Annotated in this window: 49 protein-coding genes, 8 tRNA genes and 2 pseudogenes (2 of these 59 cut by a window edge); 41 read left to right on the top strand and 18 right to left on the bottom strand. The window is 61.8% G+C overall.

All coding sequences use genetic code 11. The features are described from left to right. Positions 1-1120 carry the 3' portion of a bifunctional aconitate hydratase 2/2-methylisocitrate dehydratase gene (acnB, locus tag PG879_RS00875; RefSeq protein WP_210557700.1) on the top strand. 1478 nt of this gene lie to the left of the window's left edge, so 1120 of the gene's 2598 nt are visible here — the last part of the coding sequence; its start codon lies beyond the left edge, outside the window; its stop codon occupies positions 1118-1120. A 231-nt stretch (positions 1121-1351) separates the two neighbouring features. Next, positions 1352-2923: an EAL domain-containing protein gene (locus tag PG879_RS00870; protein ID WP_210557702.1), complete on the top strand. Its 1572-nt coding sequence runs from the start codon at positions 1352-1354 to the stop codon at positions 2921-2923. Here the strand turns inward: PG879_RS00870 and PG879_RS00865 are convergent. Beyond that, positions 2920-3837: a LysR family transcriptional regulator gene (locus PG879_RS00865; protein WP_210557704.1), complete on the bottom strand. Its 918-nt coding sequence runs from the start codon at positions 3835-3837 to the stop codon at positions 2920-2922. The genes PG879_RS00870 and PG879_RS00865 overlap by 4 nt on opposite strands. Positions 3838-3913: 76 nt before the next feature. Between PG879_RS00865 and PG879_RS00860 the strand changes: the two genes are divergently transcribed. The 5 genes from PG879_RS00860 (at position 3914) to mdtD (ending at position 10041) form a co-directional block, all read left to right on the top strand. Beyond that, complete coding sequence (locus PG879_RS00860) at positions 3914-4531, top strand: LysE family transporter (protein WP_103244165.1); 618 nt, start codon at positions 3914-3916, stop codon at positions 4529-4531. Between the two features lie 115 nt (positions 4532-4646). Further along, positions 4647-6053 carry a D-arabinono-1,4-lactone oxidase gene (locus PG879_RS00855; RefSeq protein ID WP_210557706.1) on the top strand — a complete coding sequence of 469 codons (1407 nt, stop codon included), beginning with the start codon at positions 4647-4649 and terminating at the stop codon, positions 6051-6053. A 71-nt stretch (positions 6054-6124) separates the two neighbouring features. Beyond that, positions 6125-7252 (top strand): CobW family GTP-binding protein, encoded by a 1128-nt coding sequence (locus PG879_RS00850; protein WP_164884641.1) that lies wholly within the window; start codon positions 6125-6127, stop codon positions 7250-7252. A 101-nt stretch (positions 7253-7353) separates the two neighbouring features. Continuing rightward, on the top strand, positions 7354-8367 hold the full coding sequence (locus tag PG879_RS00845) for an IS110-like element ISAeca3 family transposase (RefSeq protein ID WP_052815087.1): 1014 nt from the start codon (positions 7354-7356) through the stop codon (positions 8365-8367). 285 nt (positions 8368-8652) lie between these two features. Further along, a complete protein-coding gene (mdtD, locus tag PG879_RS00840; protein WP_049636526.1) occupies positions 8653-10041 on the top strand; it encodes a multidrug transporter subunit MdtD in 1389 nt (462 codons plus the stop codon). 9 nt (positions 10042-10050) lie between these two features. Here the strand turns inward: mdtD and PG879_RS00835 are convergent, their stop codons facing one another. The 3 genes from PG879_RS00835 to folB form a co-directional block, all read right to left on the bottom strand. Beyond that, positions 10051-10533 (bottom strand): YbaK/EbsC family protein, encoded by a 483-nt coding sequence (locus PG879_RS00835; RefSeq protein ID WP_119197025.1) that lies wholly within the window; start codon positions 10531-10533, stop codon positions 10051-10053. Between the two features lie 117 nt (positions 10534-10650). Further along, positions 10651-11160, bottom strand: a complete 510-nt coding sequence (folK, locus tag PG879_RS00830) for a 2-amino-4-hydroxy-6-hydroxymethyldihydropteridine diphosphokinase (protein ID WP_049636525.1) — start codon at positions 11158-11160, stop codon at positions 10651-10653. Continuing rightward, on the bottom strand, positions 11160-11531 hold the full coding sequence (gene folB / locus PG879_RS00825; protein WP_010675798.1) for a dihydroneopterin aldolase: 372 nt from the start codon (positions 11529-11531) through the stop codon (positions 11160-11162). The genes folK and folB overlap by 1 nt, the downstream gene beginning before the upstream one ends. Positions 11532-11702: 171 nt before the next feature. On the opposite strand from folB, the gene plsY reads away from it, so the two are divergent. The 7 genes and pseudogenes from plsY to PG879_RS00790 all read left to right on the top strand — a co-directional run bounded on the left by plsY (position 11703) and on the right by PG879_RS00790 (position 13820). Then, on the top strand, positions 11703-12365 hold the full coding sequence (gene plsY / locus PG879_RS00820) for a glycerol-3-phosphate 1-O-acyltransferase PlsY (protein WP_029314836.1): 663 nt from the start codon (positions 11703-11705) through the stop codon (positions 12363-12365). A gap of 47 nt (positions 12366-12412) precedes the next feature. Further along, positions 12413-12488, top strand: a tRNA-Phe gene (locus tag PG879_RS00815). 51 nt (positions 12489-12539) lie between these two features. Next, positions 12540-12615, top strand: a tRNA-Thr gene (locus PG879_RS00810). A gap of 3 nt (positions 12616-12618) precedes the next feature. Next, positions 12619-12694: transfer RNA gene (locus PG879_RS00805), tRNA-Phe, on the top strand. A gap of 8 nt (positions 12695-12702) precedes the next feature. Then, positions 12703-12778: transfer RNA gene (locus tag PG879_RS00800), tRNA-Asn, on the top strand. Positions 12779-12876: 98 nt separating this feature from the next. After that, positions 12877-13056, top strand: a pseudogene (locus PG879_RS00795) (IS3 family transposase); the annotation flags it as partial. Between the two features lie 395 nt (positions 13057-13451). Continuing rightward, on the top strand, positions 13452-13820 hold the full coding sequence (locus PG879_RS00790) for a hypothetical protein (RefSeq protein WP_223937767.1): 369 nt from the start codon (positions 13452-13454) through the stop codon (positions 13818-13820). Between the two features lie 267 nt (positions 13821-14087). On the opposite strand, the gene PG879_RS00785 is transcribed toward PG879_RS00790, so the two are convergent. After that, positions 14088-14567 carry a MarR family winged helix-turn-helix transcriptional regulator gene (locus tag PG879_RS00785; protein WP_010672813.1) on the bottom strand — a complete coding sequence of 160 codons (480 nt, stop codon included), beginning with the start codon at positions 14565-14567 and terminating at the stop codon, positions 14088-14090. A 163-nt stretch (positions 14568-14730) separates the two neighbouring features. Between PG879_RS00785 and PG879_RS00780 the strand changes: the two genes are divergently transcribed. Further along, positions 14731-15258, top strand: a complete 528-nt coding sequence (locus tag PG879_RS00780; protein ID WP_010672814.1) for a hypothetical protein — start codon at positions 14731-14733, stop codon at positions 15256-15258. Positions 15259-15267: 9 nt separating this feature from the next. Then, the gene (locus tag PG879_RS00775; protein WP_042879412.1) at positions 15268-16866 is read left to right on the top strand and encodes a BCCT family transporter; all 1599 of its coding nucleotides are present in this window, start codon (positions 15268-15270) and stop codon (positions 16864-16866) included. A gap of 70 nt (positions 16867-16936) precedes the next feature. On the opposite strand, the gene mutS is transcribed toward PG879_RS00775, so the two are convergent. Both mutS and PG879_RS00765 read right to left on the bottom strand, forming a co-directional pair. Then, a complete protein-coding gene (gene mutS, locus PG879_RS00770; protein WP_109112148.1) occupies positions 16937-19507 on the bottom strand; it encodes a DNA mismatch repair protein MutS in 2571 nt (856 codons plus the stop codon). Between the two features lie 263 nt (positions 19508-19770). Further along, a complete protein-coding gene (locus PG879_RS00765) occupies positions 19771-20178 on the bottom strand; it encodes a Spy/CpxP family protein refolding chaperone (RefSeq protein ID WP_010672817.1) in 408 nt (135 codons plus the stop codon). A gap of 199 nt (positions 20179-20377) precedes the next feature. Between PG879_RS00765 and pncC the strand changes: the two genes are divergently transcribed. From pncC to PG879_RS00720, 9 genes are all read left to right on the top strand, one after another. Beyond that, positions 20378-20869 carry a nicotinamide-nucleotide amidase gene (gene pncC / locus PG879_RS00760; protein ID WP_029313644.1) on the top strand — a complete coding sequence of 164 codons (492 nt, stop codon included), beginning with the start codon at positions 20378-20380 and terminating at the stop codon, positions 20867-20869. Between the two features lie 80 nt (positions 20870-20949). After that, positions 20950-22014 carry a recombinase RecA gene (gene recA, locus PG879_RS00755; protein WP_010672819.1) on the top strand — a complete coding sequence of 355 codons (1065 nt, stop codon included), beginning with the start codon at positions 20950-20952 and terminating at the stop codon, positions 22012-22014. A gap of 41 nt (positions 22015-22055) precedes the next feature. Further along, complete coding sequence (locus PG879_RS00750; RefSeq protein ID WP_113978665.1) at positions 22056-22562, top strand: regulatory protein RecX; 507 nt, start codon at positions 22056-22058, stop codon at positions 22560-22562. Between the two features lie 272 nt (positions 22563-22834). Then, positions 22835-25459, top strand: coding sequence for an alanine--tRNA ligase (gene alaS / locus PG879_RS00745; RefSeq protein ID WP_270829606.1), 2625 nt, complete (start codon positions 22835-22837; stop codon positions 25457-25459). A 16-nt stretch (positions 25460-25475) separates the two neighbouring features. Further along, positions 25476-26723: an aspartate kinase gene (locus PG879_RS00740; RefSeq protein ID WP_010672822.1), complete on the top strand. Its 1248-nt coding sequence runs from the start codon at positions 25476-25478 to the stop codon at positions 26721-26723. Positions 26724-26816: 93 nt separating this feature from the next. Continuing rightward, the gene (gene csrA / locus PG879_RS00735) at positions 26817-27005 is read left to right on the top strand and encodes a carbon storage regulator CsrA (protein ID WP_005315760.1); all 189 of its coding nucleotides are present in this window, start codon (positions 26817-26819) and stop codon (positions 27003-27005) included. Between the two features lie 212 nt (positions 27006-27217). Then, a tRNA-Ser gene (locus PG879_RS00730) sits at positions 27218-27310 on the top strand. Between the two features lie 4 nt (positions 27311-27314). Further along, positions 27315-27391 (top strand) — tRNA-Arg (locus PG879_RS00725). A 9-nt stretch (positions 27392-27400) separates the two neighbouring features. After that, positions 27401-27477: transfer RNA gene (locus tag PG879_RS00720), tRNA-Arg, on the top strand. Positions 27478-27735: 258 nt separating this feature from the next. On the opposite strand, the gene pbpG is transcribed toward PG879_RS00720, so the two are convergent. The 6 genes from pbpG to pepA all read right to left on the bottom strand — a co-directional run bounded on the left by pbpG (position 27736) and on the right by pepA (position 35938). Further along, a complete protein-coding gene (pbpG, locus tag PG879_RS00715; RefSeq protein ID WP_210557335.1) occupies positions 27736-28563 on the bottom strand; it encodes a D-alanyl-D-alanine endopeptidase in 828 nt (275 codons plus the stop codon). 136 nt (positions 28564-28699) lie between these two features. Further along, on the bottom strand, positions 28700-29365 hold the full coding sequence (locus PG879_RS00710; protein ID WP_039040923.1) for a DedA family protein: 666 nt from the start codon (positions 29363-29365) through the stop codon (positions 28700-28702). 18 nt (positions 29366-29383) lie between these two features. Continuing rightward, positions 29384-30676 carry a hemolysin family protein gene (locus PG879_RS00705; protein ID WP_029313724.1) on the bottom strand — a complete coding sequence of 431 codons (1293 nt, stop codon included), beginning with the start codon at positions 30674-30676 and terminating at the stop codon, positions 29384-29386. Positions 30677-30883: 207 nt separating this feature from the next. Next, positions 30884-33736, bottom strand: a complete 2853-nt coding sequence (locus tag PG879_RS00700; RefSeq protein WP_210556019.1) for a valine--tRNA ligase — start codon at positions 33734-33736, stop codon at positions 30884-30886. Between the two features lie 65 nt (positions 33737-33801). Beyond that, the gene (locus PG879_RS00695; protein WP_270829605.1) at positions 33802-34257 is read right to left on the bottom strand and encodes a DNA polymerase III subunit chi; all 456 of its coding nucleotides are present in this window, start codon (positions 34255-34257) and stop codon (positions 33802-33804) included. Positions 34258-34426: 169 nt separating this feature from the next. After that, positions 34427-35938, bottom strand: a complete 1512-nt coding sequence (pepA, locus tag PG879_RS00690; RefSeq protein ID WP_010672960.1) for a leucyl aminopeptidase — start codon at positions 35936-35938, stop codon at positions 34427-34429. Positions 35939-36110: 172 nt separating this feature from the next. On the opposite strand from pepA, the gene lptF reads away from it, so the two are divergent. Next, entirely contained in the window at positions 36111-37223 is a 1113-nt protein-coding gene (lptF, locus tag PG879_RS00685; RefSeq protein WP_210556018.1) for an LPS export ABC transporter permease LptF, read from the top strand. A gap of 25 nt (positions 37224-37248) precedes the next feature. After that, positions 37249-38319 carry an LPS export ABC transporter permease LptG gene (gene lptG, locus PG879_RS00680; protein ID WP_041210919.1) on the top strand — a complete coding sequence of 357 codons (1071 nt, stop codon included), beginning with the start codon at positions 37249-37251 and terminating at the stop codon, positions 38317-38319. A gap of 143 nt (positions 38320-38462) precedes the next feature. Here lptG and PG879_RS00675 read toward each other — a convergent pair whose 3' ends face one another. Beyond that, positions 38463-38975, bottom strand: coding sequence for an RDD family protein (locus PG879_RS00675; protein WP_161470421.1), 513 nt, complete (start codon positions 38973-38975; stop codon positions 38463-38465). Positions 38976-39118: 143 nt separating this feature from the next. On the opposite strand from PG879_RS00675, the gene PG879_RS00670 reads away from it, so the two are divergent. Continuing rightward, positions 39119-39203 (top strand) — tRNA-Leu (locus PG879_RS00670). A gap of 249 nt (positions 39204-39452) precedes the next feature. On the opposite strand, the gene PG879_RS00665 is transcribed toward PG879_RS00670, so the two are convergent. Further along, complete coding sequence (locus tag PG879_RS00665) at positions 39453-39821, bottom strand: VOC family protein (protein ID WP_210556017.1); 369 nt, start codon at positions 39819-39821, stop codon at positions 39453-39455. Positions 39822-40354: 533 nt separating this feature from the next. Here PG879_RS00665 and amt point away from each other — a divergent pair. From amt to PG879_RS00645, 4 genes are all read left to right on the top strand, one after another. Beyond that, positions 40355-41782 carry an ammonium transporter gene (gene amt, locus PG879_RS00660; protein WP_010673021.1) on the top strand — a complete coding sequence of 476 codons (1428 nt, stop codon included), beginning with the start codon at positions 40355-40357 and terminating at the stop codon, positions 41780-41782. A gap of 231 nt (positions 41783-42013) precedes the next feature. Further along, a complete protein-coding gene (gene rlmD / locus PG879_RS00655) occupies positions 42014-43366 on the top strand; it encodes a 23S rRNA (uracil(1939)-C(5))-methyltransferase RlmD (protein WP_039039940.1) in 1353 nt (450 codons plus the stop codon). 188 nt (positions 43367-43554) lie between these two features. After that, positions 43555-44064, top strand: a complete 510-nt coding sequence (locus PG879_RS00650; protein ID WP_210556020.1) for a GNAT family N-acetyltransferase — start codon at positions 43555-43557, stop codon at positions 44062-44064. An 81-nt stretch (positions 44065-44145) separates the two neighbouring features. Next, a complete protein-coding gene (locus PG879_RS00645; RefSeq protein ID WP_167418745.1) occupies positions 44146-44316 on the top strand; it encodes a DUF5363 family protein in 171 nt (56 codons plus the stop codon). On the opposite strand, the pseudogene tppF reads toward PG879_RS00645, so the two are convergent. Continuing rightward, positions 44285-44889 (bottom strand): annotated as a pseudogene (gene tppF, locus PG879_RS00640) (type IVa pilus pseudopilin TppF). The gene PG879_RS00645 and the pseudogene tppF sit on opposite strands and share 32 nt — an antisense overlap. A gap of 40 nt (positions 44890-44929) precedes the next feature. On the opposite strand from tppF, the gene PG879_RS00635 reads away from it, so the two are divergent. The 7 genes from PG879_RS00635 to deoD all read left to right on the top strand — a co-directional run bounded on the left by PG879_RS00635 (position 44930) and on the right by deoD (position 52148). Next, a complete protein-coding gene (locus PG879_RS00635) occupies positions 44930-45718 on the top strand; it encodes a TatD family hydrolase (RefSeq protein WP_161653085.1) in 789 nt (262 codons plus the stop codon). Positions 45719-45931: 213 nt separating this feature from the next. Further along, positions 45932-47206 carry a NupC/NupG family nucleoside CNT transporter gene (locus PG879_RS00630; RefSeq protein ID WP_039039944.1) on the top strand — a complete coding sequence of 425 codons (1275 nt, stop codon included), beginning with the start codon at positions 45932-45934 and terminating at the stop codon, positions 47204-47206. A 123-nt stretch (positions 47207-47329) separates the two neighbouring features. Further along, positions 47330-47500 carry a XapX domain-containing protein gene (locus tag PG879_RS00625; protein ID WP_010673027.1) on the top strand — a complete coding sequence of 57 codons (171 nt, stop codon included), beginning with the start codon at positions 47330-47332 and terminating at the stop codon, positions 47498-47500. Positions 47501-47887: 387 nt separating this feature from the next. Continuing rightward, positions 47888-48661: a deoxyribose-phosphate aldolase gene (gene deoC / locus PG879_RS00620; RefSeq protein WP_039039946.1), complete on the top strand. Its 774-nt coding sequence runs from the start codon at positions 47888-47890 to the stop codon at positions 48659-48661. Positions 48662-48743: 82 nt separating this feature from the next. Then, entirely contained in the window at positions 48744-50075 is a 1332-nt protein-coding gene (deoA, locus tag PG879_RS00615) for a thymidine phosphorylase (RefSeq protein ID WP_270829602.1), read from the top strand. Between the two features lie 14 nt (positions 50076-50089). Beyond that, entirely contained in the window at positions 50090-51298 is a 1209-nt protein-coding gene (locus tag PG879_RS00610; protein ID WP_039039948.1) for a phosphopentomutase, read from the top strand. A gap of 133 nt (positions 51299-51431) precedes the next feature. After that, a complete protein-coding gene (gene deoD / locus PG879_RS00605) occupies positions 51432-52148 on the top strand; it encodes a purine-nucleoside phosphorylase (protein WP_005341325.1) in 717 nt (238 codons plus the stop codon). Positions 52149-52207: 59 nt separating this feature from the next. On the opposite strand, the gene PG879_RS00600 is transcribed toward deoD, so the two are convergent. Both PG879_RS00600 and PG879_RS00595 read right to left on the bottom strand, forming a co-directional pair. Beyond that, the gene (locus PG879_RS00600) at positions 52208-54454 is read right to left on the bottom strand and encodes a sensor domain-containing diguanylate cyclase (protein WP_270829601.1); all 2247 of its coding nucleotides are present in this window, start codon (positions 54452-54454) and stop codon (positions 52208-52210) included. 65 nt (positions 54455-54519) lie between these two features. Next, positions 54520-55128 carry an AhpA/YtjB family protein gene (locus PG879_RS00595; protein WP_210556015.1) on the bottom strand — a complete coding sequence of 203 codons (609 nt, stop codon included), beginning with the start codon at positions 55126-55128 and terminating at the stop codon, positions 54520-54522. 193 nt (positions 55129-55321) lie between these two features. On the opposite strand from PG879_RS00595, the gene serB reads away from it, so the two are divergent. After that, positions 55322-56326 (top strand): phosphoserine phosphatase SerB, encoded by a 1005-nt coding sequence (gene serB / locus PG879_RS00590; RefSeq protein WP_210556014.1) that lies wholly within the window; start codon positions 55322-55324, stop codon positions 56324-56326. A 28-nt stretch (positions 56327-56354) separates the two neighbouring features. Continuing rightward, positions 56355-57118, top strand: partial view of an alpha/beta fold hydrolase gene (locus PG879_RS00585; protein WP_041214455.1) — the 5' portion only. 142 nt of this gene lie beyond the right edge of the window; only the first 764 of its 906 coding nucleotides appear in the window; the start codon lies at positions 56355-56357; the stop codon falls past the right edge of the window.

The raw sequence follows: 57118 nt of genomic DNA, 5'->3' as shown, positions 1-57118 counted from the left end.
TACCGGTGGTGACTCCCACACCCGTTTCCCCATCGGTATCTCCTTCCCGGCGGGCTCCGGTCTGGTGGCCTTCGCCGCCGCCACCGGCGTGATGCCGCTGGACATGCCGGAATCCGTGCTGGTGCGCTTCAAGGGCGAGCTGCAACCGGGCATCACCCTGCGTGATCTGGTCCATGCCATCCCCTACGCCGCCATCCAGAAAGGGCTGCTGACCGTCGAGAAAGCGGGCAAGAAGAACATCTTCTCCGGCCGCATCCTCGAGATCGAAGGTCTGCCAACCCTCAAGGTGGAGCAGGCGTTCGAGCTGGCCGACGCCAGCGCCGAGCGTTCCGCCGCCGGTTGCACCATCAAGCTGGATAAAGAGCCGATCATCGAGTATCTGAAGTCCAACATAGTGATGCTGAAATGGATGCTGTCCGAAGGCTACGGAGACGTGCGCACCATCACCCGCCGCATCAAGGGGATGGAAGAGTGGCTGGCCAACCCGGTACTGATGGAAGCGGACAAGGATGCCGAGTACGCCGAAATCATCGAGATTGACCTGGCCACCATCAAGGAGCCGATCCTGTGCGCGCCGAACGATCCGGACGATGCCCGCCTGCTCAGCACAGTAGCTGGTGACAAGATCGACGAGGTGTTCATCGGTTCCTGCATGACCAACATCGGCCACTTCCGCGCCGCCGGCAAACTGCTCGAGAAGTATCAGGGCGAGCTGCCGACCCGCATGTGGATCGCGCCGCCCACCAAGATGGACAAGGATCAGCTGACCGAAGAGGGCTACTACGGCATCTTTGGTCGCGTCGGTGCTCGCATCGAAATCCCGGGCTGTTCCCTCTGCATGGGCAACCAGGCGCGGGTAGCGGAAGGGGCCTCCGTGGTCTCCACCTCCACCCGCAACTTCCCGAACCGTCTGGGCAAGGGTGCCAACGTCTATCTGGCTTCTGCCGAGCTGGCCGCGGTTGCCGCCATCATCGGCAAGATCCCGACCGTGGAAGAGTATCTGCAGTATGCCAAGACCCTGGACGCCACTGCGGCTGACACCTACCGCTACCTGAACTTCAACGAGATCGCCTCCTACACCAAGAAGGCCGATGCGGTGATCCTGCAGCAAGCTGTCTGAGACTCGCCGGTCTGACCACTGAAAATAACAATGCCGCGTCTCGACGCGGCATTTTCCATTTCAGGGGGCTGCGCGATAATGACCCGCCATGCCCAGCAACGGCGTCGTCGATTTGCCTGGTACGCGCGTTGCGCTTTCGTTGTCTGGCCATGATGGCCCCACCGTTTCCTGGTGGGCATTTTTATACCGCGGTACCTGCGAAGCGGGCCCGCGCATTGCGGCGTGGTTGCTATGTTTCTGTTCCGGATTGATCTGGCCCGCATGAAGTGGCGCCTTGGTTGTGCCCTGCTGGTGTTAGCCCTGCCCCTGGTGGTGGGAGGGTGGATGGTGCATGACAGCTACGAGCAGGAGCTGAAGAACGATGCCAGTGCGTCAGCCAGCAAGGCCAGAACCTTGCTGGAGCGCATGCTGGATCAGGCCGAGCGGGCCAACCTCGAGGTATTGCCGCTGGCCGGTCGCTCCTGCAGCGACAACCTGTTGCTGCTGCGCAAGCGGGTGGCGCTGGAGCCGTTCCTGCGCTCCATCAATCTGGTGCGACAGGGGATCATCAACTGCACCTCGCTGTTCGGGCCTGCCAGGGAAGTGGATGACGGCTCCCGCTACACGGATCGCAAGTTGCTGCTGATGAGCGGCAACCTGGTGCGCAAGAATCACCCCTTGCTGGTGGTGCGTCAGGAGCGGGGGCGTGATGCGGCACTGAGCGCCATTGACAGCAGCCAGCTCAGTTTCATGCTCACCCTGAGCAGCGATCCCAGCGAGCTGTTCTTGCAGGTGGGGTCCGCCTGGCTCGATGAGTCCGGCCACTTCCAAAGCGATCCGCCGAAACTGCACAGCAAGTTTGCCCTGATACTCGCCTCCCAGCGTTACCCCTTCACCATCCACGCCGGTTATGCCATGCCGATCTACTGGCGTGCCCTGTGGGAGGCTCGCCATCTGCAACTGATCTGGCTGGGAGCCAGTTCGCTGGTGCTCTCACTGCTGGTGTGGTGGCTGCTTGGGCGGCCGGGGGCCCTGACGGACGAGCTGAGACGCGGGCTGCGAGCCAGGGAATTTGTCCCCTATCTGCAACCGCTGATCGCCAGCAAGGGCGGCAAGATGGTGGGAGCCGAGGTACTGATGCGCTGGCAACATGCCACCGAGGGGCTGATCCGCCCCGATCTCTTCATCCCCCAGGCGGAAGAGTCTGGCCTGATCGTGCCCATGACGGTCAACCTGATGAAGACGGTGGCCAAGACACTCCACCCGGTACAGGAGCAGTTGCCCGAGGCGTTTCACATCAGCTTCAACATCAGTGCCATCCACTGCCGGGACCTCTCCCTGGTGACGGAGTGCCGCGACTTCCTCGGCCACTTCGTGCCGGGACGGGTGGTGCTGGTGCTGGAGCTCACGGAGCGGGAGCTGCTGGTGACCAGCCCGCAGACCCTCTCCCTGTTTCGCCAGCTCGACGAGATGGGGGTGCAGCTCGCCATCGATGACTTTGGCACCGGCCACTCCAGCCTCATCTATCTGCAGCAATTCCACGTGGACTATCTCAAGATCGACCGCTCCTTCATCGGCCGTATCGGGACGGAGTCCCTCTCCGAGCACATCGTGGACAACGTCATCGACCTTGGGGGACGGCTGGGTTTGTCCCTGGTGGCCGAAGGGGTGGAGACGGAGCAGCAGGCCGCCTATCTGAGAGGCAAGGGGGTTCAGTATCTGCAGGGATACCTGTTTGCCCGCCCCATGCCGATACGCCAGTTCTGCCGGGAGCTGACGGCGGGAGAGATACAGGTCGCCGCCGGGCGCACCGCCCAGGGCTAGGCCGCGCCCACCAGGCTGTGCAGCCAGTTCACCAGGATGTCGTGGGGGCTGCCGGGTTCGGGTGGCGCGGGGGCGAGCAGGTGATAGCCGGTGCCGTCGGGGACGAAGCCGAGCGGTGCCACCAGCAGACCGGCCTCGATATCGTCGCACACCTGGCGGTAGGGGCCGATGGCGACTCCCAGTCCGGCGACTGCCGCCTGCAGGCTGAAATAGAAGTGCTCGAAGGTCTGACCCGGCACCTCCTCGTCGGCGGACATGCCTGCGTGCTGCTGCCACTCCAACCAGGCGCCCGGACGGGTCTTGGTGTGCAGACGAGGGGCTGTTGGTCTGAGGGCCTGCACATCCCCCCTGGGTTCAAAAAAGTGCGCCACCTTGCCCGGCGGGCAGACAGGGCCGGTCCGCTCCTCGAACAGCAACTGGCTGTAGAGCTCGGCAGGCCAGTGAAAGTCGTTGCGCCGGATGGCGAGATCGATGCCGCTGCCAAAGCTGAGGGCGCCGCCGCCCGCCATCAGGTGTACGTCCAGCTCCGGGTGCAGGGCCTGGAAGGCGGGCCAGCGCGGGATCAGCCAGCGCATCAGGAGGGTGGGTTCGCAGGAGAGCACCAGTGATTGGGGGCGACTCTGCTGGCGCAGGGCCTGCGCCGTCTGGCGGATGCTGCCCAGCCCCTCTCTGACCGCCTGATAGAACCGTTCACCCGCGTCGGTCAGAAAGACCCGGCGCTGGCGCCGCTCGAACAGCATGACCCCCAGATCCTCCTCGAGCAGTCGTACCGCCCGGCTGATGGCGCCATGGGTGAGATGCAGTTCGTCGGCGGCGCGGCCGAAATGCTCGGTGCGGGCCGCCACCTCGAAACAGCGCAGGGCGGTGAGGGAGGGAAGCGAGAGGGATTTTTGTGAGTTTTTTTCACCATTCATGTCAGAAATCATCGTTCGTTATTGGTGTTATTGGCAAATAAAATAGCCGATATCCCCTCTAATCAGGACTCTTTTCATGACCGAACTGTTAGCCGTTGTCGCCATTACTCTCTTTGCCGTCATCAGCCCCGGGCCCGACTTTGCCATGGTGTCGCGCAACAGCCTGCTGCTCTCGCGCCGCACCGGCGTGCTGACGGCGATCGGCATCGCGGCCGGGGTCTGCGTGCACGTGACCTACACCCTGCTGGGGGTGGGCCTGCTGATCCAGCAATCCCTCTGGCTGTTCAACCTCATCAAGCTGGCAGGGGCCGCCTATCTCATCTTCCTCGGCATCAAGATGCTGCGGGCCAAACCGGCTGCCGATGAAGAGAGCATCTGTCAGCCTGCCCTCTCCAGCCTGGGGGCGCTGCGCACCGGATTTTTGACCAATGTGCTCAATCCCAAGACCACCATCTTCATCGTCAGCCTCTTCATGCAGGTGGTGCAGCCGCAGACGCCGCTGGCGGTCCAGATCGGCTATGGCGCCTTCATCGCGCTGGCGCACGCCCTCTGGTTTGGTGCGGTGGCGCTCTTCTTCTCCACCCCTGCGGTGCGGGACCGACTGCTGGCGGTACGCCACTGGATCGATCGGGTGTTCGGGGGCCTGCTGGTGGGATTCGGCATGTTGCTGGCATTGACCCAGCAGACGCGCTGAGGCGGGGAGGGGCGCTCCCCCTATCCACCCCCGACTGTAGGGTCTTGTTTTTCATGCCTTGGCAGCCACTTTTCGGTAGAATTGGCGCTCATTTTGAAGTCAGATGAGGCGCGGTATGACGGTCAGGTTCCAGGCATTTCACAGCATCAAGGCGATTGGCAATCGGGAGGTGCTGTTCAACTGGTCCAGAACCAACCCCCTCGGCGCCCTTGATCAGGTGTGGCGCCCGACGACCCGTGACGAGCTGCAGCAACTGCTGCGGGAATATCCCGAGCGCAAGCTGCGGCTCATCGGCTCCGGCCTCTCTTTCGAACCCATCCACAGCGTCTACGCCGAAGGCAGCCAGGCGCTGCTGGTGGACCTGAACCACCTGCGCGGCCAGCTGGACAAGACTGCCGATACGGTGACCTACCTGGCGGGGACGCCGCTTGATACCGTCTATGCCGACCTCATCGCCATGGATCGCATGCTGCCGGCGTCCCCCGGCGTCATCGGCATCCAGACCCTGGGCGGTGCGCTCAGCACCGGCACCCATGGGCAGGGACTGCACCAGTCCGCCCTGTGCGATGCGGTGGCTGCCCTGACCGTGATGCTGGCGAACGGCGACATCATCCGTGTGGATCGCACCGATCCGCGCTTCGGCGCCTTCGTGATGGGCATGGGGATGCTCGGCATCCTGCTGGATGTGACCCTCAACACCGTGCCCAACCGCATCATGCGCTGCACCAAGTTCACCACCGACTACCCCTTCCTGCTGGAACACAACGAGCGCCTCAACCGGGAGCACGCCTTCGTGAAGAGCTGGTGGTTCGCCTGGACCGGCGAGAGTCACATCTGGCTGGTGGATCCCGCCTCCGATGACGAGGTGGCCCGCTACCGCGCCGGGGGCAGCGAGCCGCTGGTGCTGGAGGGAGACATGAACGAGCGCATGAACCTGGCGCTCAATGCCACCATAGACGCGACCCTGCAGAAGATGGCCAGAGACACCAAGGACGAGGCCAGGGCAGGCGAGCACTTCGAGACGGTACGCCGCTTCAAGGACGCCTCGGATCTGGTGGGCAACGTCTACCAGATCCTCTGCAAGGGAATTCCTGCTCCCCAGATCAACTGCGAGGTGGCCGTGCCCCTCGAACGCATGGGGGAGGCTCTTGAAATCCTGCAGGCATGGCAGGAGGCGAACCCCGGCGTGCTGCACTACCCCTTCATCCTGCGCTGCACCGGTCCATCCGTGGCCTGGCTCAGTGCCGCCCATGGCAAGTCGGTGTGCTGGATAGGTTTTCTGGTCTATCTGGCGGCGGACGGGACCTTTGTCGGGGGCTCCATGGAGCAGATGCGCGAGTTGCAGCAACTGCTGGTGCCCCTCGGCGGCATTCCCCATTTCGGCAAGCACCTGGCGATGGACCTCTACGACTTCCCGGCCCTGTTGCCGCGCTGGCACGACTTCCTGGCCCTGAAGCGGGAGCTTGACCCCCATGGCCGTTTCGAAAACCGCTGGCTCGGCGACCTGTTCGCCAACCGGTAAGGATCTGACATGACCGATATGCAAGACACTCGCTTACTCATCCTCCTGCCGATCAGAGGGGGGGCAACCCGATGACAGACATGCAAGACACCCGCATCCCCGTGACCCTGCTGACCGGCTTTCTCGGCAGCGGCAAGACCACCTTGCTCAACCACTGGGTCAAGCAGCCCGAGCTCGGGGAGTGCGCCGTGCTCATCAACGAGTTCGGCTCCGTGGGGCTGGATCACCATCTGGTACAGCAGGTGGACGAGCAGGTGGTGCTGCTCGATTCCGGCTGCATCTGCTGCTCGGTGCAGGGCTCCCTGGTGGAGGCGCTGCAGGGGCTCTTCATGAAGGCCATCCAGCGCAAAATCAAACCCTTCAAACGGCTGATCATCGAGACCACGGGTCTGGCCGATCCGGCCCCTGTGCTGTTCACGTTGAGGGAAGAGGGCTTTATCGCCCAGCGCTACCGCTTCGATGGCACCGTCACCGTGGTGGATGCCGGCCATATCGAGCAGCAGCTTGCCGCTCAATATGAGGCGGTCAAACAGGTGGCGCTGGCGGATCTGCTGGTGGTGAGCAAGGGCGATCTGGTGGATGAAGAGACCCTTGCTCGGGTGGAGGCCCAACTGGCGGCCCTCAATCCGGCAGCCCCCATCCAGCGGGTCAGCAATGGGGTGCTCTCACCCGCGGTGCTGGAGAAGCTCGGCGCCTACAACGAGGCGGCGGGGCGCGACGTGCGCCAGTTGCTGGCCTGGCTGCGTACCGAATCCCCGAAACAGGGGCTGGCTTCGCCCATGCAGCCTAAGATAACGCCGTTTGCCGCCAAGGTGGGGACGGTCGCGCCCACCCGCTTCGAGCACGGCAATATCGAAAGTTTCTCCCTGCGCATCGGCGAGCCGCTCAAGCCCTCCCGCCTGCTGGCCGCCATCGATGCGGTGCAGGCGCAATACGGTGATGCCCTGCTGCGTCTCAAGGGGATATTGCAACTGGAAGGGGAGAGCCAGCCCGTGGTGATCCACGGGGTGCACGGCCAGCTCTATCCGTTGCAGGCGCTGGGGGAGTGGCCCGAAGGCAAGGCCCAGTCCCGGCTGGTTTTCATCGTGAAGAGCCAGGACAGGGTAGGCATAGAGCAGTTGTTCCTCTCGACCCTCAAGGCCCCCGAACCCAGCCTGGAAGAGCACCTCAAGGCCATGCTCGGCCAGCCGGATGCCTGATATGCTGATATGACCGGCGCTCGTGCGGGTCTAATGAGATGGTCACCCCCACCCTGTGAGCGGTACGCTGACAGGGTGTTTTTCTTTCAGGAGAGGCCATCATGGAAAACGTTGCGCTTATTGGTATTGATCTCGGTAAACACTCTTTTCACATTCACTGTCAAGACCGGTTCGGCAAGGCTCTTCTTCGCAAGAAGTTCAACCGGACAAAGCTCATCGAATCCCTCGCAACTTTTCCTGTATGCACCATCGTCATGGAGGCATGTGCCGGAGCCCATTACATGGCTCGTCGGCTGGCTGAATTTGGGCATGAGAGTAAGCTCATTTCGCCTCAATTCGTGCGCCCATTCGTCAAGAGCAACAAGAACGACTTCATCGATGCTGAAGCTATTTGCGAGGCCGCCTGCCGTCCCTCCATGCGGTTTGTAACGCCCAAGACCGAAAGCCAGCAAACGTTGGGAGCACTGCATCGTGTGCGCGAATCGTTTGTGCGCGATCGGGTTAAGGCATCGAACCAGATACACGGCTTTTTACTCGAATTTGGCATCAGTCTGCCCGTCGGTCATGCCGCCATCAAGCGCCTGCCTTCTGTGATGGCTGAACACGAGTTACCAGCGCGACTGATTACCATGTTGGAGAGGCTGCATGCCCATTTCAAGTATCTGGAGCAGCAAATTGCCGAGATCGACAAGGAACTGGCCAGCCAGCTTGGCGATGACGATCTTGGTCAGCGTCTGATGACAATCCCTGGTGTCGGCCCGATCACTGCCAGCGTGTTGGCCGCCGAGCTCGGTGACGGAAAACACTATCGATGTAGTCGTGATTTCGCGGCGTCAGTCGGATTGGTGCCACGCCAGTACAGTACTGGGGGCCGGGCAAACCTGAAGGGTATCAGCAAGCGTGGCGACAAAAATCTTAGACGATTGTTGGTGCAATGTGCACGAGCCTATATGCAACGGCTAGAGCGGCAAACGGGACGATTGGCTGATTGGGTCAGGTCTATGTTGACTCGGCGACATTCGAATGTTGTGGCTTGTGCACTAGCCAACAAGTTGGCCCGCACGGCTTGGGCGCTGGCGGCACGGCATACCGAATTTCGGGCAATGCCAACCTGACGCGCCCCTATTTACTTTTGTACTGACACACCCACCTGGTTTTGCGACTGTGATATTGGATGACGTGAACGGCATACCGGCCTGACTGATAACCTGGCAAAAGAATAGGCTTTCTAGGCCGAGGGTCTTTTTAGGACAGTCAGGCGCGATTCTCATCGTGGCGCGGAGAACATTCTCCATCAAGACGCCGGATAGATTTAAGCAAGCCAACCACAACACCCGAAATCAAGGTTGCAAAAAAGGGGGTGACCATAGATTTCTTATGTGATGAGGAGAGACAGAACCATGCCTGACAGCTCCCCGATGGTGACGCCCGCCCAGCGCAAATGGCTGCCCTGGCTGACGGCGGTCGGTTTTTTCATGCAGACCCTGGATGGCACCATCCTCAACACTGCCCTGCCCAGCATGGCCGAGGCCCTGGGCGAGAGTCCGCTGCAGATGCAGTCCGTCATCATCGCCTACATGCTGACGGTGGCCCTGCTCATTCCTGCCTCCGGCTGGCTGGCGGACAGATTCGGCACCCGCCGGGTCTATCTGGTCGCCATCCTGCTGTTTACCCTGGGTTCCCTGGCCTGTGCCATCGCCAACACCCTGCCCATGCTGGTGATCGCCCGGGTGTTGCAAGGGGTCGGGGGGGCCTTGCTGATGCCCATCGGGCGTCTGGCGGTGCTGCGGGTCTACAGCAAGCATGAGCTGCTGAGGGTGATGTCGTTCGTCACCATCCCCGGTCTGCTTGGCCCCCTCATCGGTCCGGCCCTGGGGGGCTGGCTGGTGGAGGTGGCGAGCTGGCACTGGGTCTTCCTCATCAACCTGCCGGTGGGCCTGCTCGGCTTCGTGGCGAGCTGGCACTTCATGCCCGACCTTCGCCAGCACACCGCCAGGTTTGACTGGCAGGGGTTTGTGCTGTTCAGTGTCGGCATGGTGCTGGTATCCGTCGGTCTGCAAGGCCTGGGGGAGCACAGCATCTCAACCGGCTGGGCCCTGTTTGCGGTATTGTTCGGTCTGGCCGCCATGGCGAGCTACTGGCTCTATGCCGCCACGGCGGAGCAGCCCCTGTTCAGTCTGGCGCTGTTCAAGACGTCCACCTTCGCCATCGGTATCTGGGGCAATCTGTTTGCCCGCCTCGGCAGCGGCGCCATGCCGTTTCTCACCCCGCTGTTCCTGCAACTGGGGCTCGGCTTCTCCCCGAGCAAGGCGGGGATGACCATGATCCCCACGGTGATCGGCGCCATGCTGACCAAGACGCTGGTGAACAAGCTCATTCCGCGCATCGGTTATCGCCGCATCCTGATCGGCAACACCCTGGCGCTCGGGGCCATGATCGCGAGCTTCTATTTCATCGACAACCAGGTGCCCCACGGCGTACTGCTGGTGTGGCTGGCGGTCTTTGGCGCCATCAACTCCCTGCAATTTTCCGCCATGAACACCCTGACCCTGCAGGATCTCAGCAGTGAGCACGCCAGCAGCGGCAACGGTCTGCTGTCGGTGGTGATGCAGCTCTCCATGAGCCTGGGGGTGGCCATCGCCGCCAGCCTGCTGGGGCTCTTCTCCATCGGCCAGCCCGAGGGGAGTGGCCGCTGGCTGGAGGGGTTCCACCTCACCTATCTGTGCATCGGCCTGATGTCCATGCTGGCGGCGCTGATCTTCTCCCAGCTGGCGCGGGAAAAGCGCTGAGTCCCAGGCTCAGGGGGAGGGCAGGTAGCTCACGTCGCAGGGCAATCGGGCCAGCAGTCCGGCCAGGTGGGTGGTCTCCAGCAGGAAAGTCTGCTCGGGGTGGCCCGGCGTCCAGGTAAAGGCGTGGTGATTCATGAGCACGGGATCCACCAGCAGGGGGATGTCGGCGCGGGGCAGGAAGGGGCAGACGGCTCCCGGCAGGCAACCAATCTCGGTCTGCATCTCGTCGGCGGTACAGATGGAGGGTTTGGCACCGAGCGCCGCCTTGACCGCCTTGCTGTCGAGCCGGCCGTCCCTGTGGGTCAGCAGCAGGGCGAAGCGACCATCCTTGAATTTGAGGAAAAGGGTCTTGCTGAACTCGGCCTGCCAGCCGAGGCGAGCCTTGACCCGCTCGTCGGTGGCGTAATCGAGGATGGGTTCGTGCTCGAAGCGCTGGTGGGGCAGGTCGGTGAGCAACTGACGGTTGAAGTCGTGAATGGCATCGAGTGGCATGGGGTTCTCCTGTGATGGCGGTCATCCTGCCACTTGCACCGGCGCAGGCCCAATCACCGTTTCTTATCCGTCATCAGCGGAGTCATCAACAAGGGCACCCGAGGGTGCCTTTGTCGTTCAGTGATGCTGCAATTCGCCCGCTTTCCAGTGGAAGGGAATGGGGTCAAGGCGCTGGGAGGCTTTGTCGTAACCTGCCCACAGCTCACCGATGGTGCGACCATCGATGGGATGGCGGAATGTGGGAGCCAGCTCCGCCAGCGGCCAGAGAACGAAGGCGTTGGTGAGGATCTCGCCGCGCGGCAGCACCAGCGGTGTCTCGCAGACCAGCTCGCCGTAGAGCAGCAGATCGAGATCCAGGGTGCGCGGGGCGAACTTCTTGGCATCCGGCTCGCGGCCGTGAGAGAACTCCATGGCGCGCAGCCGCTGGCACAGGGTCGCCAGGGGCAGCTCGGTATCGGCACCCACCACCAGGTTGTAGAAGGGGCGACCGTTGAAGCCCACTGCCTCGCTCTCGAATACCCGGGAGACCTGCAACTCGCCGAATTCGGCGTGCAGGGCATCGAGGCCAGCGCGGATATGGCGTTCCCGATCGATGTTGGATCCCAGACTGATATAGATGCGGGTCATCAGTTGGCGCTCGCAGCCGGCGTGCGATGGCGCAAGATCTCGACCCCGACGCCTGCCGCATTGGGCACGGCACCCGGTTTGGTCAGGGTCACCTTGACCCACTGTACCCGCTCGTCTTCCAGCACCAGGGCGGCGACCTGCTCGGCCATGGTCTCGACCAGCTCCACTATCTTGCCCTGGGCGTGATCACAGATCTTGCGAGAGAGGGTGGCGTAATCCAGCGCCAGATTGATATCGTCGGTTGCGGCGGCTGGGCGATTGTCAAACCCCATCTCGAGGTCGAAACAGAGCTTCTGGCGAATGCCCTTCTCCCACTCATATACCCCTATGGTGGTCAAAACCTCGAGTCCGCGAATAAACACCTTGTCCATGACAGTACTTCTTCTTTACTCTTGATGGGCTGTGAAAACAGCGCAGGGATGCAGGCCCGGCAAGCAGATTGCCGCTGGCGGCCGGTTTGGGCGACACGCTTTCGGGCAAGCCCGGGCCTGGGAATGTGGCCCGCATCATACCCCATTCATATCGTGGTAAAAACGACCAAGATGACGGCCCTGACGATTTTGATGATTATTCTGGCCTATCTGGGCGGCTCGCTGTCCAGTGCCGTGCTGGTTTCCCGCATCACGGGTCTGCCGGATCCCCGTGACCATGGTTCCCACAACCCGGGGGCGACCAATGTGTTGCGCCTCGGCGGCCGGATGGCGGCGCTGATCGTACTGCTTCTCGACGTGCTCAAGGGGATGGCCCCCGTCTACCTCGCCTGGTATCTGCAGATCAAGCCCGTCTACCTCGGCTTTATCGGGGTGGCCGCCTGTCTGGGCCACATGTACCCCCTCTTCTTCCACTTCCGTGGCGGCAAGGGCGTCGCCACCGCCCTCGGTACCATGCTGCCCATTGGGTTTGCCATGGGGGGCGCCGTCATCACCACCTGGCTGCTGGTGCTGCTGGTGAGCGGCTATTCGTCACTGGCGTCCATCGTGACCGTGTTGCTCACTCCGCTCTTTACCTATCTGCTCAAACCGGAATACACGTTGCCGGTCTCCCTGCTCTCCTGTCTCATCCTGATCCGTCATCACGAGAACATTACCCGCCTGCTCAAGGGGGAGGAGTCCCGCCTCTGGGGGCGCCGGGGAGCGGTCCCGCCAGCAGAAGTGATGAAAATGGATGATGCTGCGCAAAAAAGAGACGAACGAGACGAAAAGTGAAATTTCCCGTTGACCACCTGCCCTAAAATCCGTTTAATAGCGCCCACGCCCAGATAGCTCAGTCGGTAGAGCAGGGGATTGAAAATCCCCGTGTCGGCGGTTCGATTCCGTCTCTGGGCACCATATTTTGGTGCCATGAAAAAAAACGTGTTCATGCACAATGGTTTGAAGTGTGCCGGCTTAGCTCAGTAGGTAGAGCAACTGACTTGTAATCAGTAGGTCACCAGTTCGATTCCGGTAGCCGGCACCATTTGCCCAGATAGCTCAGTCGGTAGAGCAGGGGATTGAAAATCCCCGTGTCGGCGGTTCGATTCCGTCTCTGGGCACCACGAATAATTCCTCCTTAGCTCAGTCGGTAGAGCGACGGACTGTTAATCCGCAGGTCGCTGGTTCGAGCCCAGCAGGAGGAGCCAAATAAAAAGCCCAGCAGCAATGCTGGGCTTTTTCTTTTCCCATTGTCCCCGTCCTGAATATGGCTTATACCTTCTTCCCCGAATAGATGGAGATCTCGATGGGACAAGGTGTGAAACGCACACAGCGCGATTACTCACTGAGGTTTAAATTGTCCCTGGTCGAGCAGATTGAAAAAGGTGAACTCACCTACCAGTAGACACAATTCCAATATGGCATTCAGGGCAATTCGACCATTCTGGTATGGTTGCATAAGCATGGTCTGCAGGGTTGGAGCCAGGGAGCATCGATTAGAGCTGGCAGGATCACATCATGCCTGATCCCGGCAACCAAATGTCTGAACAGCGTATCAAGGAGCTCGAGTAGCTGGCGCTGATGAGCCTGGAGGCTCAGTTCTTTGAAGGCGCCTCAATCGTAAAAAACGACCTGGTAAGCTCTCTCGCAGCGGTATGTCGAAAAGCTGACCATCTTCAGTGCTTGCTGGTTCCTCGGAATAAACCGTTAGGCTGACTACAATCGCAATCGGGTCGCCGACCTGCGTCATGCACAAGGGCAGCAGGTAGTGAGCTTTGTGCGCAAAGTTCACTACGGGTGGGCATCCACAAGTAGCATTATCTGCTGCAGGGCCAAGACGATGCTGGGCTGACGGTCTGGTGGGACAGACTGTTTAGGATATTGGCCGAGCACCGTCTGTTGGTGCAGCCCAAACGGGCCTATCACAAGACGCTCCACAGTTTTCAGCGTTTCTATCGCCATCCCAACTTGCTCAAACCCGGCCCGGTGAAAATCACTGCGGTGGCGCCAGGGCAGGTCTTGGTTGCCGACATCACTTACCTGCCGGCAAAGAGCGGGCCACTCTACCTGAGCCTGGTGACGGATGCCTTCTCGCGTAAGATAGCGGGGCATCACGTGCACGAAGGGATGCATGCTGAGTTGGTTGTGATGGCGCAGAGCACTGAAGCAACGGCGTGGCAGCGGGGAGTTTATCCATCACTCGGACGGCAGGGTGCAGTATTGCTCAGGCTTGAATCAGACGCTGTATGAACGGTACGGAGTACAGTACTCGATGACTGATGGGTATGACTGTTATCAGAATGCGCTGGCAGAGCGGGTGAACGGGATACTGAAAGGAGAGTTGCTGTAGCAAAGCCCGTAGGACCTGGTGTAGACGAGGAAGATGGTGCATAAGGTGGTGGGTAGTTATAACCCAGAATGATCGCATTAGGCCTCGCAATGCAGAATCCCCGATGCGGTACATCGGGTTCTGAGTGCCAGAAGTTAACTGAAAACATGTAAACGGACTTCAGGATTTCAGGCCCGCTCTTCGGTCAGGGGGCTGACACTCAGCACGGGGGCGGCATCGATGCCGTCGGCATTCATCATGGCGGAGATGCGTTGCAGGGATGAGAGCAACAACCCCTGCTCCCAGTTCTCCAGTGCCTGAAAGCGTTGAATGAAACTCTCCTGCAAGGGGGTCGGAGCCTGGGCAAGCAGGGCGCGTCCCGCGTCAGTGAGCGTCGCATGCACCTTGCGTTTGTCGGTTTCGCTGCGAATGCGCTGCACCAGCTGGCGGCTCTCCAGCCGGTCCATGATGGTGGTCGCGGTGGCCTGGCTCATGTTGGTGTGATCCGCCAGCTGGCGCATGGAGATCTGGCCAAGCTCGTCGATCCCCTTGAGCAGCAGGAGCTGGGGCGAGGTCAGGCCGGCCTCCTTGATCAAGCGCTTGGAGTGCATGTCGATGGCACGGATGATCTGGCGCAGGGCGATCAGCACTTCATCATGTTTTTCCATGGGGTCTGGGTCATCGCAGGGCTGTGGAGAGGCGCGAAATTCTCCGCCTAATCCATAACAAGGTCAATATGGTTTTTGATGTAATGGTTTTAGCTCTAATGAATATTGTGTTAGGTTATCGGACAATTGCCCCATTCCAACCCGATATTTGAGGAGTGAAATCATGCATGACGACCTGGATATCAAGTCCCTGGTTGCCGATCTGCGCGTGGTCAGAGTTCGCTATGAACTGCCTGATACCGCGGCATTTGTGCGTTATCAACCTGCTTATGACGAGGACCCCAACAACCTCAAGGTACACCACTACGATGGCGAGCTGCCGCTCTCTTGCAGTAACACAGGTTCTTTCAGTCTAAAGGAGTTGGTCAATGAGCTGCGCTATGCCTATGTGCTGGTTCACCTCTTCCCCGACGAGAGTGCCATGAACTTTTATCTGGCGGGTCTGGACAATGGGCTGGCACAGCTGGAGTTCATCGGTGGCTCCTATGACTTCAACCGCCTCTGGATCACCAGCGGTGTCTCCAATCTGGGGGTGCCCATGGCTATCTTCCTCGGCAAACGCCACGCAGTGAACGGCCAGCCGTCGGTGACCCTGGTGGATCACCGTGAGCAGGTGGCTGGTCGTCTGGCCTATCGCGCCATCGGCGGTGCCGGCGATCACGTGGGTGAAGACTTTTTCAACAACGACTAAGGAGGCCCGATGCGAGCAACCAAAGGGCTTTTGAAAGGCCTCAATCCCACCATGGCCATGACGGCCCTCACCGTCGTGACCCTCTTCCTGCTGTTCGGCGTCTTTGATCCGGATACCGCAGGCACCTGGTTTACCGGGGCCAAGGACACCATCATTGCTGGCTTCAAGTGGTATTACATCCTGGTGGTCGCCCTGTTCCTGTTCTTCGCCGTCTACCTGATGTTCAGCCGCTTTGGCAGCATCCGGCTGGGCGACGACGACCAGGTACCGGAGTTTGGCTACTTTGCCTGGTTCTCCATGCTGTTCAGCGCAGGCATGGGCATAGGCCTGGTGTTCTGGAGTATCGCCGAGCCCATGTATCACCTGCAGGGCAACCCCTTCATCACCGAAGGTATGACGCCGGAAGCGGCCCAGATCGCCATGCGCCTCACCTTCTTCCACTGGGGTCTGCACCCCTGGGCCATCTATGTGATCGTCGGCCTGTCGCTGGCCTTCTTCAGCTACCGGCGCAAGTTGCCGCTGGCCATCCGCTCCGTGCTCTACCCCATTCTTGGCGATCGCATCTACGGCTTCTGGGGCCATGCCGCCGACGTGCTGGCGGTGTTCGGTACCGTGTTCGGGGTGGCGACCTCCCTTGGGCTGGGAGTTTCCCAGATGAACACCGGCCTCAATCAGATGTTCGGCATGGGCGTGTCACAAGCGAACCAGCTCTGGCTCATCGGTGGCATCAGCCTGATTGCCACCCTGTCGGCCATCTCCGGCGTCGGGCGCGGGGTGAAGATCCTCTCCGAACTCAATATCTGGTTGAGCGTGTTCGTGCTGGGCCTCTTCCTGGTGCTGGGGCCAACCACCTATATCCTCAACGCCTATGTGCAGAACATCGGTGATTACCTGCAGAACATCGTCAAGCTGAGCTTCTGGACCAATACCGAAGCCAACGGTACCTCGGCCTGGCAGTCCAGCTGGACCGCATTTTACTGGGGCTGGTGGATCGCGTGGGCACCCTTTGTCGGCATGTTCATCGCCCGCATCTCCAAGGGCCGCACGATTCGTGAATTCGTGCTCGGTGTCCTGCTGGTGCCCTCCCTGCTCGGCATGCTCTGGCTCACCGTGTTCGGCGGGACTGCCATGAACCTGGAGCTGTTCGGTGGCGGCGGCGTAGTGGAAGCGGTCAATCAGGATGTCACCATGGCGCTCTACAAGACGGTGGAACTGCTGCACTGGGATACCTTCGGCTGGATTGCCAAGGGGGTGCTGACCCTGCTTATCTGCACCTACTTCATCACCTCCAGCGATTCGGGCACGCTCGTGATTACGACGCTGCTCTCCATCGGCGATCAGGATCCCCCGGTGCTGCACCGCGCCATCTGGGGGCTGGGGCAGGGGCTGGTCGCGGCCATTCTGCTGGTCTCCGGCGGGCTTGCCGCCCTGCAGGCCGCCAGCATCATCGCCGCGCTGCCCTTCTCGGTCATCATGCTGGCCATGTGCTACTCCCTGATGCAGGGGCTCAAACAGGAGAGCCAGCACCAGTTCGAATACAGGCAGAAGCTCAAGCGCCATCCGGGGTCGGTCAATCTGAGCCTGATGGATCGCATCGGTCCGGGCTGATGACAGGTTCGGTCAAACGAAAGGGGAACCTCGCGGTTCCCCTTTTTCATGCCTGTTCGGCGGTCGGTAGCTACAGCATCTGCTTGAGTCGATAGAGCAGGTCAAGGGCCTGTCGCGGGGTCAGCTCGTCCGGGCGAACTGCTGCCAGCTCCTCCACCACAGGATGGGGTTGCGGGGCGAGAGTTACCGGAGCCGGACGACTTTCGCCGGCGGCCACCGGAGTGGCACTCTCCAGCTCGTGCAGTTTGTGGCGGGCCTGGTGGATCACCGATTTCGGCACCCCGGCCAGCGCCGCTACCTGCAGGCCGTAGGATCGGCTGGCCGCACCTTCCTGCACCGCGTGCATAAAGGCGATGGTGTCGCCGTGCTCCACCGCATCCAGGTGGACGTTGGCCAGCCCGCTCATCAGCTCGGGCAGGCGGGTCAGCTCGAAGTAGTGAGTGGCGAACAGGGTGTAGGCGCCAATCTTGCTTGCCAGCTGCTCGGCGCAGGCCCAGGCCAGCGAGAGGCCGTCGTAGGTGCTGGTGCCGCGGCCAATTTCGTCCATCAGCACCAGACTGCGGGCGGTGGCGTTGTTGAGGATATTGGCGGTTTCGGTCATCTCCACCATAAAGGTGGAGCGGCCGGAGGCGAGATCATCCGACGCCCCGATGCGGGTGAAGATGCGGTCGATGGGGCCGATGCGGGCGCTGTCGGCGGGCACGAATGCGCCGATATGGGCCAGCAGAACGATGAGCGCAGTCTGGCGCATGTAGGTGGATTTACCGCCCATGTTGGGGCCGGTGATTATCAACATCCGCCGCTCCCGCTCCAGCTGTATCGGGTTGGCGATAAAGGGGTCGGTCATCACCTGCTCCACCACGGGATGGCGGCCCGCCTCGATGATGATCTGATCCTCGTCGATGAGGGTGGGGCAGCGATAGTCGAGGGTCTCTGCCCGCTCGGCCAGGTTGGCCAGCACGTCCAGCTCCGCCAGTGCGGCAGCAGACTCCTGCAGATCGCCGAGGTGCGGCAGCAGGGCGTCGAGCAGCTCTTCGTAGAGACGTTTTTCCAGCGCCAGCGCCTGGGCCTGGGCGGTGAGCACTTTGTCCTCGTACTTCTTCAGCTCATCGATGATGTAGCGCTCGTTGTTTTTCAGCGTCTGGCGGCGGATGTAGTGGGCCGGCACCAGGTGGCTGTTAGCGCGGCTCACCTCGATGTAGAAGCCGTGCACCTTGTTGTAGCCCACCTTGAGGGTGTTGATGCCGGTTAGCGCCTTCTCCCGCTCCTCGATGCGGGCCAGGCTGGCGGTGGCGCCATTGGCCAGATCCCGCAGCTCGTCCAGCTCCTGATTGAACCCTTCACGGATGACGCCGCCATCGCGGATGAGCACCGGTGGCACCTCCATCACGGCACGCTCCAGCAGGTCGAACAGTTCGGGGAAGGTGCTCGCCCGCTCGCGCAGCTGCTGCACCGCCTCGTGCTCGCTCTCCGCCAGCAGACGCTGCAACTCGGGCAGCTGAGCAAAAGCCTGCCGCAGCCGGGTCAGATCGCGCGGGCGGGCCGAGCGCAGGGCGAGGCGCGCCAGCACCCGCTCCACATCGCCGACCTGGCGCAGCAAACCGCCCAGCTCGTCATAGAGGTTCTGCTCGATGAGCTCCTTGATGGTGCTCTGGCGACCTTTGAGGATCACCCGATCGCGGATCGGCTGGTGGATCCAGCGCTTGAGCAGGCGGCTGCCCATCGGCGTGGCGGTGCAATCGAGCACGGCGGAGAGGGTGTTGTCGTGACCGCCGGCCAGATTCTGGGTCAGCTCCAGATTGCGGCGGGTGGCGGCATCCATGATGACCGCATGATCGGGCTGCTCCAGGCGCACGCTGCGAATGTGGGGCAGGGCGGTGCGCTGGGTGTCTTTCACGTACTGCATCAGGCAGCCGGCGGCGCACAGGGCGGTCTCGCTCTGCTCGACCCCAAAGCCCACCAGATCCTGGGTGCCGAACTGCTGGCACAAGAGCTTGCGGGCGGTGCCGAGCTCGAACTCCCACTCCGGGCGGCGGCGCAGACCGCGGCGACCCTCGATATGGTGCAGGAAGGCGAACGATTCGGGGTAGAGCAGCTCCGCCGGATTGGTGCGTTGCAACTCGGCGAGCAGGGTCTCTTCTTTCTCGAACTGGTTGATGAAGAAGCGGCCGGAGCCGATGTCCATGGTGCCGTAACCGAAGCGGCGGCCATCGTGGTAGACGGCGGCGATCAGGTTGTCCTGCCGCTCGCTGAGCAGCGCCTCGTCGGAGACGGTACCCGGGGTGATGATGCGAATGACCTTGCGCTCCACCGGCCCCTTGCTGGTGGCGGGATCCCCCACCTGCTCGCAGATGGCGGCCGATTCGCCGAGCTGTACCAGCTTGGCGAGATACCCCTCGATGGCGTGATAGGGCACCCCGGCCATCGGGATGGGGCTGCCGGCCGACTGGCCGCGCTTGGTCAGGGAGATGTCGAGCAGCTGGGAGGCCTTGCGGGCGTCGTCGTAGAAGAGCTCGTAGAAGTCACCCATGCGATAAAACAGCAGGATCTCCGGGTTCTCGGCCTTGAGGGTCAGATACTGCTGCATCATGGGGGTGTGGGCGCTCAAGTTGGCGCCTGGCGCTTGGTATTGTGCTGTCATGTGCTATTCCAGAAGGTGCTCTTGCGGGCAAACGTCTGCCGTCATGGGTCTGAATCTGGGGGCCATTCTACATGCTCGAGGCAAGATGGTGAGGAGGAATCTCCGTCTTGGGGGCAAAGCTGGCGTCCCGTCGCGGATCTGTGCATCCGGCTGATGCTGGCCAGAGTGGCCTGGGATGGAGCCTGGCCGAGAAGAGGCATGGGGGAGGAGAAATAGCATCCCCGCACGGATGCGGGGATGGGAGAGCGGGGAGAGTGTCGCCCTCAGTACATGGCTTCGTCGCCGCTCAGCATCTCGTGCAGCTTGGCTTTCTGCTCGGGTGTCAGCACCCGGCTCACCTCGAAGAGGTAGTGGGCGCGATGGTAGCGGGCCTCGGCCTGTACGTCGCTGATGGTCTGCAACTGCTTTCTCGCCGCCACTTCATCCCATTTGCCGGACTTGATCATGTTGACGATGACGTCCTGGCCGATTGCGTCGAGCTTGATTGAGCCCAGCTCCCTGGTGGCCTGCTCGCGCAGCCCCTTGATCTGCTCCACCTGCGCGCTGGAGAGGTTCAGCTCCTGGGCCAGGGTGGTCTCGCTCTGCAGCTCGGCGGTACCCTCGGTGGCAAAGGCATGGGTGGCGATACACATTGCGAGGGCTGTCATGGCGACGTTGAACGGATGCTTCATCCGGCTTTCTCCTTGGTCTGATGGGATGGAAACCGCATGCATGGCGGTGTTGGAACATGATAACGAGCAGCCATGTACTGGAGCTTAAGCGACGACAACTTGCTGACGCAGTGGCCCCGGGGTCGGTTGCCCGAGGGGCGGGGCAACTGCATAATGAGCGCCATATTTCGCCTGGAAGAGGCCGGAAGAGGACGCGATGATGGGACTTGAAGCAGAGATCTCCCGCTTATCCCGGGAATTGGGCGAGGCACTGCTGGCCAGAGGCTGGCTGGCCGCCACGGCGGAATCCTGCACCGGCGGCGGGGTTGCCACTGCCATCACGGATACTGCCGGCAGCTCTGCCTGGTTCGATCGCGGTTTCGTGACCTACACCAACGAAGCCAAACAGCAGATGCTCGGCGTCAGCATCGACAGCCTGTTGCGCCACGGCGCCGTCAGCGAACCCGTGGTGCTGGAGATGACCCGGGGCTGCCTGGCTCGCTCCGATGCGGGTATCTGCGTGGCCATCAGCGGTATCGCCGGGCCTGGTGGTGGCAGCGAGGAGAAACCGGTCGGCACTGTCTGGTTTGCCTGGGCAGATCGTACCGGTCGTCACCACTCCCTGCTCGCCCGTTTCGATGGGGATCGCCATCAGGTGCGCCAGCAGGCGGTCAGACAGGCCTTGTCCGGACTCCTGGCACTGCTCAAATAAATTGGGCTTGATACTGTATGCATAAACAGTATACTTAGCCCAACTTCACTTCTTATTCACGATTCCCAGCGGAGATTGGCATGGATCAGAACAAACAGAAGGCACTGGCGGCTGCGCTGGGCCAGATCGAAAAGCAGTTTGGCAAAGGCTCCATCATGCGTCTGGGCGACAGCAAGACCATGGATATTGAAGCCATCTCCACCGGCTCTCTCTCTCTGGACGTGGCGCTGGGGATCGGTGGTCTGCCGTGCGGTCGTATCGTCGAGATCTACGGTCCGGAATCCTCCGGTAAAACTACGCTGACCCTGCAGGTGATCGCCGAAGCCCAGAAGAAGGGCAAGACCTGTGCCTTCGTCGATGCGGAGCACGCACTGGATCCTATCTATGCCGCCAAGCTGGGCGTCAACGTCGACGACCTGCTCATCTCCCAGCCGGATACCGGTGAACAGGCACTGGAGATTTGCGACATGCTGGTGCGCTCCAATGCCGTCGACGTCATCATCGTCGACTCCGTGGCTGCCCTGACCCCGAAAGCGGAAATCGAAGGGGAGATGGGTGACTCCCACGTCGGCCTGCAGGCCCGACTGATGTCCCAGGCGCTGCGTAAATTGACCGCCAACATCAAGAACGCCAACTGCCTGTGCATCTTCATCAACCAGATCCGGATGAAGATTGGCGTCATGTTCGGCAGCCCGGAGACCACCACCGGTGGTAACGCTCTGAAGTTTTACGCCTCCGTGCGCCTTGACATCCGTCGTACCGGCGCCATCAAGGAAGGGGACGAGGTGGTCGGCAACGAAACCCGCGTCAAGGTCGTCAAGAACAAGGTGGCGCCACCCTTCAAGCAGGCTGAGTTCCAGATCTTCTATGGTGCCGGTATCTCCAAGGAGGGCGAGCTGGTGGATCTCGGCGTCAAGCACAAGCTGATCGACAAGGCGGGCGCCTGGTACAGCTACAACGGCGAGAAGATCGGCCAGGGCAAAGCCAACGTGATGAAGCTCTTCTCCGAAAACAAGGCACTGGCTGCCGAGGTGGAAGTGAAGCTGCGCGAGCTGCTGCTCTCTGGCGCCGCGCCGGTGGAAGAGAAGGCCACGGCTGCCGAATACGACGAGTTTGAAGCCGAAAACGAACAAGAGTTCGAATAAGGAATGAGGAAAGGCCGGGTTGATACCCGGCCTTGTTGTTTATGGCGGATGAATCAGTGAACGAAACGGGCGAGCCCGTCGAATTGACCTTTGAAGAGCAGCTGGCGGCCGCCCGTGCCTACGCCATGCGCAGTCTGGCCCGTCGCGAGAGTGCCGAGTCGGAGCTGGCCAGACGCCTGCGTCAGAAGGGATTCGAGGAGGAGGTGGTCGCCGTTGTACTCGACCATTGCCGTGGCTATGGCTGGGTCAATGACGATCGTTACGGTGCCATGGCGGTGCGGGCTGGTGCGGCCAAAGGCCATGGTCCGCTCAGGATCCGCTTCGATCTGCGCCGCAAGGGGCTGGATGACACCCAGATCGAGGCTGCCCTGGATCAACCCGAGCTCGACTGGTTCGAACTGGCGCTTGCGTTGTTGTCGCGTCGGGCAAAGGCGACCGACCTTGCCGACTTCAAACTGCGCATGAAGTGGCTCAAATATCTGATGGGGCGTGGTTTTACCCAGGAACAAGCCCGTTACGCCCTCTCAGCCATGCAAGGTGAGCAATAGTGGCGCGCCAAGGTTGAACACCTATAGCAACTGGTGTGCGGTGCGGCTGGTGGGGAATATCAGCCCTTCGCCGAGTCTGTCGATGGCGGCCCTGTGGTCGAGCGAGGCATCCCGAAGCCCCCCTGTTGCGACGTCCTTGCGGGTGCTGCAGCCAAACGCTGGCCCCTTGGGGGCTATTTCACCCGCCAAGGGTCCCCACGTTTTACTTTACCCTGCAGAAAACTTACATTAATGCGGTTAAAAGTCCGTATTCGAATCAAGCAGGATTTTCCATGTACATGTCCACGTCAGAGATTCGCACTGCGTTTCTCGAGTATTTCCGCACCCAGGGACACCAGGTTGTCTCTTCCAGCTCGCTGGTACCGCACAACGATCCGACCCTGCTGTTCACCAACGCAGGGATGAACCAGTTCAAGGACGTGTTCCTTGGCGCCGACAAGCGTGCCTATCACCGTGCCACCACGGCCCAGCGTTGCGTGCGGGCTGGCGGCAAGCACAATGACCTGGAAAACGTCGGCTATACCGCCCGTCACCACACCTTCTTCGAGATGCTGGGCAACTTCAGCTTCGGTGACTACTTCAAACAGGACGCCATCCGGTTTGCATGGGAATTCCTGACCGGTACCCTCAAGCTGCCCAAAGAGCGCCTGCTGGTGACCGTCTACGCGACTGACGACGAAGCCTTCGACATCTGGGAAAAAGAGGTCGGCGTGCCGGCCGATCGCATCGTGCGCATCGGTGACAACAAGGGTGCTCCTTATGCATCCGACAACTTCTGGGCCATGGGCGATACCGGCCCATGTGGTCCCTGCACAGAGATCTTCTACGACCACGGCGATCACATCTGGGGTGGCCCTCCCGGTTCACCAGACGAGGATGGCGACCGCTTCATCGAGATCTGGAACGTGGTCTTCATGCAGTTCAACCGTCAGGCTGACGGCACCATGGAGCCGCTGCCCCGTCCGTCCGTGGATACCGGCATGGGTCTGGAGCGTATCTCCGCCATCATGCAGGGGGTGCACTCCAACTATGAGATCGACATCTTCCAGGCGTTGATCAAGAAGGCGGCCGAGATCGTCGGCACCACGGATCTGAGCAACCAGTCCCTGCGCGTCATCGCGGACCACATCCGTTCCTGCGCTTTCCTGGTGGCTGACGGAGTCATGCCCTCCAATGAAGGTCGCGGCTACGTGCTGCGCCGCATCATCCGCCGCGCCGTGCGTCACGGCCGCAAGCTGGGTGCTACCGACGTCTTCTTCTACAAGCTGGCTGCCGAGCTGGCCGTGCAGATGAAGGATGTGGCGGCAGAACTGATCGCCCAGTTGCCGCTGGTCGAGCGAGTGTTGCGTATCGAGGAGGAGCAGTTCGTCCGCACGCTGGACAGAGGTCTGCTGCTGCTGGAAGACGCCCTGGCCAACCTCGGTGATGCCAAGGTGATCCCGGGTGAAGTGGTGTTCAAGCTCTATGACACATACGGCTTCCCGGCCGACCTGACCGCCGACGTGGTGCGCGAGCGCGAGATCGGCATCGACGAAGAGGGCTTCAAGGCCGAGATGGAGAAGCAGCGCGCCCGCGCGAAAGAGGCTTCCAGTTTCGGCGTGAACTACAACGACGTGCTGAAGCTCGATTTCGAGACCCCCTTTACCGGTTACAAGCAGCTGAGCCAGAACACCCTGGTGGTCGGTATCTACAAGGATGGTGTCGAGGTCAATGGCCTCATCGCCGGTGAAGAGGCAGTGATCGTGCTGGCGGAGACCCCCTTCTATGCGGAGTCCGGCGGTCAGGTGGGTGACAGCGGCATCCTCAAGGTGGATGACGGCATCTTCGCCGTCACCGACACCCAGAAAGCGGGCAAGGCGATCATCCACAAGGGCTATCTGGAACTGGGTACCCTGGAGAAGGGAACCGAGGTCGAGGCCGTGGTCGATGGCGACCGTCGTCAGGCCATCGCCCTTAACCACTCCGTGACTCACCTGCTGCACGCGGCCTTGCGCCAGGCGCTGGGTGAGCATGTGACCCAGAAAGGATCCCTGGTGGGCGCCGAGCGCATGCGCTTCGACTTCTCCCACTTCGAAGGGCTGACCATGGCGACCATTCGCCGGATCGAGGAGCTCGTCAACGCCCAGATCCGTGCCAACCACGAGGTGGCCACCCAGCTGATGGGGCTGGAAGAGGCCAAGTCAGCCGGTGCCATGGCGCTGTTTGGCGAGAAATATGAAGACGATGTGCGCGTGGTACGCATGGGCGACTACTCCACCGAGCTGTGCGGCGGTACTCACGCCAAGCGCACCGGTGACATCGGCTTCTTCAAGATCATTGCCGAGAGCGGCATCGCGGCTGGCGTGCGTCGTATCGAAGCGGTCACCGGCAAGAGCGCCATCGATCTGATGCACCAGCTGGGTGAACAGATCGAAGAGGCCGCCGCGTTGGTGAAGGGCGATCAGTTTTCCATCGCCGACAAGGTGCGCCAGGTACTGGACAAGGCCAAGATGATGGAGCGCGAGCTGGAACAGCTCAAAGCCAAGCTGGCGGCGCAGGCGGGTAACGACCTGCTGAGTCAGGTCATCGACATCAATGGCCAGAAGGTGCTGGTTGCCGCCCTGGAAGGGGTCGACCCCAAATCCCTGCGCGGCATGCTGGACGAGCTGAAGAACCAGATGAAATCCGGTGTCGTGCTGCTGGCAACCAGCAGTGATGGCAAGGTCAACCTGATCGCGGGCGTGACCAATGACCTGACCGGCAAGGTCAAAGCTGGTGAGCTGGTCAATCTGGTGGCCCAGCAGGTGGGTGGCAAGGGCGGTGGTCGTCCCGACATGGCACAGGCGGGTGGTACCCAGCCTGAGGCGGTGCCGGCGGCGCTGCAATCCGTTCACTCCTGGCTGGAAGAGCGCCTGTAAGCGGGCGAGGTGATCTGTGGCACTCTATGTACAGAAGTACGGTGGCACCTCGGTCGGCACGCTGGAGCGGATCGAGGCAGTTGCTGAGCGGGTTCAACTGACCCGTGCCCAGGGACATGACGTGGTGGTGGTGGTCTCCGCCATGTCGGGCGAAACCAACCGGTTGCTGGGCATGGCCCAGCAGCTGGACCAGGATGCCAACCGGCGCGAGATGGATGTGCTGATCTCCACCGGTGAGCAGGTCACCATTGCACTGCTGGCGATTGCGCTCAACAAGCGCGGTTGCCCCGCAGTCTCGATGACCGGCGATCAGGTCCGCATCCACACCGATTCCGCCTATGGCAAGGCGCGCATCACCCGTATCGACACCGAGCAGGTGGAAGCCGCACTCGGTGCCGGCAAGGTGGTAGTGATTGCCGGTTTCCAGGGGCGCGATGAGCATAATGCCATCACTACCCTGGGCCGAGGGGGTTCGGATACCACCGCGGTGGCCGTGGCTGCGGCCATCAAGGCCGATGAGTGCCAGATCTTTACCGATGTGGACGGAGTGTATACCACGGATCCGCGCATCGAGCCCAAGGCGCGTCGCCTCGATACCATCACCTTCGAGGAGATGCTCGAGATGGCGAGTCTCGGAGCCAAGGTGTTGCAGATCCGTTCGGTCGAGTTCGCGGGCAAGTACCGCGTGCCGCTAAGGGTGCTGTCGAGTTTCGTCGACGGAGAGGGAACCTTAATCACATATGGAGGTGAGAGGATGGAAGCACCCCTGGTATCCGGCATTGCGTTCAATCGCAACGAGGCCAGCCTGACCATTCTGGGTGTGCCGGACAGGCCGACCGTGGCCGCGCAGATCCTGAATCCGATCAGCGACGCCAACATAGATGTCGACATGATAGTGCAGAACACCATGGGGGATGGCACCGCCGATTTCACCTTCACGGTGAATCGCGATGATTATCGCCGGGCCCGCGCCTTGCTGGAGGAGACCGCCAGCGAGCTGGGGGCCGCCTGCGTGCAGGGCAACGGAGAGATCGCCAAGGTCTCCATCGTCGGGGTCGGCATGTGGAATCATCCTGGTGTAGCGCGCACCATGTTCAAGGTATTGGGTGAGGAAGGGATCAACATGCAGCTGATCTCCACCTCTGAAATCAAGATATCCGTGGTGATTGACGAGAAGTACCTGGAGCTGGCCGTGCGTTCGTTGCACTCGGCGTTCGGGTTGGATCAAGAGCCTCATGAGCAGCCCTTGGGAAACAATCCCTGATTGATTTAGTTTCAACCATTTACCATATCGGTATCTTTGTAAGATAATGGCGCATATCGATATAAATACAAAACAGGATACAGGAGCAAGCGAATGCTTATTTTGACTCGTCGTGTAGGGGAAACCCTGATGATTGGTGACGAAGTAACCGTTACCGTACTGGGCGTAAAAGGGAACCAGGTTCGTATCGGTGTGAATGCACCGAAAGAGGTTTCCGTACACCGCGAAGAGATCTACATGCGGATACAGGCCGAGAAAGTCCCGGGCCAACCGAATTTCTAAGCCATTTCATGGCTGCATGAAGGCGACATCCCGGATGTCGCCTTTTGTTTTTCAGGGGCCTGCAAATCGGCCTGCAGAGCGCGAAACTACTGGGTAAGTGTCGATATTGCTTGAATATTCCACTCTTTGGCCAAATGCTGAGCGAACGCTCTGTTTTCTCCAAAAAAGTGTTTGACTAAAAATCCCTGTGAAGTATTATCAGCCCCGCAAACGGAGAGGTGGCCGAGAGGCTGAAGGCGCTCCCCTGCTAAGGGAGTATGCGGCTTATACCCGCATCGGGGGTTCGAATCCCCCCTTCTCCGCCATTTTGCGCCCGTAGCTCAGCTGGATAGAGTACCTGGCTACGAACCAGGTGGTCAGAGGTTCGAATCCTCTCGGGCGCACCATTGTTNNGGGCGCCCGTAGCTCAGCTGGATAGAGTACCTGGCTACGAACCAGGTGGTCAGAGGTTCGAATCCTCTCGGGCGCACCATACAGACAGCCTCGACGTCAGTCGGGGCTGTTTTTTTATGGGCGATTTCCTCCTCCCCATCATGGGGTTGTCTCTCTCGTGTCCTTCTCCCTGACGCCCCCACGGGGGACGGTTCCCCCTGGCTGCACGTGCCCCTGGGTGCCCTTACCATAACGCACTATGCTGTGCGGGGCTGGCGCCCTCTGGCGGCCTGCTGAGGCATTTGGCGGGCAATAAAAAAGGATGCCGTGGCATCCTTTCATGTCTTCGTGGAAAGAATCAGCTTTTCAGCCACTTGCGGATGCGGTTGGCATCCCCGACAGGGGTGCGTTTGCCCACCGAGTTGAGCAGTACGATGGCGAGCTCCTGACGATCCGGTTTGGCACGCATCAGCAGGCAGCGGCCCGCTTCGTCGGTATAGCCTGTCTTGGAGAGGCGTACATCCCAGTCCGGGTTCTTCACCAGCGGGTTGGTATTGTTGAACATCAGGCTGTAGGCCGGCTTGTGAAAGCGCATCTCCCTGCTGGTGTCCTGGGTGAATTCACGGATCAGCGGCTGTCGATAGGCCGCAGAGAGGAGCTTGGCCAGATCCTGGGCGGTGGAGACGTTGCGGGTGGAGAGACCGGTGGAGTCATAGTAGCGGGTGTTGCGCATGCCGAGCTGTCTGGCCTTGTTGTTCATGGCGCGGATGAAGGCCTGGCGACCCCCCGGGTAGTGGCGGGCAAGCGCCGAGGCCATGCGGTTCTCGGAGGACATCAGCGCCAGATGCAGGGCGTCGCGGCGGCTGACCTGGGTGCCCATGCGCACCCGTGAATAGGTGTGCTTGATGTTGTCCCTGTCGTTCTGATCAATGGTCAGGGTCTGATTGAGGTTCTGGCGGGCATCCAGCACCACCAGCGCCGTCATCAGCTTGGTGAGGGAGGCGATGGGGCGCACCCGGGTGGGGTTTTTCTGATACAGGGTCTTGCCGGTGTTGACGTCCATCACCAGGGCACTGCCCGATTTGAGCTGCAGCTTGGCCGGGTCGGGGGTCGCCAGGGATGCCTGCGAACCCAGCAGTCCCATCAATCCACCTACCAGCGCGATTGCGCGAATCCAACACCCCATACAACCAACTCCATCCACAGCGAAAAAAGGCGCTAGATTCACTCATTTTTGCCCCTGCTTTACAAGAGCGAGCAGGGGGAATTCGCCACTATTTTCCATAAAAAAGGGCCGCCTGTGGGCGACCCTGTGGTTTGTCTCACTCTCTGGAGACGCCGGGCTTGCGTCTGCTCCACCAGCGCCAGACCAGAGCGATGAGGCCGCCCACCAGCAGTACGACCGGCAGGTAGATAATGACGCTGAGAAATTGGGACTCATACTGCGCGGCCAGCTTGGTGTGGCTCAGGTAGTAACCCAGCCCGACCAGGGGGCAGATCCACATGATGGAGCTGATCAGGTTGACCACCAGGAAGCGCCCCTGGGGGATCTCGTTGGCGCCGACGATATAGGGGTAGGCGGTACGCACGAAGGCGATGTAGCGGGCGGTGATCAGGGTGATGATGCCGTACTTGTTGAGCAGGTAGTGCACCTTCTCCTTGTGCTTGTCATCGAGATGGGACATCAGCCTGTGATACATCCGGGTGTGGCCGAGGAAACGCCCCTGCATGTAGCCAAGCCAGGTACCGACGAAGGTCGCCATGATCAGCAGCGGGACCACTGCCATCGGCAACACCCCCTGATAGATCAGCACGCCGGTCAGGATCAGCAGGGTATCCCCTGGCAGGAAGGCGGTGGGGATAAAGCCATTCTCGAGCACTAGGAAGGTCAGCAGGACGACATAGACCATGAAGACCATCTTGGGATCAGAGAGTGTCGCCAGATCCTGATGCATAAAGGCGTGAGCCAGGTGGTAAAACTGCTCCATACATGCAAACTCCGCAGGTTAGCTGGGTTGGTCGGTCAAGGGCATGGCAAGTACCTTGTCGATGCGCAGGCCGTCCATATCCACGATTTCCAGTTGCCACTGTTCCAGGGTGACCAGGTCTCCGGTCTGGGGAAGGCGGCCAAGGAGCAGCATGATAAGCCCTCCAAGGGTGTGATAGTGATGTTTTTCTTCTTCCGGCAGACGAACCAGCTCCAGACAGTCCTTCAATTCTGGCAGTGGAATGAGGCCGTCGAGCAGCCAGCTGCCGTCGGCGCGCTGGAAGGCCCAGTTGTCCTCCCCATCTTCCTGCTGGAAGTCGCCGGCCAGGGTTTCCAGCAGATCCTGCTGGGTGACCAGCCCCTGCAGCTCGCCATATTCGTCCACCACCAGCACCATGTGCTCGGAGTGGGTACGGAAGTGGTTGAGCAGCTCCAGGCCGTTGAGGGTCTCCGGCAGCAGGCTGCCGTCCTGGGTCAGCGCCGCCAGATCGATGGGTTCTCCCTTGATGTAGGCGTGCAGCACCTTGCTGACGTTGAGGATGCCGACGAGATCCGACAGGCTGCCGTCACAGACAGGGAAGAAGCTGTGGCGATACTCCACCAGACGTTGGAGGTTCACTTCCAGCGGCAGTGACAGGTCCAGATAGCGGATGTCGCTGCGCGGCACCATCAGGGAGGCCAGGCTGCGTTCGTCGAGGCGGAACACGTTGCGCAACATAGTGTGCTCATGGTCCTCGATCACCCCCGCTTCGGAGCCCTCCACCAGCATGGCGTGGATCTCCTCCTGAGTGACGTTGTTGCTGCTGCGCTGATCGACCCGCAGCAGCCGCAGGCTGGCGTTGGTGGAGGCGGAGAGCAACCAGACGAAGGGACGGGTCAGGGTCGCCAGCCAGAGCATGGGGCGGGCTACCAGACAGGCGATGCGCTCGGCGCTGAGCTGTCCGAGGCGTTTGGGCACGAGCTCCCCTACCACGATGGAGAGATAGGTGACCAGCACGACTACGATGACGGTGGCGAGCAGGCTGCTGCTCTTGGGGGAGAGCCCCCACTCCTGCAGCCAGAGGGCGAAGGGCTGGGCCAGCAGGGACTCGCCATAGATACCGTTGAGCAGACCGATGCTGGTGATGCCGATCTGCACGGCGGAGAGGAAATGGGTCGGATCTTCCCCGAGCTTGAGGGCGATGGCGGCGGAGCGGCTCCCTTCGCTCGCCATTTTGGCGAGGCGTGCCTTGCGTGCCGTCACGATGGCGATTTCCGACATGGCGAAGACGCCATTGAGCAAAATCAATCCAAACAGGATCAATATTTCCATACTGCAGCAGCACTCCCGATAGAAAAGACCGCTGGCAGTGTAATGAATTTGCGGGCTCTGTGCTTGTGAAAGGAGGTGATTTGGCTCGTGAATTTTTGAATATCGTCCCGGCGGGAGGGATAAAACTGCGGGGCAGGAGAGGGAGAACTGAACCCCTGACATGAAAAAGCCCCCGATAAACGGGGGCTTGTCATGTTGCGCTGTGGCTTAGAGCGCGGCGATCTCGGCCTGCTGGGCTTCCAGCTTGGTCAGCTGGAGACGGTAATCTTCCAGCTTCTCGCGCTCCTTGATGATGACCGCTTCCGGCGCCTTGGCGACGAAGGCTTCGTTGCCGAGCTTGCCTTCGATGCGGCCGCACTCGCCCACCAGACGGGCCACCTCTTTGGCCAGACGGGCCAGCTCGGCTTCCTTGTCGATGAGACCGGCCATCGGGATCATCAGCTCGGTGGCACCGATCAATTTCTTGACCGACAGCGGGGCGGTTTCACCGGCCGCCAGTACGCGGATGGATTCCAGACGGGCCAGCGACTTGAGGAAGGCCTCGTTGTCAGCGGCGCGCTGGGCATCCTTGGCATCGCACTGGAGCAGCACGTTGAGGGGCACGCTCGGGGCCACGTTCATCTCGGCGCGGATGTTGCGGATGCTGACGATGAACTCCTTCACCCACTCCTGATCCGCCATCGCGGCGTCGTCCAGCTTGGCTGCGTCGAATTCCGGGAAAGCCTGAATCATGATGGTGTCGGCGTGTACGCCGGCCAGCGGGGCGACCGATTTCCAGATGGTTTCGGTGATGAACGGGATGATCGGGTGTGCCAGGCGCAGCAGGGTCTCGAGGACACTGACGAGGGTGTGGCGGGCAGCGCGCTGCTCGGCCTCGGAGCCCTTGGTCAGTACCGGCTTGGTCAGCTCCAGATACCAGTCACAGAACTGGTTCCAGATAAATTCGTACAAGACGCCTGCAGCGATGTCGAAGCGGTAGGTATCGAGGGCGGTGCGGAAGTCTCGGATGGCCACTTGCAGCTGGGACTGGATCCAGCGATCCGCCAGGCTGAACTGCATCTCGCCACCGGCAAAGCCGCAATCCTGATCTTCGGTGTTCATCAGCACATAGCGGGAGGCGTTCCACAGCTTGTTGCAGAAGTTGTTGTAGCCATCCAGGCGCTTCATGTCCCAGTTGATGTCACGACCGGTAGAGGCCAGCGCCGCCAGGGTGAAGCGCAGGGCGTCGGTGCCGTGGGCCTCGATCCCTTCCGGGAACTGCTTGGCGGTGCGCTTGCCGATCTTCTCGGCCATCTGCGGCTGCATCATGTTGCCGGTGCGCTTCTCCAGCAGATCTTCCAGCGAGATGCCGTCGATCATGTCGAGCGGATCCAGCACGTTGCCCTTGGACTTGGACATCTTCTGGCCTTCTTCGTCACGGATGAGGCCAGTGATGTAGACGGTCTTGAACGGGACTTGCGGCTGGCCGTTTTCGTCCTTGATGAAGTGCATGGTCATCATGATCATCCGGGCAATCCAGAAGAAGATGATGTCGAAGCCGCTCATCAGCACGTCGGTCGGGTGGAAGGTCTTGAGCGCCTCGGTGTTGTTCGGCCAGCCCAGGGTGGAGAAGGTCCACAGAGCGGAGCTGAACCAGGTGTCGAGCACGTCTTCGTCCTGACGCAGCACGGTCACGGACGGGATGCTGTGCTTGGCGCGCACTTCCTCTTCGTTGCGGCCCACGTAGACGTTGCCGGCATCGTCATACCAGGCCGGGATGCGGTGACCCCACCACAGCTGACGGGAGACGCACCAGTCCTGAATGTCGCGCATCCAGGAGAAGTACATGTTTTCGTACTGCTTCGGCACGAACTGGATGCGGCCATCTTCCACCGCCTCGATGGCGGTCTTGGCCATGGGGGCCACGCGGACGTACCACTGGTCGGTCAGCATGGGCTCGATGGGCACGCCGCCGCGATCGCCGTAAGGCTGTTGCAGCACATGATCCTTGATCTCGGCCAGGAGGCCCAGCTCGTCCAGCTTGGCGACGATGGCCTTGCGGGCGGCGAAGCGCTCCATCCCGGCGAACTCGGTCGGCAGGGCGGCGTCATAGGCGGTGCTCGGGTTGCCATTGGTATCGACCACTTCGGCCTCGGCACGCACGTGGGCGTCCAGGGTGAAGATGTTGATCATCGGCAGGTTGTGGCGCTTGCCCACTTCGTTGTCGTTGAAGTCGTGGGCCGGGGTGATTTTCACGCAGCCGGTGCCCTTTTCCATGTCGGCGTGTTCGTCGGCAACGATGGGTATCAGACGGTTCACCAGCGGCAGCAGGATGTGCTGGCCGATCAGCGCCTTGTAGCGGGGGTCTTCCGGGTTCACGGCCACGGCGGTATCACCCAGCATGGTTTCCGGACGGGTGGTGGCGACGATCAGGTGATCCTGGCCTTCGGCGGTCTTGGCGCCGTTGGCCAGCGGGTAGCGAAGGTGCCACATGTGGCCCTTGATCTCGCGGTTTTCCACTTCCAGGTCGGAGATGGCGGTGTTGAGCTTGGGATCCCAGTTCACCAGACGCTTGCCGCGGTACATCAGGCCGTCTTCGTACAGGCGCACGAACACTTCCTGGACGGCGGCGGAGAGACCCTCATCCATGGTGAAGCGCTCGCGCTCCCAATCCACGGAGTCACCCAGACGGCGCATCTGACGGGTGATGGTGCCACCGGACTCTTCCTTCCACTGCCAGATCTTGTCGATGAAGGCTTCGCGGCCGTAATCGTGGCGAGTCTTGCCCTCTTCTGCGGCGATCTTGCGCTCAACCACCATCTGGGTGGCGATACCGGCGTGGTCGGTACCCGCCTGCCACAGGGTGTTCTTGCCCTGCATGCGGTTGTAGCGGATCAGGGTATCCATCAGGGTCTGCTGGAAGGCGTGACCCATGTGCAGGCTGCCGGTGACGTTCGGCGGCGGGATCATGATGCAGAAGGAGTCTTTGCTGGTGTCGCCGTGGGGCTTGAAGTAACCCTGGGCTTCCCAGTGCTGGTAGAGCGCCTGTTCGATGGCGTTGTGATTAAAAGTCTTTTCCATGGTCTCGCCGTATTCTGGATGGATGGAGTCTGGTGTTGATTCGTCGTGGATCGAGGGTGGCACAGTCAGGGCTGCGCCGGATCCGGTGCGGCAAGGACGGGCTGATCCCTCATCTCGAGGGTATGGCCCGCCTGGCGATAGTGCTTGTAGCGCTCGCGGGCTTGCTGCTTTTGCGTTTCGTCAGTGGGGACAAAATCTACCACTTGAGCGAAGTGTCCTGCAAACAAAGGTGTCTGCCGGGCCAGGTTGATGAGGCAGGCATAGCGCCGCCGTGGCGGCTGATGGCCTATCTCCACCGGTGCCTGACCGCGCTCCCCCTGCAACTGGTGCGGCACGAAGCGATCGGGCGGCAACTGCCACAACAACTCGTCCAGACGCAGGGCCTGGGCCTCGTCCTCGCACAGCAGATAGAGGTGGCCTGCGCTCCAGCCATCGGCCGCAAGCTGGCAGGCGAGGCGCTCGACGGCGGAGGCATCTGCATCATCGGGCTGGCTCATCAGGTAAAAGGTCACTTGGCTCATCAGGTCGGTCCCGTTTGGCTGTGACGGACAGCGATTGGCCGTCTTCGGGAGCCGCGTCTGGCACGGACTTCCCGGATTCTCTCAATGAAACAAGGAAGAGGCAGGCCTCTTCCTTGTGATACAGGGTAACGCCTTCTCGCATCGCTCTTCGAGTCGATGGGGAAGGGGATCACTCCTTGTCTTCGACGTCCGCCACGCCGGCCCGGTTGAGCAGGAACTGGGTCAGCAGGGGCACAGGACGGCCGGTGGAGCCCTTTTCCTTGCCGCTCTTCCAGGCGGTCCCTGCGATATCCAGGTGGGCCCAGTTGTACTTCTTGGTGAAGCGCGACAGGAAGGCGGCGGCGGTGATGGTACCGGCCGGACGGCCACCGATGTTGGCCATGTCCGCGAACGGGCTTTCCAGCTGCTCCTGATACTCGTCGAACAGGGGCAGACGCCAGGCGCGATCGCCGGCCTGTTCGGAGGCGTTGAGCAGCTCGTGGGCCAGGGGGTTGTGGTTCGCCAAGAGGCCAGAGGTATGGTGGCCAAGGGCGATGATGCAGGCACCGGTCAGGGTCGCCACGTCGATCACGGTCTCGGGATCGTAGCGGTCCACATAGGTGAGGGCATCGCACAGCACCAGGCGGCCTTCGGCGTCGGTGTTGAGCACCTCGACGGTCTGGCCGGACATGGTAGTGAGGATGTCACCGGGGCGGTAGGCGTTGCCCCCCGGCATGTTCTCGCAGCCCGCCAGCACACCGATGACGTTGATGGGCAGCTGCAACTGGGCCAGGGCGTGCATGGTGCCGAGCACGGAGGCGGCGCCACCCATGTCGTACTTCATCTCGTCCATGCCGTCTGCCGGCTTGATGGAGATGCCGCCGGAGTCGAAGGTCAGCCCCTTGCCCACCAGCACGATGGGCTTGGCGTCGGCGTTGCCCTTGTACTCGATGATGGCCATCATGGCTTCGTTCTCGGAGCCGCGGGCCACTGCGAGGTAGGAGTTCATGCCGAGCTCGGCCATCTCCTGCTCCCCCACCACCCTGGTGGTGATGTTGTCATAGGCATCCGCCAGACGGCGGGCCTGGGAGGCGAGGTAGGCGGGATTGCAGACGTTGGGCGGCATGTTCGCCACGTCGCGGCAGATGCGCACCCCTTTCGCCACGGCCAGGCCGTGGTTGATGGCGCGCTCGCCTATGGTCAGTTCCCGACGCGTCGGCACGTTGAAGACCAGCTTGCGCAACGGACGGCGCGGTTCGGCCTTGTTGGTCTTGAACTGATCGAAGCTGTAGAGGCCTGCCTTGGTGGTTTCCACCGCCTGACGCACCTTCCAGTAGGTATCCCGACCCTTGACGTGCAGCTCGGTCAGGAAGCAGACCGCTTCCATGGAGCCGGTTTCGTTCAGGGTGGTGATGGTCTTGTTGATGATCTGCTTGTACTGGCGCTCGTCGAGTTCGCGCTCCTTGCCGCACCCGACCAGCAGTACGCGCTCGCTGAGCACGCCCGGTACTTGATGCAGCAGCAGCATCTGGCCCGGTTTCCCTTCCAGGTCGCCACGGCGCAGCAGCGAGCTGAGGTAGCCGTCGCTGATCTTGTCCAGCTGTTCGGCAACCGGAGAGAGGCGGCGGGGCTCAAAAACGCCGACCACGACGCAGGCACTGCGTTGCTTCTCAGGACTGCCACTCTTTACACTGAACTCCATGGAATCTCCTACATCCTAAAGACAAAAGGCACCATTTATTGAATAATGCGGTGCTTGTTGGGGTATCAGAGGCGGAGCGAACAGTCACAGGCTCCGCAGTTCAAACTGGTAAAAATCCAATATAGGGCCCTATTTTTCAGGCATTCGACTAAAAACACAAGTTTACTTGGGAATGACTGTGATCGTTTTCCGATATTTGTTCAGGGAGACCCTGAAAACCCAGCTGGCGGTGCTGTTCGTGCTGCTGCTTATCTTCGTCAGCCAGCAATTTATCCAGATCATTGGCGATGCCGCCGATGGTGAGGTGCCGACGCGCCTGGTATCCACCCTCCTGCTGCTCAACCTGCCGAATATGGCGTTGTTGATGCTGCCTATCAGTCTGTTTTTAGCCATTCTGTTTGCTCACGGCCGTTTGTACGCGGAAAGCGAGATGACGGTGATGCACGCGGTGGGTTTCAGTCACCGTTTCATCATGGGCAGCGCCCTGGTGCTGGCCTTGCTGACCGCCGCCGTCGCGGCGTTCAACACCGGCTGGATCGCCCCCCAGGCCAAGGAGCGGGAGTACCAGGTGATCGACGAGTTCAAGGCCGATCCCGGTATCTCTTTCCTGCAGGCCGGCCGCTTCATGGAGCTCGACAAGGGGCGCCTGGTGGCCTACATCCAGGATCTGAACGACAAGGGGTCGGAGTTGCAGAAAATCTTCGTGCTGCAACGGGCCGAGGGTGGCTCACCCCCGTCAGTGGTGGTGGCCAACGAGGGGCAGGTGACCGCCGACAGCAATGGCTTGCAGTGGCTGACCCTGAAGGATGGCTCGCGCTACGAGGGGCATTTCACCGGCAAGCAGTTCCAGGTCTCGGAGTTCCGTGAATACAGCTTGGTGATCCGCCAGCAGGAGATGGAGCGATCCAACCGCAAGGCGGCGGCCAAGCCGACCCTGGCATTGCTCGGCACCCAGGACAATCAGCTGATGGCCGAATTGCAGTGGCGCCTGTCGCTGCCCCTCTCCATCCTGGTGCTCACCTTCCTGGTGGTGCCGATGGCGCGGGTCAATCCCCGTCAGGGGCGTTACGCCAAGCTGCTGCCGGCCATCCTGCTCTATCTCTCCTATTTCCTGCTGCTCAGTGCCGCCCGGTCGGCCATCGACAGCGGGCGTCTGCCCCACTGGCCCGGGATGTTCCTGGTGCCCCTGATCTATCTGCTGCTGATAGGGTTGCCTCTCAACCTGCATGGCACCAGCTGGTGGAACGGGGTCAAAGGGCAATTGTTCAAGAGAAAGTCAGCATGATGCTGCAACCTGGGAGTCTCTGCTGATGTTCGGCATTCTCGATAGATACATAGGCAGGGTCATCTTCATGTCGATCCTGCTGTGCGAGCTGACCCTGGTCGGGCTCGCCGCGCTCATCAAGTACGTGGAGCAGTTGAAGGCGGTCGGGGAAGGCAACTACGACATGCTCAACGCCCTCTACTACGTGCTGCTCTCCATGCCCAAGGAGGCGGTGCTCTTCTTCCCCCTGGCGGCCCTGCTCGGTGGCCTCATCGGTCTGGGCCAGCTCGCGACCAGCTCCGAGCTGGTGGTGATGCAGGCGGCGGGACGCTCCAAGATCAGCATCGTCATGGCGGCGCTCAAGACCGCCATTCCCCTGATGCTGCTGGTGGGGCTGATGGGCGAGTACGTCGCACCGGCCGCCAAGCGGATGGCGGATGACATCAAGGCGGGGGCCATGTCGGAAGGGCGGCTCACGGTCTCGGCCTACGGGGTCTGGGCACGGGATGGCAACAACTTCGTCAACATCAACGGGGTGCGCAACGATGGCGCCCTGACCGGCATCACCCTCTACCGCTTCACTCCGTCCCGCAACCTGATCGACGTGGTGCAGGCGAAGGAGGGGGTGTTCGAGGATCACCACTGGCTGCTGAAACAGGTGCACATCACCCGGTTTGACGATCCCACCCGGATCCAGGACGAACAGCATGCCCAGATGGCCTGGCAATCCGAGCTGACCCCCAAGCAGCTCGGGGTGGTCAGCATCGATCCCGAGAACCTGCCCATCTCGGGGCTGCGGGACTACATCGGTTATCTGGATGCCAACAAGCAGGATGCCGGACGCTACAAGCTGGAGATGTGGCGCAAGCTGCTCTCACCGCTCTCCGTGGTGGCCATGATACTGCTCGCCTCCTCCTTCATCTTCGGCCCGCTGCGCTCGGTGAGCATGGGGGCGCGGATGCTGATGGGGATCATGACCGGCTTCGCGGTCTATGTGAGCGACAGGGTGTTCGGCCCGGTCAGCCTGGTCTATGCGGTCCCGCCCATCCTCGCGGCCATCGCACCCAGCCTGCTGTTTGGCGGCATCTCCTTCTATATCCTGAGCCGCAAGCAGTAGCGGCCTGAAGGGCGGCGGGCTGCTGACAACAGGCGGCCATTGCTCTCGATGCACCGTTTCCGTCAAGGTTCTGGGCTGCAAGCCGTCAGTTCTGGTCAACAAAAAGGGCACCTCGGGGTGCCCTTTTCGTTGCCGTCTTGGGATCAGCGATTGAGCTGCTCCAGGTTTTCCGCCTTGCCGAGCACCACCACCTCGCACTCGGCCCAGATGTCCTGGAAGGCGCGGGGGCGGGCGCGATTGAACACACACAGCAGGTTACCCAGGCCAAAGGCCGAGGTGGCGAGCCGGATCAGGGCCTGGGTGACGCGAATGTTGCTGCCGTCCAGGTTCTGGATGCGCAGGCGCCAGGCCCGCATGCCGATGGTCTGGCCGGCGCGGACCCAGAACCAGGTGTAGAAACCGCAGATGACGAAGGCCAGCCAGGCGCTGTAGAGGGGGCTGGTGAGCAGCCAGGCGGCATCCTTGCCCTCGGGAACGTGCGCCATGCCGGTGGCCAGCAGCAGGTGGGCCACCCCCATGCCGATGAAGCCGGCGATGATCAGCAGGGCAATCACCACCAGATAGTCATAGAGCAGGGCGCCGAGGCGGCGCAGCAGACCGGCGGAGGGATGCCGGGGAGCAGGCTGGAGAGGGGAGGGGGTCTTGCGCTTGGCCATGATGATTATTCCATTAATATGATGCGGGCATTCTATGTAACTGGCCTGGCATCGGCAAGGCGTTGAATAAATGAGCAAACAACGGTGGGCGCAAGAAAAACACCTTGCATGGCCAAGCGCCATTCGTATAATCCCTCGCAGCTGCCCGGGTGGCGAAATCGGTAGACGCAGCGGATTCAAAATCCGCCGTAGCAATACGTGTCGGTTCGAGTCCGACCCCGGGCACCATCAGATTCCATGACAAAAGGCCATCCTCGCGGATGGCCTTTTGTTTTTCCGGGCGGTGCGAAGAGGTGTACCCACAGACCCACAGACCCACAGACCCACAGACCCACAGACCCATAGACCCACAGACCCACAGACCCACAGACCCACAGACCCACAGACCCTCAGACCCTCAGACCCTCAGACCCTCAGACTCTCAGACCTTCAGACCCACAGGCTCTCGGGCCATCAACCTCTCGGACTGCCATCCCCTCAGTCGATGTTCTGCGCGATGCGCCACAGCACGCCTGAGGGGTCGTACAGACAGAACTCCTTCATGCGCCACGGCTGGGTGACGAGCTCCGTGACCCTGACGCCATAGCGGCGGGCAAGCTGGCTCGTTGTCACCTGCTCCTGCCAGGCGGCCACGTCCTCCACCAGGAGGTGCATCATGAGCTGCTCGGCCAGCCCCGGGGGGTTGCCATCCTGCAGCAGGAAGCTTGCGTTGCCGAGATGAAAATAGGCCACGCCGTCGCCATCGGAGGCCAGGGTAAAGCCGAGATCCTGATAGAACTGCTTTGACAGTGTGAAATCCCGGGCAGGCACGAAGGCCTTGATTTCGGTCACGTTGAGATTGGGCATGGGCTCCTCGCGGCGCTGGGAACAGGGGAGGATGGCTTGCCAGTATGACCGGGCATTTCGGGGCAGGCCAGACGAATGGCGCGCGTTTGCACTCTTAAAGTGCTTGTGCCCCTCGGATGGGGGGATATTGGCCGTCAGCCTCATTTGATTTCACCATGGTATGGCCCATTTCATTTATTTCATAAATACCTTAGCGGGATAGGTAAGCCTGCCAGGGTGACATCACCACGGGTTCGCCCCGTCATTGTGAGGTGGTTGGGTCATCCTGGTGCATTTTCCCGGCAATGCACAGCCAAAGTGCGATTTTCCCCCTGTAACCGGGCATCGTGCGCCAAGATGGTGCGTGTTGAATGTGATAAAAACATAACTCCATGAAATAAAAGAATTATTTTTCTTGGCCTGCTTTATGCTTTCCCCATGTTATGTCGCCATGATGTCTCCGTGAGCCACACAGGTGCGGTGGGCAGGTGGCCAGGTTGGAAATGCATATCAGGAAATGGACCCGGATGCCGGGACGACAAGGAGAGGGCTGTATGTTCAAGAGACTCGTAATGACTGGCCTGCTGGCGCTGGCCGCCACCATGGCCGCCCCGGGCTGGGCCGAAGAGGTGGCCGCGCAGGCCGATGTGGTACAGGCGGCCGCGACCGTGACCATCAACAAGGGGGACAATACCTGGCTGATGGTGGCGGCGGCCCTGGTGATCCTGATGTCCGTGCCGGGCCTCGCCCTCTTCTACGGCGGCCTGGTGCGCGCCAAGAATATGCTGAGCGTGCTGATGCAGGTGTTCACCCTGTTCTGCCTCATCACCGTCCTCTGGGTGGTCTACGGCTACTCCCTGGCCTTCACCGAGGGCGGCGCCTTCTACGGCTCCTTCGACAAGGTGCTGTTGATGGGGGTGACGCCGGATTCCATCGCCGCCACCTTCAGCAAGGGGGTCGGGATCAGCGAGTTCATCTACGTGGTGTTCCAGGGCGCCTTTGCCGCCATCACCTGCGGGCTCATCGTCGGCGGCTTTGCCGAGCGGATGAAGTTCTCGGCGGTGCTGCTGTTCGCGGTGATCTGGTTCACCTTCGCCTATATCCCGATGGCGCACATGGTGTGGTACTGGGCGGGTCCGGATGCCTACACGGATGCGGCCGCCGCCGAAGCGGCCGGTGCCACCGCAGGCTATCTGTTCCAGCACGGCGCTCTGGACTTCGCCGGCGGCACCGTGGTGCACATCAACGCCGCGGTGGCCGGTCTGGTAGGGGCCTTCATGGTGGGCAAACGGGTTGGCTATGGCCGTGACCCCATGACCCCCCACAGCCTGACCATGACCATGATCGGTGCCGCCCTGCTGTGGTTCGGCTGGTTCGGCTTCAACGCTGGCTCCTCCCTCGAAGCCAACGGCACGGCGGCCCTGGCCTTCGCCAACACCTGGATCGCACCGGCCGCTGCCGCCCTCTCCTGGACCTTCGCCGAGTGGGCGATGAAGGGCCGTCCCTCCCTGCTTGGCGCTGTCTCCGGTGCGGTGGCGGGTCTGGTCGCCATCACCCCTGCCGCCGGTTTCGTCGGTGTGGGGGGCGCCCTCATCATCGGCCTGCTCAGCGGTGTGGCTGGTCTGTGGGGCGTGCACGGTCTCAAGCGTCTGCTGGGGGCCGATGACAGCCTGGACGTGTTCGGCCTGCACGGGGTGTGCGGGATCCTGGGTGCCGTGCTGACCGGGGTGTTCGCCAGCCCGGATCTGGGCGGCACCGGGGTGTGGGACTATGTGACCAACCAGGTGGCCGAGGGGTACTCCATCCTGGCCCAGGTCAAGGTACAGGTCATCGGCGTGGGGGTGACCGTGGTCTGGACCGCCCTGGTCTCGGCCGTGGCCTACAAGCTGGTGGACCTGCTGATCGGTCTGCGGGTGAAGGAAGATGCCGAGCGCGAAGGGCTGGACGTGACCAGCCACGGCGAGAAAGCCTACAGCCATTGATCCTGCTGCCATGAATGTCATACCGCCGGCCCCGCCCGGCGGTTTTTTTATTGGGGCGAGGTGGCCAGGCTGCCCGGACCGGGCCGCTGGTGGCCGGGGTCGCTATTTGTGTTTGCGGGGTCTTTTATGCCTGCATTTTGGGCGGATCTCCGCTAAACTCTGCCACCCTTTATTCGGGGTCGCCGGGTCTGCCCCGTCGTCACCCTCTCTTTCATGCCTTCGGAGCCGCTCATGCCGTTAGTGGGACACCAACATCAGATCGATATTCTGGAACTGACCGACAAGGGGGATGGCAAGGGTCGCCTGTTCGATCGCCCCCTGTTTGTCGAGGGTCTGCTGCCCGGTGAGCAGGCGCTGGTCGAGTTGACCGAGGTCAAACCGAACTACCTGCACGGCAAGCTGGTCGAGTTGACCCAGCCCTCTGCCGATCGGGTGGCCGATTTTTGCCCCAACACCGAATGTGGTGGCTGCCAGGTGCGCCCGCTGGCCTATCCGGCCCAGCTTGCCCTCAAGCAGAGCCTGGTGCAGAGCGCACTGGAGCAGGTCGGGCTGGGTGAGGCCGTGGTCAACCCCATCCTCGGCATGGAGACGCCGTTTGCCTACCGCAACAAGGCCCAGTACGCGGTGCGTGGCAGCGAGGCGGGCGCCGAGATCGGCTTCTACCGCAAGCACTCCCATGACCTCATCACCGCCGATGATTGCGCGGTGCAGGACTCCCTGCACGTGGAGCTCAATGCCCGGGTACGCAACTGGATGCGCGAGCACGACATCGCGGCCTATGACGAGGTGGCCCACACCGGCTGCGTGCGCAACCTGATGACCCGCAAGGGCTTCAAGAGCGGCGAGCTGATGGTGGTGCTGGTGACCCTGGGCGAAGCGCTGCCGTTCGAAGCCGAGCTGCTGGCGGCCCTGGCGGATCTGCCGGTCACTACTCTGGTGCAGAACATCAACGAGGCGCGCACCAACCGCATCCTGGGTGACAAGAACCGGGTGCTGCTGGGCAGCGGGGTGATCCGCGACAAGATCCACGAGCTCGAATTCGAGATCTCGCCCCTCTCCTTCTTCCAGAACAACCCGAGCCAGACCGACGTGCTCTACTCCAAGGCGCTGGAGTATTGCGAGCTGACCGGCAGCGAGACGGTGTTCGACATCTATTGCGGCATCGGCACCATCTCCCTGTTCCTGGCAGGCAAGGCCGCCAAGGTGGTGGGGATTGAGTCGGTGGAGAGCGCCATCAGCGACGCCCGTCGCAATGCGGCCCTCAACGGCATCGAGCAGACCGAGTTCCACGTGGGCAAGGCGGAGCAGCTGATGCCTGCCCTGCATGCCGACGGGGTGAGTGCCGACGTGGTGGTGATGGATCCGCCCCGCAAGGGCTGTGACAAGGCGGTATTGCAGACCCTGGTGGCCATGGCGCCGCGCCGTCTGGTCTATGTCTCCTGCAACCCCCAGACCCTGGCCCGGGATCTCGCCTGGCTGGTCAAGCAGGGCTTCGTGCTGGACGAGGTGCAGCCGGTGGACATGTTCCCGCACTCCATGCACGTGGAAGCCGTTGCTCGCCTGAGCCTGCCAGCGAAGGCCTGATCGTCGCTCGGGATCTTCCCCTCGCACGATGCAGGTGGAAGCGGTCGCCTGCCTGAGCCTGCCAGCGAAAGCCTGATCGGGCCGAGGGCGTGGCGTTAGCCAGATGGCTCTGATAAAAACGACTCCTGAGGGAGTCGTTTTTTTTATGGTCGTGGTCGGCAGAACCACCAGGCAGGGAGGTCGGCGTGATGATTCGTATGGCAGGGGTGGAGGATGCGGCGGTGCTGGACAGCTTCTTCGGGCAACTGGACAGGGAGACCCGCTTCATGCTGTATGAAGCGGGAGAGCGCCCCTCGGACATAGCGGGGCAGCGCAGGCGGCTCGAGGCCATGGTCGCGGCCCCCAATCAGGCCATGTGGCTGCTGGAGCTGGCGGGGGAGGTGCAAGGGTTTGCCGCGCTCCTTGGTGGCGGCCTGGCACGCAACCGCCACTGCGCCCTGGTGGTGATGGGGCTGCGTTCGGGGGCGCGCGGGCAGGGATGGGGGGAACGGTTGCTGCGTACCCTGATCGCGACCGCGAGGGATCTCGGTATCCACCGGCTGGAGCTGGGAGTGATGGCCCACAACGAGGTGGCCCACGCCTTGTATCGCAAGTGCGGGTTTGTGGAGGAAGGGGTGAGACGGCAGGCCTATCGGCTGGACGAGGGCTATGTGGACGAGATTTCCATGGGGCTGCTGCTGCCGCTGGACAGGCCATGACGCCGCTGGCCCCGAGATGCTGGTCTGGGGAGTTGGATTGGGGCAGGCTTGTGGGGAAACCATCGAGACAAGGAGGCGCCCATGAAGGGGATATTGCTGCGTTGGCTGGCTCGCTACGATGCCTGGTGCCAGGAGTGGGGACTCACACCGGAGAACCGGCGCTGCTGCGCGCCGGTACGACATGATGAAGACGAGAAGCGCCCGGAGAAGGGCGACGACCTCACTGGAACTGGCGAGTCACGGCGCCAGTGACGCTGTTGTAGTCGAACGAGAGCCCGTCGGGGTATGCCGGGAAGCGGCCCACGGAGCTGCGCAGGGTATAGCGGCAGTTGTCGTGACGAAGGGCGCCGTCAGCCTGAGCGTCTGCCGGGATGAGCCGGGAGATGTAGTCACTGTCTGAATCCTGGTGCAACTCATCGGCCACCGTCAGATCGGTATCGAGCAGGGCGCCAAACAGGCTCTCGCAGTCGTCCCGGCTGCTGACGGAGATCTGATCGCTGTCGCCACCGGGGAAGACGGTATCGGGCCCCTGACCTCCTTGGTGCCCACCGGCCAGCCATGGCTGTTGATGTCGAGATCCTGCCTGCCCATGCCGCTAAAGTTGTAGAGTGCCAGGGGCTCCCCCTTCACCTTGACCGCCCAGCCGGCGTGGGCGAGCCGGGCGGCACTGGCAAAGCTGCCCGCCGTGGACGAGACGCTGCTCTTGAGCCCGTCGTCCTGGATGTTGATGAAGCGGGGCAGGGCGGTCACGGCCAGGATCCCCAGCACGATGATGACCAGCACCAGTTCTATCAGGGTAAAGCCTCGGGAAACGTGTGTTGGCATGGAATGAACCCATTGAGTACGACAGACAGGTAAGCGCGACATGGAATTGATAGACACCCACTGCCACCTCGATTTTCCGGTCTTTGACGCCGATAGGGAGGCGCTGCTGACCCGGTGGCGCCAGCTGGGGGTGGGCGAGTATATCATCCCCGCCGTGGGAGAGGAAAACTGGGGGCGGGTGATGGCGCTGGCCGAGCGCCACGACGACATCCGCTATGGCCTGGGGATCCATCCCTGGTATGTGGGCAAGCAGCCTCGGGATGCACTGACCCGGTTGGAGACCCTGCTGGCGAGTCGGCCCCGTGGGCTGGTGGCCGTGGGGGAGTGCGGGTTGGATCTGCGCTCCCATGTGCCGCAGGAGGGGCAGGTCGAGATGTTCGAGGCGCAGGTGCGGCTGGCCATGGCGCATGAGCTGCCCCTCATCGTCCACTCGGTGCGTGCCAACGACACGGTCGCCAAGATCCTGCGGCGCTTCACTCCGCCACAAGGGGGGGTCATTCACGCCTTCAGCGGCTCCCTGCATCAGGCGGAGGTGTTCTGGCAACTGGGTTTCAGGCTGGGGATCGGGGGGGTCATCAGCTATGAGCGCGCCAACAAGACCCGGGAGGCGATACGCCAGATGCCGCTGGAGGCCTTGCTGCTGGAAACCGACGCTCCCGACATGCCGCTGCAAGGCCAGCAGGGAGAGGTGAACACGCCGGCCAGCCTGCCGACCATAGCCCGCTTGTTGGCACAATTGCGGCAGCAACCGCTGGAGGATGTTATTTCGGTGTTACATGACTCCACCCGGCGGCTGTTCCCCCCAGGAAATCATGAAATTAACATTTGATTATCAAATGATGACCGAGTGATAAAAAACAGGACCCATAAAAATCGTTTGCGGTCTAATTAAACGATGTTCAGGCCGTTTGTGGCTTATAAAATGTGACCAGTATTCTATTTTGTCGCACCGTAATTAGTATAATGCGCACCCTTGATTAGCGGCTTCAATACACAAATCGTTAACAAGCTGGCAGGTGCTACTAAAGAGGAAGTGTTAATAATGAATCTGATAATGGGTCTGGTAGGGATGGCGACGCTCGTCCTGATTGCGGTGCTGTTCTCCAGCAACCGCAAGGCAATCAAAATTCGTACCGTAGGTGGCGCCTTTGCCATCCAGGCCGGTCTGGGGGCCTTCGTGCTCTACGTGCCGGTCGGTCGTGACATCCTGGTGGGCGTGTCCGACGCCGTCTCCAGCGTCATCGGTTATGGCCAGAACGGCATCGAATTCCTGTTCGGTGGTCTGGTTGGCAACAAGATGTTCGAAGTATTCGGTGGCGGTGGCTTCGTCTTCGCCTTCCGCGTCCTGCCCGTCATCATCTTCTTCTCTTCCCTGATCGCGGTACTCTACTACCTCGGCATCATGCAGTGGGTGATCAAGCTGCTGGGCGGCGGTCTGCAGAAGGTGCTGGGCACCTCTCGTACCGAATCCCTCTCCGCCACTGCCAACATCTTCGTCGGTCAGACCGAAGCCCCGCTGGTGGTACGTCCCTTCATCTCCAAGATGACCGACTCCGAGCTGTTTGCCGTCATGTGTGGTGGTCTGGCTTCCGTTGCCGGCTCCGTGCTGGCCGGTTACGCCTCCATGGGCGTCAAGATGGAATACCTGATCGCCGCCTCCTTCATGGCTGCCCCGGGTGGTCTGCTGTTCGCCAAGCTGCTGGTACCGGAAACCGAGACCCCGAGCTACGACGAGAACACCGCAGAAGGTGAGCTGGACGACAAGCCTGCCAACGTGATCGACGCTGCCGCCGCCGGTGCCTCCGCCGGTCTGCAACTGGCCCTGAACGTGGGTGCCATGCTGCTGGCCTTCATCGGCCTCATCGCCATGATCAACGGCATCTTCTCCGGTGTGGGCGGCTGGTTCGGTTACCCGCAACTCTCCCTGGAGCTGCTGCTGGGCTGGCTGTTCTCCCCGCTGGCCTTCCTGATCGGCGTGCCCTGGAGCGAAGCGGTCGTGGCCGGTTCCTTCATCGGTCAGAAGCTGGTGGTCAACGAGTTCGTGGCTTACCTGAACTTTGCCCCCTACCTGAAGGATGAAGTGCTGATCAACGGTGTGGCCATGTCCGAGCACACCAAGGCGATCATCTCCTTCGCCCTGTGCGGCTTCGCCAACCTGTCCTCCGTCGCCATCCTGCTGGGTGGTCTGGGCTCCATGGCACCGAACCGTCGCGGCACCATCGCCAAGTTCGGTCTGAAGGCCGTGCTGGCAGGTTCCCTGTCCAACCTGATGTCTGCGACCATCGCAGGCTTCTTCCTGGCGCTGTCCGGCATGTAACATCGCCTGACTGACAGGATAAAGACGAACGCCACAGCGATTTGCTGTGGCGTTCTCGTTTGGGGTGGTGACAACCGTTTTCCTGTCAAGACTAATAATAAAGTGAGTCAAATCGGAGGTTCTATGAATGAAGTGCTACTGGCTATGGCGGCCGGCTTTATCGTTGGGGTGTTGTTTTCTTTCCTCAAGTTGCCGATACCGGCGCCGCCCGTCCTCTCCGGCGTCATGGGGATCGTGGGGGTCTATCTGGGGGGCATTGCCTACTCTTGGATCCTGACCCGCTTCTTCTCTTAAGCGCCTTCCAGCGCTGGATTTGCCGGGTGTGAGGTACCTCTGAAATTGGCAAATCCGGCTTGCAAACACGGGGTATCTCGGCTGAAATAGGCGATGCCAGCAGGGTGCTGGCATTGACTAATGCCCGGTGAATCCGGGTGTTGGCGGTCAAATGGAATTGATTGGGAAGTCGGGTCTGCGTAGTCGGCCTTTCTCAAGTCTTCATGGAACCAAGTCCGCACTTTTGTAAGAAAGTGACAGGGCTCTTGCCTTATTTGCAGCCGTATTGCCTGTGCATTTGCGCTGCAATTCCATATCCCGTTGCTCCGGGAACGTCTCTGCCGACCCTTGGTGTTCGGTGAAGCCGATCGCGGGTGATGGGGCTTAACAAGACTTTGGAGACATAGCATGACTGATCTGAAAGTGGCCGCCCAACGCGCCCTGAACCTGATGGACCTGACCACCCTGAACGATGACGACACCGATCAGAAGGTGATCGACCTGTGCCACAAGGCCAAGTCTCCGGCTGGCCTGACCGCCGCCGTCTGCATCTATCCCCGTTTCATTCCCATCGCGCGCAAGACCCTGCGTGACATCGGCGCTGCCGACGTGCGCATCGCGACCGTGACCAACTTCCCCCACGGCAACGACGACATCGAGATCGCCGTGGCCGAGACCCGCGCCGCCGTGGCCTACGGTGCCGACGAGGTGGACGTGGTCTTCCCGTACCGCGCCTTCATGGCCGGCAATGAACAGGTCGGCTTCGATCTGGTCAAAGCATGTAAGGAAGCCTGCGGCGCCAAGGTACTGCTGAAAGTGATCATCGAGACCGGCGAGTTGAAGGAAGAGGCGCTGATCCGTCGCGCCTCCGAGATCTCCATCGACGCCGGTGCCGATTTCATCAAGACCTCCACCGGCAAGGTGCCGGTGAACGCGACCCCTGAAGCGGCCCGTATCATGATGGAAGTGATCAAGGCCAAGAACCCGAAAGTGGGCTTCAAGCCGGCCGGTGGCGTGAAAGACGCCGCCGTGGCGGGTCAGTACCTGGCCATGGCCGAAGAGATCCTGGGCAAGGACTGGGTATCCGCCCGCACCTTCCGCTTCGGCGCCTCCAGCCTGCTGGCCAGCCTGCTGGCGACCCTGGGGCATGGCGACAAGCCTGCCAATACCAGCGGTTACTAAGCGGCGGCAGGGGGCGGTGCGCCGCCCCCTTCCGGATCTGGTTCGGTCTGTGTTCGTGCACTGTGCACGGAGGGAATGAAAGATGTTTTTGCCTCAAGAAATTATTCGCAAGAAGCGCAACGGTGAAGCGCTCAGTACCCAAGAGATTCAATTCTTCGTTCAGGGCATTACCAACAACACCATCGGCGAGGGGCAGATAGCGGCCCTGGCCATGGCGGTCTACTTCAAGGACATGACCATGGATGAGCGGGTCGCCCTGACCTGCGCTATGCGCGACTCCGGCATGGTGCTGACCTGGGATCACCTCAACCTGGGCGGCCCCATCGTCGACAAGCACTCCACCGGCGGTGTGGGTGACGTCGTCTCCCTGATGCTGGGCCCCATGGTCGCTGCGTGCGGCGGTTTCGTGCCCATGATTTCCGGCCGTGGTCTCGGCCACACCGGCGGTACCCTCGACAAGCTGGACGCCATCCCCGGCTACCAGACCTCGGTCGACAACGACCGCTTCCTGAAAGTGGTGAAAGAGGCGGGTGTCGCCATCATCGGCCAGACCGGCGATCTCGCCCCGGCGGACAAGCGTATCTATGCGGTACGGGACATCACCGCCACCGTCGAGTCGATTGCCATGATCACCGGCTCCATCCTCTCCAAGAAGCTTGCCTCCGGGCTCGAAGCCCTGGTAATGGATGTGAAGGTGGGCTCCGGCGCCTTCATGCCGACCTTTGAAGCCTCCGAGGAACTGGCCAAGAGCATCGTCGCCGTGGCCAACGGTGCCGGCTGCCGTACTTCAGCACTCTTGACCGACATGAACCAGGTGCTGGCCTCCAGCGCCGGCAACGCGGTGGAAGTGCGCGAGGCGGTGCGCTACCTGACCGGTGAGTATCGCAACCCGCGCATCCACGAAGTGACCCTGGCCCTGTGCGCCGAGATGCTGATCTCCGCGGGGCTTGCGAGCGACGAGCAGGACGCCCGTGCCAAGCAGCAGGCGGTGCTCGACAACGGCAAGGCCGCCGAGATCTTCGGTCGCATGGTGACCGGCCTCGGTGGCCCGGCGGACTTCATGGAGCGTTATGACGCCTACCTGCCCAAAGCCGCCATCGTGCGCCCCATCTACGCGGCCCACAGCGGATTCGTCACCGCGATGGATACCCGTGAACTAGGCCTGGCGGTGGTCGCCATGGGGGGCGGTCGCCGCGCCGCCGCCGACAAACTCGATTATGCCGTCGGTCTGACCGACTTTATCCGCCTGGGTCAGAGCGTCGATGCTGACAAGCCGCTCGCCCTGATCCACGCTCAGACAGAAGCTCAATTTGCCGAGGCTGCCCGCATGGTGCAGGCTGCCGTGAAGATCGGCGACACCCGACCAGAGGCGCTGCCCGAGGTTTACCGTCGCATCGGTCTGGCTGATTTGTAACAAGGGGAAGTCCCATGAAACGTACCTTTATTCTGATGATGGACTCTTTCGGTATTGGTGCTGCCGCCGATGCCGACAAGTTCGGCGACGTGGGTGCCAATACCCTTGGCCATATCGCCAAGGCGTGCGCCGCCGGTGAGATCGAGGGCCGTGGCGCTCTCAACCTGCCAAACCTCAGCAAGCTGGGTCTGGGCCACGCGGGCGAACTCGCCAGCGGCACCTTCCCGGCCGGACTGAACAAGGATGTCGAGGTGATCGGTGCCTACGGCTTTGCCCAGGAGCTCTCCTCCGGCAAGGACACCCCGTCCGGTCACTGGGAGATTGCCGGCGTGCCCGTCTTGTTCGAGTGGGGTTACTTCCATGACCACCACAACAGCTTCCCGCAGGAGCTGCTGGATGCCATCGTCGAGAAGGCCGGTCTGCCCGGGTATCTGGGCAACTGCCACGCCTCCGGCACCCAGGTGCTGGACGATCTGGGCGAAGAGCACATGCGCACCGGCAAGCCGATCCTCTACACCTCTGCCGACTCCGTGTTCCAGATTGCTTGCCACGAAGAGACCTATGGCCTCGAGAAGCTCTATGAGCTGTGCCACATCGTGCGCGAGCTGCTGGAGCCCTACAACATCGGCCGCGTCATCGCGCGTCCGTTCGTGGGCAGCGGCAAGGGCAACTTCAAGCGCACCGGCAACCGCCACGACTACTCCGTGCTGCCGCCGGCACCGACCGTGCTGGACTACATGAAGGAAGCGGGTGGCCAGGTGGTCTCCATCGGCAAGATCGCCGACATCTATGCCCAGCAGGGCATCACCAAGCAGGTGAAGGGGACCGGTCTGACCGAGCTGTGGGACAGGACTCTGGAAGAGGTGAAAGCGGCCGGTGACCAGACCATCGTCTTCACCAACTTCGTGGATTTTGACTCCTCCTACGGTCACCGCCGTGATGTCAAGGGCTACGCCGATGCGCTGGAGTACTTCGACTCCCGCCTGCCGGAGCTGTTCGACCTGCTGCAGGATGGCGACGTGGTGGTGCTGACCGCCGACCACGGCTGTGACCCGACCTGGAGTGGTACCGACCACACCCGCGAATACATTCCGGTGCTGTTCTACGGCAAGCCGGTCAAGGCGGGCTCCGTCGGTCGTCGCGAGACCTTCGCCGACATCGGCCAGAGCATCGCGGCCTACCACGGCCTGCCCAAGCTGCAATACGGTACCAGCTTCCTGTGATGGTGACCCCGGGCCGGTTCGCCTGCCCGGGGTGCCACAGGGCCCCGGTTTCCTGTAATGTACCGCCGCCGCGCAGGCAGCGGACAATCCATAAAGACAATAAAACTCAACCTAGTGTGAAGGAATAAAGAGAATGGCAACTCCTCATATCAATGCGAAAGATGGCGCCTTTGCTGATACCGTGCTGATGCCGGGCGACCCCCTGCGTGCCAAGTACATCGCCGAAACCTTCCTGGAGAACGTCGAGCAGGTGTGCGACGTGCGCAACATGTTCGGTTTCACCGGCACCTACAAGGGTCGTCGCATCTCCGTCATGGGCCACGGCATGGGCATCCCGTCCTGCTCCATCTACGCAAAAGAGCTGATCACCGACTACGGCGTGAAGACCCTGATCCGCGTGGGCTCCTGCGGTGCCGTGCGTGAAGACGTGAAACTGCGTGACGTGGTGATCGGCATGGGTGCCTGCACCGACTCCAAAGTGAACCGTCTGCGCTTCAAGGACCACGACTTCGCCGCCATCGCCGACTTCGACCTGGTGGCCAATGCCGTTCAGGCCGCCAAGAACAAGGGCGTGGCCGTGCGCGTGGGCAACATCTTCTCCGCCGATCTGTTCTACACCCCGGACCCCTCCATGTTCGACGTCATGGAAAAATACGGCATCCTGGGTGTCGAGATGGAAGCCGCCGGTATCTATGGCGTGGCCGCCGAGTACGGTGCCAAGGCGCTGACTATCTGCACCGTCTCCGACCATATCCGTACTGGTGAGCAGACCACCTCCGAAGAGCGTCAGCTGACCTTCAACGACATGATCGAAATCGCGCTGGACTCCGTCCTGCTGGGTGACAACTGATCCCCCTCGCGCATAAAAAACGGCGGCCCTCGGGCCGCCGTTTTTTATGCGAAGCACGGTCAGAGATCGAGGGCGAAGCGCCCCTTGCCCGCCTGTTTGGCCTGGTACATGGCGGCATCGGCCCGGTGCAGCAGATCGTCGATGTGACAATACTGGCCCGAGTGGCAGAGGGCGCCCCCTATGCTGCCGGCAAGGGGCAGCCGATGACCGGCCACGTCCCCGGGAACCGCCATGGCCGCCAGCAGCTGCTCGCACAGGGCAGGCAGCTCCTGCGCGGGTTGGCGCAGGGCAGGCAGTATGATGGTGAACTCGTCACCTGCCAGGCGCGCCACCATGTCCCCCGGGCGCACCTCGGCACTCAGCACCTGGGCGAAGCGTTGCAACAGAGCATCGCCGACGTGGTGTCCCAGCCTGTCGTTGATCCCCTTGAAGCCGTCGAGATCGAGGAACAGCAGCCCCAGGGGTTCGGCATTCTGGCGCACCCGCTCCAGCTCCCGGGAGAGGCGCAGGGTGAAGGCGCGCCGGTTGGGCAGGCCGGTGAGGGGGTCGTGAGCCGCCTCGTGTTCCAGCTGGCTTTGCAGCGCCTTGAACTCGGTGATGTCGCTGCCGAGGATGTAGACCCCGGGCTCGTCGCCCCGGCTGGGGATCATGGTGATCCTGAGGTCACGCTGACCTATGGGCAGATCGAAGCGGCGCTCGAAACTCACCTGTTCACCGGACAGGGCCTTTGCCACATAGGCCATGGCCCTGCCGTGGGCCTCCTCGCCGATGACGTCCCGCACGCTCATTTCCCGCATCTGTTCGGTATCGAGCCCGAAGTAGCGGCAATAGGCCTGGTTGGCGAAGAGGTAACGCCCCTCGGGCGACACCATGCTGATGGTGACCGGCAGGCCATCGGTGATGGCCCGCAGTCGGGCACGGCCACGCTCGATCTCCGCGAGCACCTGGCGGCGGGCCGTGATGTCGTGCAAAAACAGGGCGATGCGCACCTTGCCGTCGAACTGGTAGCGCTCTGCGATCACCTCGACCGGGATGTGCCGGCCTGTGCGGGTGATGATGTCGCACTCCAGCCGCCGTGGCGGACTCTGCGGGTTGCCTGACAGGCTCAGCAGGGGGTGATCGGCGCCAAGCAGCCCTGAGAGGGAGCGGCCCAGCATCTCGTCGGCGTGCCAGCCGAGCAGGGTGGTGGAGGCCGGGTTCCAGCCTGTGATGATGAAATCGGCATCGAGCTCGAGGAAGGCATTGCTGGTGTGCTCCAGCATGTGCTGCAGACGGCGCTGCTCCTGCCACAGCTGCTGCTGCATGGCGCCGCGCTCGCGCATCTCCTGATGCAGCTGTTCCACCGTGCGGGAGAGCTCACTGGTCCGTGACTGCACCTGCTGCTCGAGTCCTTGCTGCAGCCGCACGAGTTCGGCTTCGGCCTGTTTGCGCTCGGTGAGGTCGGCAAACACGGCGATCATGTGGGGGGCCATGGTGCGGCTCTGGCAGAGGGTCACGCTGAGCTGGACCCAGCACTGGGTGCCATCGGCCCGGATCATCCGCTTCTCCAGCCGGTAATCCTGCCGTTGTCCCGCGATCAGGGCATCGAACAGGGGCTGCTCCCGTTGCAGATCTTCGGGATGGGTCATGGCGAGCCAGGTCCGGCTCAGCATCTCGTGCTCGCTGTAACCGAGCAGCCGCTCCAGCCCCGGGTTGGCTCTCAGCCATTTCCCCTCGAGGGAGGAGAGGGCCATGCCCACCGACGACTGGTTGAAGGTGAGGGTGAAGAGATGCTCCTTGTCTTCCAGCACCTGGTTGAGGGTACGCACCTGGTGGCGCCGCTCCAGATCGTGCAGGGTGTTCTCCACCAGGCGGCCGAAGTCGTCGAGATCCCGGCAGGCATCTTCGTCGAGATGGCGTGGCACATGGTCCACCAGGCAGAGGGTGCCGAGCACCACGCCATCCAGCGCCCGCAGGGGCCGACCGGCGTAGAAGACCACGCCGGGATCATCGGTCACCAGCGGATTGTCGGCAAAGCGGAGATCCCGTCTGGCATCCGGTACCTGCATGATGTCGGGGCGCAAAATGGCATGACCGCAGAAGGAGTGCTCCCGGTTGATCTCGCACATATCGACCCCGGTGCGGGCGAGAAACCACTGCCTGTTCACGTCGGTCAGGGAGACCATGGCGATGGGGAGTGCGAAATGGCGGGTGATGAGCCGGGTGAGGCGATCAAGCTGATCGATGGGCTCGTGGTCGAGCAGGCCGAGGATGCGCAGTCGTTCCAGTCGACTGTGTTCATCCAGCGGCAAGGGGGGGGCAATCATGTGGCTCTCCTGCCAGTGATCTTGCCAGTGTTATATACAAGCCGGAGGATGTGATCCACTCCCGCTTATTGCGGAGCGGCGGGTTTGCTCTGTTTCTTGTGCTTGCGCACCCGCATGTAGTTGCGACGCACCCCGTAGGAGATGAGCAGGCCGGCCAGCAGCATCACCAGCAGCATCAGGCGCTGTTTCTCCTGGTTGACCTTGAGATGGGTATCCTGTGCGGCCAGCAGTTTCTGCTCTTCCAGGGTGATCCTCAGATAGCCCAGGGTCAGGTTTTCGTCCTGGATCTCCTTGACGAACTGGATGCGCCCCTTGCCCTGCTCCGGCAGGGATTTGTTGTCGCTGCCGATGGGCAGCAGGCTGTCCAGCGGCAGGGCGTTGTCCGACTGGGCGAGGGGAATACCGCGGGCGTCATAGAGGGTGACATCCAGAATGTCAGGCTCGGCGGCCAGATCCTGCGCCAGTCTCTCCAGCTCGCTCTCCTTGTCCTCCTTGATCCAGCGGCGCATGTCCCGGGCGGCATAGGCGACCAGCGCCTGTGCCCTGTCCCGTGCCGCCGCGTGCAGGGCGGCCTGGCTCTCTCCCTGCATGTGGATGAGCAGCACCAGCACCCAGAGACCGAGCAGGACTCCCGCCGCCAGGCTGACAACACGTTTGATGGGAAGATGACGCACAGAACCGGGCCTCTGGTAATGGATGAGCGGGGCTGGCTGGTGCCCCGGTGCCGCGAAGCGGGAAACAGGGTGGTCTGTTTCCATGTCTGCCCGCACCGCAGGCGGGATCTTGGCGCTTGCCTGTACAAAAAGCAATACGCTACTCTGGGCCCGCATGATGAACCCCATGATTTCCAAGGAAGGCGTCTCTCTTATGTTGTTGTCCCTACTTCCCCGCTCCCTGCACGACTGGTCCGGGGCCCTGAGCTGTGCCCCCTGCTGGCAGCTCACCAACGAAGTCCTGCTGCCCGCGGCCAACGCCCATGACAGCGCCTGGATTGTTCTGTTTGGCAAGGGGCTGGAGGCCGGTCATCTGGCCCGCCTGGCCCAGCAGCTGGATGCCCTGGGGCTCGAGGCCAGCCTCTATCCCGCAGGGGAGCAGGCCGATATTCCGCTGCTGCTGCTTGGCACCAACCGTTTCTCCCCCGAGCTGGTGCAGGTGCTCAAAGCCCAGGAGTGGGACATCGACCTGTGTCATCTGGCCGCCCTGCCTACCCTGAGTGAGCCCGGTCTGCTGGTGATGGACATGGATTCCACCGCGATCAGGATAGAGTGCATCGACGAAATCGCGCGGCTGGCCGGGGTCGGTGAGCAGGTGGCGGCCGTTACCGCGGCGGCCATGCAGGGCAAGCTGGAGTTTGCCGACAGTCTGCGTGCCCGGGTGGCGCTGCTGGAAGGGGCGCCGGTCACCATCCTCGACGAGGTGGCGGCCGACATGCCCTGGATGCCGGGCCTGCCACTCATGGTCGAAACCCTCAAGCAGGCTGGCTGGAAGGTGGCGATCGCCTCCGGTGGCTTCACCCGCTTTGCCGGCGAGTTGCAGCGTGCCCTGGGTCTGGATGCCATTTTCGCCAACGAGCTGGCGATGGAAGGGGGCTTGCTGACCGGCAAGGTGAGCGGCCCCATCGTCGATGCCGCAGCCAAGGCCGAGGCACTGCAACAGCTGGCCTCGGAGTACGGGGTGGCTGCATCCCAGACGGTCGCGGTCGGCGATGGTGCCAACGATCTCAAGATGATGGGGGTGGCGGGGCTGGGCATTGCCATTCATGCCAAACCCCTGGTACGTGCCCAGGCGGCGGCGACCCTCAATCACCACGATCTGGAAGGGGTGCTCTGCCTGCTCGGCGCCCTGGCCTGTCGCGACCGACGCTGGTGCTGATCCCGCTCAAGGAGGAGTCGATCACGAGATGGAACTGTTACAGCAATCCCTGTTTGTCCCCTGCGGTGAGCATCGACTCCATGTGCGCCATATCCAGCCCGGTGTCGCGGTGCATGCCGACCCCATCCTGATGGTGCACGGGGCCATCGAGAACGGCCGCATCTTCTACACCGAATCGGGCAAGGGGCTGGCCTGCTTTCTGGCTCGCCACGGGTATCAGGTCTATGTGGCGGATCTGCGTGGTCGGGGCCTGAGCACTCCGACCATCGCCGAGCGGGCCGGCCACGGTCAGCATGAGCTGATCACCGAGGATCTGCCCGCACTGCAGCGCTGGGTATCGGCCCGCCATGCCGGTGCCCGGGTGCACTGGATGGCCCACTCCTGGGGCGGCGTCATCATGGCCTCGACCCTGGTGCGCTTCCCCGAGCTGGCGGAGCAGGTTGCCAGCCTGGTGTTCTTCGGCACCAAGCGGGGGGTCTCGGTGCAGAACCCGGAGCGCTGGTTGAAGGTGGATCTGATTTGGAACCGGCTCGCCCCCTGGCTGGCGCGCCGCCGGGGATTTCTGGCCGCCCGCCGGTTGAAGATAGGGGCCGATGATGAGCCCCTGCGCTACCTGCAGGAGACCATCCCCTGGGTCAAGTGCGGGCCCTGGCAGGATCCCTTTGATGGTTTCGCCTATGACGAGGCGGCGAGCCGGGTCAACTGGCCCCCGCTCTGGATGATCTCCGCCAAGGCGGACAAGGTACTTGGCCACCCCGTCGACGTGCGTCGCTTCAGCGACGAGATGGGCTC

Source organism: Aeromonas sp. QDB63 (assembly GCF_027707425.1).
In the GTDB taxonomy this organism is placed as follows: Bacteria; Pseudomonadota; Gammaproteobacteria; order Enterobacterales; family Aeromonadaceae; genus Aeromonas; species Aeromonas caviae.
The sequence above is the reverse complement of the archived record's forward strand: the minus strand, read 5'-3'. Positions and strand labels throughout refer to the sequence as shown.

Bases quoted from the DNA above. Each gene is read 5' to 3' on its own strand.
- PG879_RS00710 (WP_039040923.1), bottom strand. From the start codon at position 29,365: ATGGAGCAGTTTTACCACCTGGCTCACGCCTTTATGCATCAGGATCTG.
- pncC (WP_029313644.1), top strand. From the start codon at position 20,378: ATGGGACTTGAAGCAGAGATCTCCCGCTTATCCCGGGAATTGGGCGAG.
- PG879_RS00645 (WP_167418745.1), top strand. From the start codon at position 44,146: ATGAAGGGGATATTGCTGCGTTGGCTGGCTCGCTACGATGCCTGGTGC.
- PG879_RS00860 (WP_103244165.1), top strand. From the start codon at position 3,914: ATGACCGAACTGTTAGCCGTTGTCGCCATTACTCTCTTTGCCGTCATC.
- PG879_RS00845 (WP_052815087.1), top strand. From the start codon at position 7,354: ATGGAAAACGTTGCGCTTATTGGTATTGATCTCGGTAAACACTCTTTT.
- PG879_RS00635 (WP_161653085.1), top strand. From the start codon at position 44,930: ATGGAATTGATAGACACCCACTGCCACCTCGATTTTCCGGTCTTTGAC.
- mdtD (WP_049636526.1), top strand. From the start codon at position 8,653: ATGCCTGACAGCTCCCCGATGGTGACGCCCGCCCAGCGCAAATGGCTG.
- mutS (WP_109112148.1), bottom strand. From the start codon at position 19,507: ATGACAGCACAATACCAAGCGCCAGGCGCCAACTTGAGCGCCCACACC.
- PG879_RS00625 (WP_010673027.1), top strand. From the start codon at position 47,330: ATGAATGAAGTGCTACTGGCTATGGCGGCCGGCTTTATCGTTGGGGTG.
- recA (WP_010672819.1), top strand. From the start codon at position 20,950: ATGGATCAGAACAAACAGAAGGCACTGGCGGCTGCGCTGGGCCAGATC.
- alaS (WP_270829606.1), top strand. From the start codon at position 22,835: ATGTACATGTCCACGTCAGAGATTCGCACTGCGTTTCTCGAGTATTTC.
- PG879_RS00630 (WP_039039944.1), top strand. From the start codon at position 45,932: ATGAATCTGATAATGGGTCTGGTAGGGATGGCGACGCTCGTCCTGATT.
- csrA (WP_005315760.1), top strand. From the start codon at position 26,817: ATGCTTATTTTGACTCGTCGTGTAGGGGAAACCCTGATGATTGGTGAC.
- PG879_RS00835 (WP_119197025.1), bottom strand. From the start codon at position 10,533: ATGCCACTCGATGCCATTCACGACTTCAACCGTCAGTTGCTCACCGAC.
- PG879_RS00610 (WP_039039948.1), top strand. From the start codon at position 50,090: ATGAAACGTACCTTTATTCTGATGATGGACTCTTTCGGTATTGGTGCT.
- PG879_RS00780 (WP_010672814.1), top strand. From the start codon at position 14,731: ATGCATGACGACCTGGATATCAAGTCCCTGGTTGCCGATCTGCGCGTG.
- PG879_RS00785 (WP_010672813.1), bottom strand. From the start codon at position 14,567: ATGGAAAAACATGATGAAGTGCTGATCGCCCTGCGCCAGATCATCCGT.
- deoD (WP_005341325.1), top strand. From the start codon at position 51,432: ATGGCAACTCCTCATATCAATGCGAAAGATGGCGCCTTTGCTGATACC.
- deoA (WP_270829602.1), top strand. From the start codon at position 48,744: ATGTTTTTGCCTCAAGAAATTATTCGCAAGAAGCGCAACGGTGAAGCG.
- PG879_RS00650 (WP_210556020.1), top strand. From the start codon at position 43,555: ATGATTCGTATGGCAGGGGTGGAGGATGCGGCGGTGCTGGACAGCTTC.
- PG879_RS00855 (WP_210557706.1), top strand. From the start codon at position 4,647: ATGACGGTCAGGTTCCAGGCATTTCACAGCATCAAGGCGATTGGCAAT.
- lptG (WP_041210919.1), top strand. From the start codon at position 37,249: ATGTTCGGCATTCTCGATAGATACATAGGCAGGGTCATCTTCATGTCG.
- PG879_RS00750 (WP_113978665.1), top strand. From the start codon at position 22,056: ATGGCGGATGAATCAGTGAACGAAACGGGCGAGCCCGTCGAATTGACC.
- PG879_RS00870 (WP_210557702.1), top strand. From the start codon at position 1,352: ATGTTTCTGTTCCGGATTGATCTGGCCCGCATGAAGTGGCGCCTTGGT.
- folB (WP_010675798.1), bottom strand. From the start codon at position 11,531: ATGGACAAGGTGTTTATTCGCGGACTCGAGGTTTTGACCACCATAGGG.
- PG879_RS00675 (WP_161470421.1), bottom strand. From the start codon at position 38,975: ATGGCCAAGCGCAAGACCCCCTCCCCTCTCCAGCCTGCTCCCCGGCAT.
- deoC (WP_039039946.1), top strand. From the start codon at position 47,888: ATGACTGATCTGAAAGTGGCCGCCCAACGCGCCCTGAACCTGATGGAC.
- PG879_RS00600 (WP_270829601.1), bottom strand. From the start codon at position 54,454: ATGATTGCCCCCCCCTTGCCGCTGGATGAACACAGTCGACTGGAACGA.
- pbpG (WP_210557335.1), bottom strand. From the start codon at position 28,563: ATGGGGTGTTGGATTCGCGCAATCGCGCTGGTAGGTGGATTGATGGGA.
- rlmD (WP_039039940.1), top strand. From the start codon at position 42,014: ATGCCGTTAGTGGGACACCAACATCAGATCGATATTCTGGAACTGACC.
- PG879_RS00705 (WP_029313724.1), bottom strand. From the start codon at position 30,676: ATGGAAATATTGATCCTGTTTGGATTGATTTTGCTCAATGGCGTCTTC.
- PG879_RS00665 (WP_210556017.1), bottom strand. From the start codon at position 39,821: ATGCCCAATCTCAACGTGACCGAAATCAAGGCCTTCGTGCCTGCCCGG.
- PG879_RS00775 (WP_042879412.1), top strand. From the start codon at position 15,268: ATGCGAGCAACCAAAGGGCTTTTGAAAGGCCTCAATCCCACCATGGCC.
- lptF (WP_210556018.1), top strand. From the start codon at position 36,111: ATGACTGTGATCGTTTTCCGATATTTGTTCAGGGAGACCCTGAAAACC.
- folK (WP_049636525.1), bottom strand. From the start codon at position 11,160: ATGACCCGCATCTATATCAGTCTGGGATCCAACATCGATCGGGAACGC.
- pepA (WP_010672960.1), bottom strand. From the start codon at position 35,938: ATGGAGTTCAGTGTAAAGAGTGGCAGTCCTGAGAAGCAACGCAGTGCC.
- PG879_RS00765 (WP_010672817.1), bottom strand. From the start codon at position 20,178: ATGAAGCATCCGTTCAACGTCGCCATGACAGCCCTCGCAATGTGTATC.
- plsY (WP_029314836.1), top strand. From the start codon at position 11,703: ATGACGGCCCTGACGATTTTGATGATTATTCTGGCCTATCTGGGCGGC.
- amt (WP_010673021.1), top strand. From the start codon at position 40,355: ATGTTCAAGAGACTCGTAATGACTGGCCTGCTGGCGCTGGCCGCCACC.
- PG879_RS00700 (WP_210556019.1), bottom strand. From the start codon at position 33,736: ATGGAAAAGACTTTTAATCACAACGCCATCGAACAGGCGCTCTACCAG.
- serB (WP_210556014.1), top strand. From the start codon at position 55,322: ATGTTGTTGTCCCTACTTCCCCGCTCCCTGCACGACTGGTCCGGGGCC.
- PG879_RS00850 (WP_164884641.1), top strand. From the start codon at position 6,125: ATGACAGACATGCAAGACACCCGCATCCCCGTGACCCTGCTGACCGGC.
- PG879_RS00865 (WP_210557704.1), bottom strand. From the start codon at position 3,837: ATGAATGGTGAAAAAAACTCACAAAAATCCCTCTCGCTTCCCTCCCTC.
- PG879_RS00695 (WP_270829605.1), bottom strand. From the start codon at position 34,257: ATGAGCCAAGTGACCTTTTACCTGATGAGCCAGCCCGATGATGCAGAT.